Consider the following 52,027-nt stretch of genomic DNA (forward strand, 5'->3'; position numbering starts at 1 on the left):
CTGATCGTGCCGGTGGCGATGGAAGAGAAGCTGCGCTTCGCCATCCGCGAGGGCGGCCGCACCGTCGGCGCCGGCGTCGTCGCCGCCATCAACGACTGAGCCCACACCACCAGAACCTGAAGGGAGCGGCGGGGATCCGCCTCCCCGTCCTCCCTCTCAAGGCCCGAAGGTCATGAACGGTCAAAACATTCGCATTCGCCTCAAGGCGTTCGATCACCGCATCCTCGATGCGTCGACCAAGGAGATCGTCTCCACCGCCAAGCGGACCGGCGCGACGATTCGCGGCCCGATCCCGCTGCCGACGCATATCGCCAAGTTCACCGTGAACCGGTCGCCGCACATCGACAAGAAGTCGCGCGAGCAGTTCGAGATGCGCACGCATAAGCGGGTGCTCGATATCGTCGATCCGACACCGCAGACCGTGGACGCGCTGATGAAGCTCGACCTCGCCGCCGGCGTCGACGTGGAGATCAAGCTCTGACCCGCTGAGGGTTAGAGCTTACCGTTTCACCGCGCGAGGGGAGACACCTATGCGCTCAGGGGTCATTGCACAGAAGGTCGGCATGACCCGCGTCTTTACGGACGCGGGGGAGCATGTGCCGGTCACGGTGCTCAAGGTTGATCAGTGTCAGGTGGTTGCCCACCGCACGCTGGAGAAGAACGGCTACGTCGCGCTGCAGGTCGGCGTCGGCAAGGCCAAGGTCAAGAACGTCTCCGCCGCCGAGCGTGGCCGCTTCGCGGTCGCCAAGGTGGAGCCGAAGAAGAAGCTCGCCGAGTTCCGCGTGTCCGAGGACGCGCTGATCCCGGTCGGCGCCGAGATCACGGCCGATCACTTCATCCCCGGTCAGTTCGTCGACGTGACGGGCACGACCATGGGTAAGGGCTTCGCCGGCGGTATGAAGCGCTGGAACTTCGGCGGTCTGCGCGCCACCCACGGCGTGTCGATCTCGCACCGCTCGATCGGTTCGACCGGCGGTCGCCAGGATCCGGGCAAGACCTTCAAGAACAAGAAGATGCCGGGCCATCTCGGCGTCGAGCGGGTCACGACCCAGAACCTACGCGTCGTGCGCACCGATCCCGAGCGGGGCCTGATCCTGGTCGAGGGTGCGGTGCCGGGCGTGGCCGGCGGCTGGATCCAGATCCGCGATGCGGTGAAGCGCAAGCTCCCCGCCGACGTCCCGCTGCCGGGCAAGTTCCGTGAGAACGGTTCCTCCGCTCCGGCTCCCGAGGCCCCCGTGGCTGAGGAGACCGTGTGATGAAGCTCGATGTCACCACCCTCGACGGAGCCGGGGCCGGCTCGGTTGAGCTGAACGAAGAGATCTTCGGCCTGGAGCCCCGCGCCGACCTTCTGCAGCGCATGGTCCGCTGGCAGCTCGCCAAGCGGCGTGCCGGCACCCATGCGGTCCAGAATCGTTCGGACGTGAACCGGACCCGCAAGAAGCTGTACAAGCAGAAGGGCACCGGCAACGCCCGTCACGGCGCCGCCTCCGCCCCGCAGTTCCGCGGCGGTGGACGTGCCTTCGGTCCGGTCGTGCGCGACCACAGCCACGACCTTCCCAAGAAGGTCCGTGCGCTGGCCCTGCGCCACGCGCTGTCGGCCAAGGCCAAGGCCGAGACGCTGATCGTCGTTGACGACATCAAGGTCGACAACCACAAGACGAAGGGCCTCGTGGAGACCTTCGGCAAGATGGGCCTGTCGAACGCCCTGATCATCGGCGGTGCCGAGGTCGATGTGAATTTCGGTCGCGCCGCCCGCGCCATCCCGCAGATCGACGTGCTACCCGTCCAGGGCATCAACGTCTACGACATTCTGCGCCGGGAGAAGCTCGTGCTCACCAAGGCGGCGGTCGATGCGCTGGAGGAGCGCTTCAAATGAGTGCTGATCCGCGCCACTACGACATCATCGTCTCCCCGGTCATCACCGAGAAGGCGACGAACCTCACCGAACAGAACAAGGTTGTCTTCCGGGTCGCCCCGAAGGCCACCAAGCCGCAGATCAAGGAAGCGGTCGAGAAGCTGTTCGACGTCAAGGTGACGGGCGTGAACACGCTCATCACCAAGGGCAAGAAGAAGGTTTTCCGCGGGCTTCGCGGCCAGCGCTCGGATGTGAAGAAAGCGATCGTGACCCTGGCCGAAGGCCACACGATCGACGTCACCACCGGGCTCTGAGGACGGATCGAGGACGAGCCGATGGCTTTGAAGACATTCAAACCGGTCACGCCGAGCCTGCGTCAGCTCGTGCTCGTTGACCGCCGTGAGCTCTACAAGGGCAAGCCGGTAAAGTCGCTGACCGTGGGCAAGAGCTCATCGGGCGGCCGCAACAACCTGGGCCGCATCACGGTGCGGTTCCGCGGTGGTGGGCACAAGCGTTCGCTGCGTAACGTCGATTTCAAGCGGCGCGACCAGCTCAACGTGAGCGCGACGGTGGAGCGGATCGAGTACGATCCGAACCGCACCGCCTTCATCGCGCTGGTCAGCTATCCCGACGGGAAGCAGAGCTACATCCTGGCTCCCCAGCGGCTCGCCGCCGGTGACAAGGTGGTGGCCGGTGAGAACGTGGACATCAAGCCGGGCAACGCCGGCCCGATCGGCTCCATGCCGGTCGGCACGATCGTCCACAACGTCGAGCTGAAGATCGGCAAGGGCGGCGCGATCGCCCGGTCGGCCGGCAACTACGCCCAGATCGTCGGACGCGACCAGGGCTACGTGACGGTTCGCCTGAACTCGGGCGAGCAGCGTCTCGTGCACGGCCAGTGCTTCGCGAGCGTCGGTGCGGTGTCGAACCCGGACCACATGAACATCTCGCTCGGCAAGGCCGGGCGGAATCGCTGGCTCGGCAAGCGCCCGCACAACCGCGGCGTGGCGATGAACCCGGTCGACCACCCGCACGGCGGTGGTGAAGGCCGCACCTCTGGCGGCCGTAACCCGGTCACGCCGTGGGGCGTCCCCACCAAGGGCAAGAAGACCCGGTCCAACAAGCGGACCGACGTCTTCATCCTGTCCAGCCGTCATAACCGCAAGAAGTAACCACCATGGCACGCTCTCTCTGGAAGGGGCCGTTCGTCGACGGCTACCTCTTCAAGAAGGCCGAGGCGGCGCGGGGTTCCTCGCGCTCCGAGGTCATCAAGATCTGGAGCCGCCGCTCCACGATCCTGCCGCAGTTCGTCGGGCTCACCTTCGGCGTTCACAACGGCCAGAAGCACATTCCGGTCTACGTCACCGAGGAAATGGTCGGTCACAAGTTCGGCGAGTTCTCGCCGACCCGCACCTTCCCCGGCCACGCGGCCGACAAGAAGGCGAAGAGGCGCTGATATGGGCAAGCAGGCTACCCCCCGCGCGCTCCCCGAGAACGAAGCCAAGGCGGTGGCGCGCATGTTGCGCGTGTCCCCCCAGAAGCTGAACCTCGTGGCGCAGCTCATCCGCGGCAAGAAGGTCGAGACGGCGCTCGCCGATCTCCAGTTCTCCCGCAAGCGCATCGCCACCGATGTGAAGAAGTGCCTCGAAAGCGCGATCGCCAACGCCGAGAACAACCACGATCTGGATGTCGACGACCTCGTCGTCAGCCAGGCCTTCGTGGGCAAGGCGTTGGTCCTGAAGCGCTTCCACGCCCGTGCCCGCGGTCGCGGCGCGCGCATTCTGAAGCCCTTCTCGAACCTCACCATCGTGGTTCGCGAAGTCCGCGCGGCGGAAGCGGCGTGAGGAGGATCTGATGGGTCAGAAAGTCAACCCGATCGGTCTCCGGCTCGGCATCAACCGGACCTGGGACTCCCGCTGGTACGCCGGCAAGGGCGAATACGCCAAGCTCATGCATGAGGACGTCGCGATCCGCGCCGCCCTCACCAAGCAGCTCAAGCAGGCCGCGGTCTCCAAGATCGTGATCGAGCGCCCGCACCGGAAGTGCCGCGTCACCATCCACTCGGGTCGTCCGGGCGTGGTGATCGGCAAGAAGGGTGCGGACATCGAGAAGCTGCGTAAGCTCGTCGGCACGATGACCAAGGCCGACGTGACGATCAACATCGTCGAGGTGCGCAAGCCCGAGATCGACGCCACCCTGGTGGCCGACTCGATCGCCCAGCAGCTCGAGCGTCGTGTCGCCTTCCGGCGCGCCATGAAGCGCGCCGTGCAGTCGGCCATGCGCCTCGGTGCCGAGGGCATCCGGATCAACTGCTCCGGTCGTCTTGGCGGTGCCGAAATCGCCCGTCAGGAGTGGTACCGCGAGGGCCGCGTTCCGCTGCACACCCTGCGGGCGGACGTGGATTACGGGACCGCCACGGCGTTCACGACCTACGGCACCTGCGGTATCAAGGTGTGGGTGTTCAAGGGCGAGATCCTCGAGCACGATCCGATGGCCCAGGACAAGAAGGCCCAGGAAGAGGGCGGCCGCTCCGGCGGGCGCCGCGAGCGCGACGGTGAGGGTGGTCGTGACCGCCCGCGTCGCGAGCGCGAGCACGCGTGAGGTAAGCCATGCTGCAACCCAAGAAGACCAAGTTCCGTAAGCAGTTCAAGGGCCGCATCCACGGTGCGGCCAAGGGCGGCTTCGACCTGAACTTCGGGCAGTTCGGCCTGAAGGCGATGGAGCCCGAGCGCGTCACCGCCCGTCAGATCGAAGCCGCCCGCCGCGCCATCACGCGTGAGATGAAGCGTCAGGGCCGTGTCTGGATCCGGGTGTTCCCGGACGTGCCGGTCTCGACCAAACCGACCGAAGTCCGCATGGGCTCGGGCAAGGGTGCGCCGGACTTCTGGGCCGCGCGCATCCACCCCGGCCGCATCATGTTCGAGGTCGACGGCGTGGCCGCCGAGGTCGCCCGCGAGGCGTTGCGCCTCGGCGCGGCGAAGCTGCCGGTGCGTACGCGCATCATCACGCGCATCGCCGACTAAGGAGATCGCACGTGAAGACCACCCAACGCCACTCCGATCTGAAGGCGCTGTCGCCTGATCAGCTCGCCGATGAGCTGCTCAACCTGAAGAAGGAGCAGTTCAACCTGCGCTTCCAGGGTGCCACCGGGCAGCTCGAGAACGTTGCGCGCATCCGTGAGGTGCGTCGCGACATCGCCCGTGTGCGCACGCTGCAGCGTCAGAAGACGCTCGCGGCCGCCAAGGCTTGAGGAGAAGACCATGCCGAAGCGCGTCCTGCAGGGCGTCGTCGTCAGCGACAAGGGCGAGAAGACCGTCGTCGTGAAGGTGGAGCGTCGCTTCACCCACCCGGTGATGAAGAAGACCGTCCGCCGCTCGAAGAACTACCATGCGCACGACGAGGCCAATGCGGCCAAGGTCGGGCAGACGGTGTTCATCGAGGAATGCCGCCCCTTCTCCAAGCTCAAGACCTGGAAACTGGTCGAGGGCGAGGCTGCTCCGGCAGCCGAATCGGGCGAAGCCGCCTGAGGTGCGGTCGGGCGTTTCGTCCGGCCTCGCTCACTCTCAGTCAGTCATCACGGCGAAGCGATCCTGCTCGGGATCGCTTCGCCGTTTTGCGTCCTGATGATGGGTTCGTGGTTGTCGATTGCGGGGCACCACGTCGTCCCTCGGCGTGATGGTCTGACCGAATAGGCCACGCCATCCGGCCCACCCTGTCATCCTGAGGTGCTCACCCTCGGCGGGCGTCGGGGGAGGGGGGCTGAGGCCACGCGGCCGACCAGTGAGCCTCCTCCAAGGCGGCTCATGCCACACCGTGATGTCGGAGCCGACGAGGCCCCTCGTCTCCGTCATTGCGAGCGCAGCGAAGCAATCCAGGGACGCACGCCGTCCTGAAGCGTCCCGCTACCCTGGATTGCTTCGCTCCGCTCGCAATGACGGGGTGGATGGCGACGAGCTCAGTCATGCGGACTGCGTTGTCCCGGCAGACGGCCGGGATAAGGGCTCGGGCTGGAACGGACGGCCGGAGTCGGCGCGCCCGGCTCGAAACGAAGACGGCCCCGGATCATCTCCGGGGCCGTGTATCGAAGTGGGTTCGTTCCCCGCCTCAGCAGGCGGGTGAGATCAGGCTTCGCCCGGATCGAGGTCGTCCTCGGTCGGCTTGGCGTTCTCCAGGATGCGCTCGGCCACGAGGCCCGAGTTCTGGCGGATCATGCCCTCGATCTTGGCGGCGACCTCCGGGTTGTCCCTCAGGAAGCCCTTCGAGTTCTCGCGACCCTGGCCGAGGCGCTGGCTGTCGTGGGAGAACCACGCCCCCGACTTCTCGACGATTCCGGCCTTCACCCCGAGGTCGATCAGCTCGCCGACCTTCGAGATGCCCTCGCCGAACATGATGTCGAACTCGACCTGCTTGAAGGGCGGCGCCACCTTGTTCTTCACCACCTTCACGCGGACTTGGTTGCCGATGGCCTCGTCTCGCTCCTTGATCGTGGAGATGCGGCGGATGTCGAGGCGCACGGAGGCGTAGAACTTCAGGGCGTTGCCGCCGGTGGTGGTCTCCGGCGACCCGTACATCACGCCGATCTTCATGCGGATCTGGTTGATGAAGATGACCATGCAGTTCGAGCGCGAGATCGAGCCCGTCAGCTTGCGCAGGGCCTGGCTCATCAGGCGGGCCTGGAGACCCGGCTGGCTCTCGCCCATCTCGCCCTCGATCTCGGCGCGCGGCGTCAGCGCCGCCACCGAATCGACCACCAGCACGTCGATGGCGCCGGAGCGCACCAGCGTGTCGGTGATCTCCAGGGCCTGCTCGCCGGTGTCCGGCTGGGAGATCAGCAGGTCATCGAGGTTCACGCCGAGCTTGCGGGCATAGACCGGATCGAGGGCGTGCTCGGCATCCACGAAGGCGCAGACGCCGCCCTTCTTCTGGGCCTCGGCGATGGTGTGCAGGGCGAGCGTCGTCTTGCCCGACGATTCCGGTCCGTAGACCTCGATCACCCGGCCTCTGGGCAGGCCGCCGACGCCCAACGCGATGTCGAGCCCCAGGGAGCCGGTTGAGATCGTCTCGACCTCCTGCACCTTGTCGTTCTTGCCCAACCGCATGATCGAGCCTTTGCCGAAGGCCCGCTCGATCTGCGACAGCGCGGCGTCGATGGCCTTCGACTTGTCCTTGTCCACGGGCGGCATGTTCGCGACTTTCACAGCGGGCTGGGCCATCTGGCGAGGCTCCTTATGGAGAGGTAGGGCGCCGATCACAACGCGCCCGCATCGGTCATTCCGTACTTGATTTGTTCTCGTCGGGCAAGGGCGAAGGGGTGGTGGGGTGGTGGGGCTGACCGGGGGTTGAGGGGGTGAAGTGGTGTTCGTGCGGAGGTCGGTACTTCCTCCATCGTTCCGGGGTTCGCCGGAGGCGAGAGCCCGGAATCCAGACGCGCCGGCAGCCGGTATCCCGCGACGCTGGCGCTTCGTTCCGGTGCGCTGAGGGTCTGGGTTCCGGGCTCCGCTGCGCGGCCCCGGAGTGACGGTGGGGGGAGTCCCCAAAAAAGTTACTTCACAACGATCCAGTCCTCCACGACCAGCGCGTCGAGGCCGGTGGTGTAGAACATGAGGATCGCGTCCTCCGCGGTGTGGAGGATCGGCTTGCCCATCACGTTGAAGCTGGTGTTGAGCAGCACCGGCACGCCGGTCAGGTCGCGGAATGCCGCGATCAGGGCGGCGTAGGCCGGGTTCCGGGCGGCGGTCACCGTCTGGAGACGGCCGGTCCCGTCCTCGTGGACGACGGCGGGCACCCGGTCACGGACGCTCTCCTTCCAGACCAGCGTGCGCTCCATGTAGGGGCTGTCCGCGAAATCCTCGAACCAGTCGGGTCCCGCTTCGGCCAGGATCGACGGGGCGAAGGGCCGGAACGCCTCCCGGTACTTCACCTTGGCGTTCAGGGCGTCCTTGGCGCCCGCCGGCCGCGGGTCGGCCAGGATCGAGCGGTTGCCGAGGGAGCGGGGACCGAACTCCGCCTGACCCTGAACCCAGCCGACGAGGCCGCCCGCGGCGAGGATGCGTGCCGCCTCCTGGGTCACGGCGCCGTGGCCGAGCCTGCGCGCCCGGGGCTCATGCTCGGCGAGGCGCTCCATCGCCCCCGTCGAGACCCTTGCGCCGAGATAGGGCGTGAGGGGCCGCGCCGATTCCGGCGGGCCGGTCCAGTCCGGGTTGTCCTCGTGGAACGCGAGCCACGCGGCGCCCACGGCGTTGCCGTCGTCGGCTGGGGCCGAGGGGACGTGGAGCTGCGTGAACGGCGAGCGGCCGAGCACCCGGCCGTTATAGGAGGAGTTGAGGGCGCAGCCGCCCGCGATCACGAGGTTGTCGGAGGGCGCCAGGGCGTGGGCTTCGGCGACCAGGGCGTCCATCAGCGTGCCGAACAGGTCTTGCCCGCAGCGGGCGAGGTCGGCCCAGCCGTTCTCCATCGCGTCCGCCGGCCGCCGGGCGAGGAGGTCCGCGGCGACGGCGCGGATCGTGTCCGCATCGGCGAAGCGCAGGCGTGTCCCCTCGATCCGGCAGAGCCGGGCGAGGGTCGCGGCGAGCTCCGGGTCGGGGCGACCATAGGGGGCGAGCCCCATGATCTTCCATTCCTCGCCCTTCACCTGATCGAACCCGGCGAGGTCGGTGATGAGGCCGTAGAGGAACCCCAGCGAGCCGCGCCCCCGGTGGCGCTTCACCTCCGTGATCCGCCCGTCCGCGAGGCGGTAGATCGCCGAGGCGCCGGTCTCGCCCATGCCGTCGACGACGAGGGCCGTGGCCTGGGTGAAGGGGCTACCCCAGAGGCCGTAGGCGGCGTGGCAGAGGTGGTGCGGATAGCGCCGCTGCCCGGTGACCCGCGCCCGGGGAGAACCGCCCCCGGTGCGGACGTCCTGGGAGAGGGCCAGGAGGGTGCCGAGCCCCGCCCGCGCCTGGGCGAGGTGGAGGTCGGCGATGAACACCCGTTCGGCCTGCTCGGGCACAAAGGAGGCGTTCAGGTCCACGGAATGCCCGGCCAGCGTCGGCAGGTCGAAGGTCCCGGCCTGGGCCTGCCCCCGGAGGAAGTCGCTGAATTGCGGCCCCCAGGTCGAGGCGACGACGATCTCGGAGCCGGGCGGGACGTGCTCGCGCAGCAGGGGGGCGATCCGCGCCGGGGCATCGGGCTCGCAATTGGGCGCCCGCTTGTATTGCAGGAAGCGCTCCGTCGCCTCGGCGAAGAGGAGCGTGCCGTCCGGCCCCACCAGGGCGAGGGCCGGATCGTGGAAGGTGGTCGCCAGACCGAGATAGAACCGCATCCCCACCGGGTTAGCCCGCACCGGCCATGCGATCAACGGCGTCCCTCACCTCCCGCTGCGCTCGCCGTCATCGCGCGCGCAGCGACGCAACCGAGGGACACGCCATATTCGTCAAAGTCGGCCTCCGCCCCGGGATTGCTTCGCGTGCGCTCGCAAAGACGGGGTGGGGCACCGGGGCGCCCCCGATCGCCTGCGGACGACCCTCAGGACGTCCGGCCCAGGGCGGCGCGGATCAGGGTGAGGCCGTCGGGGCTCGCCCAGTCCGCCCCGCCCTTCATCACGCCGATGGTGCAGCCGGCGCCATCGATGAGCAGCGTCGTGGGCAGCCCGGCCGAATCGGCGTGGTGCTGGACCACCGGAAGCACCCGGCCGGCGGGGTCGGCGTAGAAGGGCAGGTGCGCGATCCCCGCCTGTTTCAGCCATTGCGGCGGCTTGTCGAGGTTGCGGGTATCGACGTTGATCGCCACCACCGCGAAGTCCGGGCCGCCCAGGGCGCCCTGGAGACGGTCGAGGGCGGGCATCTCGGCCTTGCACGGGGCGCACCACGTCGCCCACAGGTTCACCAGCAGCAGCCGGCCCTTCAGGGCGGCGAGGCTCGTCTCGGCCCCGTCCGGCCCCTTGAAGGCGATATCGGGGGCGGGTTTGGCCTGCTTGGGGGCCTGCATGGCCGCCACCTCGCCCCGGGCGGCGGCGTCGATGCGGGCGAGGGCGGGGGCCGAGCCGGCGCAGGGCCCGGAGGCCACCCCCCCGTTGCCGCCCCCGAGACCGCTCCCGTATAGGGCAAACCCGGCAAGGCCGAGGGCGGCGAGCCCGGCGCCCGCAGCGAGACCTTTGCGGACGGGCATCAGGCTTGCCTCTGTGGAACGGCGCGGCGCGGAAGGATCGACATGAGCAACCGGATGTGGGGCGGGCGCTTCGCGAGCGGACCCGCGGAGATCATGGAGGAGATCAACGCCTCCATCGGGTTCGACAAGCGGCTCGCGCCCCAGGACATCCGCGGCTCGCTGGCGCATGTCGCGATGCTCGGGGCGGCGGGCATCCTGCCTGCCGACGATGTGGCGGCGATCGAGGCCGGGCTCAAGTCCATCCGCGACGAGATCGAGGCCGGCACCTTCGTGTTCAAGCGCGAGCTGGAGGACATCCACATGTCCGTGGAGAGCCGGCTGACGGAGATCGTCGGGCCCGGGGCCGGGCGCCTGCACACGGCGCGCTCGCGCAACGACCAGGTCGCCACCGACATGAAGCTGTGGGTGCGCGACACCCTCGATTCCCTCGACGCCCAGGCCGCCGACCTGCAGCGGGCGCTCGCCGACAAGGCGCTGGCCCATGCGGGCACGGTGATGCCGGGCTTCACGCACCTGCAATCGGCCCAGCCGGTGACCTTCGGCCACCATTGCCTCGCCTATGTGGAGATGCTGGCCCGCGACCGGGGCCGGTTCCGGGATGCGCGGGCGCGGCTCAACGAGTGCCCCCTCGGCGCGGCGGCGCTGGCCGGCACCTCCTTCCCCATCGACCGGCACGCCACGGCGGCGGCGCTGGGCTTCGACCGGCCGACCGCCAACTCGCTCGACTCCGTCGCCGACCGGGATTTCGCCCTGGAAGCGCTGGCCGCCGCCTCGATCTGCGCCGTCCACCTCTCGCGCTTTGCGGAGGAGCTGGTGGTGTGGACCTCGGCCCAGTTCGGCTTCGTGCGGCTCTCGGACGGGTACACGACCGGCTCCTCGATCATGCCGCAAAAGCGCAACCCCGACGCCGCCGAGCTGGTGCGGGCCAAGGCCGGGCGGATCGTCGGCGCGCTGACCGGCCTGCTCATCGTGATGAAGGGGCTGCCGCTCGCCTATTCGAAGGACATGCAGGAGGACAAGGAGGGCACCTTCGACGCCCTCCAGGCCCTGTCCCTCTGCCTCGCGGCGATGACCGGCATGGTCAGGGACCTGGAGCCGGTGGCCGAGACCCTCGCCCGGGCGGCGGGCTCCGGCTTCAGCACCGCCACCGACCTCGCGGACTGGCTGGTGCGCGAACTCGGCATGCCCTTCCGGCAGGCGCACCACGTCACCGGCCGCCTCGTCGGCGTGGCGGCGGCCAAGGGCGTCGGGCTGGAGGCCCTGTCGCTCGCCGAGATGCAGGAGGCCGAGCCGAAGATCACCGATGCCGTCTACGCGGTGCTTGGTGTCGAGAATTCCGTGGCGAGCCGGACGAGCTACGGCGGCACCGCCCCCGACAACGTCCGGCGGCAGGCGGGCGCGTGGATCGCGCGGCTGGAGGGTGAATCACGGTGAAATGATGCGCCGCAACCGCCGGGCCGTTCGCGCGTTCACAGTCTAGCTAGGTGCGCTGCGCTACGGGGACCGTCGCCCGACCGGAGAGACCGTACAGCATGTCGATCGAGAGCTGGATGAAGCCCGAGGACGCGGCGGAACTGGCAGCCCATGCCTCCGCGATGATCGATGCCGCCCTGGTGGGCACCGACCTGTCGCGGGAGGTCTTCTGGGCGGCGGTCCGCAAGGGCTACAACACCCCCTACAACGATCCGCCCCGGCGGCGGCCCGCCCCCGTGGCGGCCCTCGCCGAGGAGACCGTGACGGTGCGGGTGGAGGAGGTCGCCCCCGTGGTCGTCGCCCCGGCGGCGATGGCGGCCGAGCTCCGCGTGGGCTGAGGACGGCGTCTGCCCGGGATTCAGTCCACGGCGCTCGTCGCCGCCCGCCTTGCTGTCGTCCCAAGCGAGGTTCATTACTCATTTCCTAACGGCACAGCTCGTTTCGGCTGACGCTCGCAGGGAATGAATATGGTCCGCGTCTCCCATCTGGTTCCGGTCGGCATCATCGCGCTTCTGGCCTGTGCCGCGCCGCCGGACCCGATGGCGGGCCGCCTGTTCGGGGCGGGCGCGGCCCAGGCGCAGGATGCGGAGGCCCCCGCCGACACGGCCCCCTCCCGGCGCTCGCGCCATGCCGCCCGCCGGAGCAGCCGGAAGAGCGAGCGCAGCGCCATGTCGCCCCCGGGGATGCAGCAGGCCGTGCCGGTGGCGATCTTCGGCGGCTGGAACGTCTTCGTGAACGGCGACGGCCCCACCCGCATCTGCTACGCCATCGCCCAGCCGCAGAGCCGCTCCCCCAAGACGCTGAAGCGCGACAGCGCCTACCTCTTCGTCACCGTCCGGAAGGCGGAGAACGTCGCCAACGAGGTGGCGGTGATGCTGGGCTTCCCGCCGAAGCCCGCCGCCGCCCAGATCAAGGCCGGCACCCCCGCGGCCCCCACCGACCCGAGCCTGAGCCTCGGCGCATCCCGCTACGGGCTCGTCGTCAAGGACGGCAACGCGTGGCTCCAGAACCCCACGGAAGAATCGCGGGTCGTCACCGAGATGAGCGGCCGTTCGCCCAAGCTCACGATCAAGACCACGTCGCTGCGCGGCAATCCGACGAGCGACGAGTACGAGCTGGCCGGCTTCGCGGACGCGATCAAGCGGGCCCGCGACGAGTGCGCCAGATAGGTTTCGTGCACCCGCAGGGGCGGGCGCACGGCGGCTGAGCCGGGGCGCCGCGCCGGCCGATCACACCGCCACCGGGCGCGGGGCCTTGCGCGCGCCGGGCCGGGTCAGCTCGCGGACGGCCCGGGCCGCCTGCTCCGGGCTGCGGAACAGCTGGCCGTCCAGGCCGTCGAAATCCCGCGACGCCGAAAAGAACCGCACGCCCTTTTCCTCGGGGACGGCGATGCCTGCGGCCACCTCGCCGATCTCGATGACCCGCGCCAGGGCGGGCCCGGGCGGGAAGGGCGGAGGCGGCTCTGCGGCCGGAAGGGCGGTGCTGGGCTGATCCACGGGCGTGACGAGCGTGAGTGAAGGGGGCATCGGACGAGCGACTCCCAGGGCCGGCGCAAGAGCCGTGCCCGATTGCGGTGACGGGCCGGTGACTTCCGAAACGAACGGAGAAACCGCTAGCGTCGACAGCGTGCGAGGGGAGAATTCGGTGTGCGATGCGGGACGGGCAGAACAGTCACATTGTCCTCCTGACCGAAGGACCGCGAGGCATTCGTGAGCACTCGCAGTGCTTTAGCGTTTGGTGACGCGGCGCAAGCGACGCTCATCAAATCACCGCGGCCGACGAATGCCTCGTCGGCCCGGTAAAGATGCTCCCTGGGGCGGCGAACGTCAACGGAATTGTCTTCCGCTTTCGGGACGGAATCGAGTGGAACTGTCACGTTCCAAGCATCGCGGGCGGGAACACAACTCTCAGATGCGAATCTAACTTATGATGACTTTAGACAGGTTCGAATAGTCGGAGAAGATGGTGGCGGCACCGGCCCGGAGCAAGTCCGCCCCCGCCGGATCGTGGCCCCAGTGGCCGCCGCCGGTGAAGCCGACGACGCGCATGCCCGCGGCCACGGCGGCGGTCACGCCGGGGACGCTGTCCTCGATGACGAGGCACGCGTCGGGGGCGGTGCCCATCCGTTCGGCGGCGAAGAGGAACAGGTCGGGATACGGCTTGCCCCGCGCGACCTGCGCCGAGGAGAAGACGTGGCCTGAGAACAGGGGCAGCAGGCCGGTCAGGGTCAGCGAGTGCCGCAGCCGCACCGGATCGCTGCTGGAGGCGACGCAGCAGGGTATGTCCAGCGCCCGGATCGCCCCGGCGACGCCCCGCATCGCCTTCAACTCCCGGTCGAAGGTGGCCAGGGTCTCGGCCTTCACGTCGTCCACGAAGCCCGGCGGGGCGGGGACGCCGTAGTCCCGCTCGATATGCCCCATGATCGAGACCATGGAGGTGCCGGCGAAGCGGTCCCGGACGGTGTCGAGGTCGATGGAAACGCCGATGCGGTTGAGGCCCGCCGTGAGGCAGGCGAGGCTCAGGGGCTCGCTGTCCACGAGCACGCCGTCGCAGTCGAAGATGACGAGGGCCGGTGCCGTCTCTGCCATGCCCGCCATCGTTCCCCCGTGCCGGAGGGGGGCCCTCCGCGGGCCGGGCTGTGGCACGGGGCCCGCCGGCCCGCAACCGCTTGCACCCGCCCGCCGCAGCCCGTAGGCGGAATGCCGCGCCGCCCCGGCGCGGTTCGATGACCCGGTGATGCTCCGTTTCCTCGCCCGCCTGCTCGGCCTGCTGTCGATGGCCGGCGGCTTCGTCGCCCTGGTCTATGACGGCGCCCGCTCCATCGCGAATAACGGCCTGCGGATCACCTCCGTGTCGGACGTGATCGTCTCGTTGTTCAAGGACAAGGCCGGGGCACTTCAGACGGGGGTCGAGGGGGCGGCGCCCTGGCTGTGGCACGTGCTGGGCCTGCCCCTCACCCTGGCGCCGGCCTCCGTCGTCGGCCTCGCCCTCGGGGCGTTCCTGCTCTGGCTCGGGCAGCCCGGCCGCGAGCCCATCGGCTTCCTCACCCGGCCCTGAGGGGCGGGGGGATCAGAGGCCCTGGGCGGCGAGCTTCGCCTCGGCCGCGGCGAGCCTGACCTTCAGCGCGGCGATCTCGCTCTCCAGCCGATGGTGCTCGGAGACATCGAGCTGCGAGGCGAAGAAGTAGACGACCCGCCCCTGTTCGTCGCGCACCGGGCCGACATAGAGGGCGTTGTGGAAGGTCGAGCCGTCCTTCCGGTAGTTCAGGATATCGATCTTGATATCGACTTCGTCGCGGACCGCGCTGCGGATCCGGTCCACGGCAGCGGGGTCGGTGTCGGGTCCCTGGAGGAACCGGCAGTTGCGCCCGGCCACTTCCAGGCGCGTGTAGCCCGTCAGCTGCAGGAACGCGTCGTTGGCGAAGACGATCGGGTTGTCGAACTGGCGCGGGTCGGTGACGATCATCGGCATCCGCGTCGCCCGCACCGCGGCCGAGAACGGATCGCCCAACACCGCCTCGGCTTCGAGGATGTCGCGCTGACGATTGCCGGCCTGATCCGTCCCCAAAGCCCATGTCCCCGGATCTATGCGGCGCCGTGCGGCCGCTTTCACTGCCCAGGCAGACGGATGCACGACAAGTCCACCCGCGCCATGACTTTCGTCGATGCGGCGAGGATGCACCTGCACTCGGCTTCCGCAGCGCGGGTTGCCTTCCCATATTGAACGCAGTCCAATCAATCCCATGGGGCGAGCGATGTTCCTGTTTCGCAAGAAGGCCGAAATGCCCGGTGCGGCCGATGCCCTCCCCGGCAGGCCGACGCCGCTGCCCACCGCCGAGCGGCACTACGTGAACGGCAATCCCCTGAAGGGGCCATATCCCGACGGCACCGAGACGGTGGTGCTGGGGCTCGGCTGCTTCTGGGGGGCGGAGCGGCGTTTCTGGCAAATGCCGGAGGGCGTGTTCGTGACGGCGGTCGGCTACGCGGGCGGGTACACCCCGAACCCGACCTACGAGGAGGTCTGCTCCGGCCAGACCGGCCATAACGAGGTGGTGCTCGTGGCCTTCGATCCCGCCGTGCTGCCCCTCGAATCCCTGCTGCGCACCTTCTTCGAGAGCCACAACCCGACCCAGGGCATGCGCCAGGGCAACGACATGGGCACGCAGTACCGCTCGGGCATCTACACCGACGGCGATGCCCAGGCGCGGACAGCCGAGGCCGTGCGCACGGCCTATGCCGGGGCGCTGCGCGAGAAGGGGTTCCCGGAGGTGACCACCGAGATCAAGCCGCTCGAGACGTTCTACTTCGCCGAGGCCTACCATCAGCAGTACCTCGCCAAGAATCCCGGCGGCTATTGCGGCCTCGGCGGCACCGGCGTGAGCTGCCCCGTGGGTGTCGGCGTCCCCGCCTGAGGCCAGCGGGCGCCGTTCTCAGGCGGCGCCCTTCGGCGCCACCGTCTTCATCACCCCCGTAGCGCTCGCCACGGGGGTGCCCTGCGCGTCCCGGATGGTGGCCTCGCAGAACAGTACCGAGCGCCCGCCCCGCGTCACCCGTCCCTCCGCCTCCAGGGTGCCCCGGCCGGGGTTGAGGAAGCGGGTCTGCATGTCGAGGGTGACGACGGGGCCGCCCGCCGCCAAGCGGGCGGCGGTGCCCATGGCCACATCGAGCAGCGTGCACAGGATGCCGCCATGGGCGATGCCGAGGTTGTTGGCATGGTCCGGCCCGAGGACGAGGCGGAGGCGGGTGCGCCCCTCCGTGACGTCCAACGCTTCGATCCCGCAGTACCGCACGAACGGAATCTGCGCTCCGAACACCGTTCCGGACTCCCAGTCGCCCATCGGCGCCACCTTTCCCATCGCCCCCGGAGCCCATTCCCCGGACCGCACAAGACACATTTGTGCAGTGCAGGCATACAAAATATGGCAAGTTTAAACCGATAGTTGTTGGGCTCCGTACTGCTCCCGGGAGGCCTAACGAAAGCGTGAGGCGACAGCTAGCGGACTCACGAGGCCTTCACCGGGTGCTTCGGCTTTGAAAAGCCCTTCTGGACGACTGGCGTTGGATCGTTCGCGAATAATCACGACAGATTTCTATGGGTTTGTGCAAAATTGTCTTCTCATGTCTCTTGATTTTGGCACGCAAACGTTAGAACCGTCGCTGAAGCCCCAAGGAGAGGGAATCAACGATGGACGATACGGCAGCAGTCCCCTACGAGAGCTTGATCGAGCAAGCGTCGGATATCGTATCCGCTTACGTCTCGAATAATTCAGTACCGGTCGGGGAACTGCCGGCGCTTCTGGCTGGCGTGCACGAAGCGCTCCTGAAGCTCGCCCTTCCCGCGCCGGCGGCGCCCGAGGTGGCGGACAAGCCGACTCCGGCTCAGATCCGCAAGTCGATCACGCCGGATGCACTGATTTCCTTCATCGACGGCAAGCCCTACAAGACGCTGAAGCGTCACCTGTCACGCAACGGGCTGACGATCGAGCAGTATCGCGAGCGGTACGGCCTGCCGCGGGATTACCCGTCGACGGCGGCGAGCTACTCGGCGCAGCGCTCGGAACTCGCCCGCAGCCTCGGCCTCGGCCAGCAGCGCCGCAAGTCCGCCGCGGCGAGCGAGGCCGCGACCCCGGCGCCGGCTGCGGCCAGCGAGGGCGCCGAGAAGCCCAAGCGCGCCGCCCGTCCGCGCAAGTCGAAGGAGCCGGCCTAGTCGCCGTGCGGCCCTTCCACGGGGAGGGCACAGGGCGGGGGCGGCATCGCGCCCCTGCTGTTCCAGGAACGAAGACGCCTTGAAAGGTGCGGGCCCATCCGGGCCGGCACCTTTTGTCGTTGAGGAGCCGGTCCCGAGGCCTCAGCGCGAGTTCCCGCCGCCGCCACCGCCGCCACTGCCGTTCGGCACCGCGAGTTCGGGCCGGCCGGCATTGCCCCCTGCGGCGGAGTTCGATGTGTAGGTCTCTGCGCCCGTGGCGCCGCGGGGGATCGTCACGTTCAGGTCGCCGCCCGTGTTGTTGCGGCTGTAGATGGCGAACCCGCCGGGCGGGGGCGCGATGCCGGGCGGGAGGGGCTGGGCCAGAAGCCCGGTCGTCGCCACCGGCAGCATGACCAGGGATGCGGCCAGGGACAATCCGGTCTTGGTCATCGTCGTCTCCATTGCGTCTTTCCTCTGAGATGGTGGCCTGCCGCGGCGGACGGTAGGGCGGCGGATGCGCCGTGTCTCAGGCGAAATCGGCGATGTCGTCGGCCACGTCGCCGGCGTCGCGGTCGAGGCGGGCCTGCTCCTCGGCGGAGGGACCCTCCGTCTTCGGCGCCGTCGCCTTCTCTCCATCGCCGTCCCGCGCGGGAGCGTCGGCCTCCCCAGGGCCGGTTCCGGTGTTCTTCGACGTTTTGCCCATCGGGATTGTCCCTTGCGCGAGGCCACGATGCCCCGTCAAAGCCGACGGGTGCGGCGACGTTCCGTCGGGCGGGGGCTCGTGCGCGCAGCGCCCGTTCCCATCTGTCGCTTCGGGACGATGGACAGTCCGGAGGCGAGGTTGGGCCAGCGCTATGGGCTTGAGATCCGCGCCGCGTCGGGTGCGGACGCGGCCGGCATCGCGGCCCTGATGACGGATCTCGGCCTCGGCAAGGTCGAGCCGGGGGACCTCACAGGGCGCCTCGACGCCGCCCTCCGGGCCGGTGGGGGCGTGCTCATCGCCCTGGAATGGGGGCCGCCGAGCGGCCTCATCGCCCTCCAGACCGTGCAGGACATGATGGCGGCGCGGCCGGCGGGGTTCGTCAGCACCCTCGCCGTGGCGCCCGACGCCCGGCGCCGGGGGATCGGGCGGCTGCTGGTGAAGGCCGCGTCCCGGTCGGCCCGCCTCGCCGGATGCGACCGCCTCCTGCTCGCCCCCGATCCCGCCGCGCCGGGCCTCGCGGCCTTCGCGGCGGCCACGGGCTTCCTGCCGGAAAACGGCCTCCTCGCGCGCCCGCTCCTGCGCCGGGGGGCGGCGGCGGACTGAGGTTTCGGCGCGATAGGGTGGGGATAAACGCCGTTTTGCTGGGGACGGTCCCAGGCTGGTGCAGGTCGACCGGGGTGCCGCTTAAAGGTCGATTCACGCCGCTGGCTTAGGTTCGGCTAACGGTACTTCTGCGTAAACCGGTCCCTGATGCCTGCATCCGATGCGCTGCCGGACCTTTCCGGGCTCCTCGAATTATCGAGGATCGAACAGCTTGATCTCAAGCCAGTGATCCTGCGCGTGCAGACGGACCTCTTCCTGCGCGCACCGCGCCGAGACCGGTCCGCCCTTGAGACATTCACTTCGTTGGCCTGCGGCCTGATCCCGACGGTCGATCAGGAGACCGTCCGCATCGTCGCCGAAAAGCTCGCGGTCCATCCGGAGACGCCCCCGGCGGTGCTGGAAGCCCTGGCCGCCCGGAGCGCATCCCTCCAGGCGACGATCCTCGCGGGCGGTGCACCCGCCGCCGAGGGGCCCGGCGCCGAGACCGCGGCGGACGAGGCCCCCCTTCCCGCGATGCTGACGGCGCGCCTGGCCTCGCTGCCGGCCCTGCGCCGGGAGGCCATCGAGGACCTGTCCAGCGACGGGCGGGCGGAGGTCGATCTGGCGCTGGCCCTGAACCACGGGATCACCCTCGCCGGAGCGCCCTTGCGCCGGCTGGTGGAGCGGGCGCGCCGGTTCGGCGACCTCGCCCGGGTCGTCCTCGCCCGCCCCGACGTGACGGCGGCGGACCTCACGCCGCTCTATCTCCACGCCGATCCGGCCCGGCGGGAATCGATCGTCCGCGCGGTCGAGGCGACGGCCGGGCTCCGGCCGTGCCCGCCGGTGCCCCGCGGTCTCGGCGCCGCCCTGACCGCTCTGTCCACCGACCGGGACGTCCCCGCCTTCGTGGCGACCCTCGCGGAATCCCTCGGCCTGCCGGCCGATTTCATCACGGCCGTGGACGAGGCCGACGCTCGCTACGACCTCCTGACCCTGGCCATCCGTGCGGCGGGCCTGCACGAGGACGAGGCCGTCTACGTGTTCCTGACGCTCAACCAGGGTGTCGCCCGCTCGGCGCAACGGGTGGCGAGCCTCGTGGCGGTGTTCCGCTCCCTCGGGCGCGCCGCCGCCCGCGACCTGCTCATGGCGGTGCTGGACATGCCCCTGGCCGAGCGGGCGCCGGGCCTGCACCGGCCCCATCACGGGCCGGAGGCCTCGTTCCGCCACAGCGCCGAGTCCGCTGCCCCGCAGCGGGTGCCCCTGCCGACGCGGACCCGGCAGGACGCCAACCGCTAGCGCGGGTTCTGGAAAAACCTGGATCGTGAAGCCCGACGCGCGCTCCTCCCCGCCCATCTCGGGCTCGCCCGGGAGGAGCGGGAGGTGGGATGGGTCAGGGGGCACCGCCGAGCCTTCTCCGGCACCACCCCCACCCCTCCCCCTCCCCACAGGGGGGAGGGGACCCGCACCGGGACGCGGGGACGCCTGATCCAAGGTTCGCGGAAGACGCGCTAGTTCTTCCTGAGATACATCTGCCAGAGACCGGCCCCGGCGAAGACGGTGAGCTGGTCGTAGAAGATTTTGACGAAGGCATCGATGGCGGGCTTCGGCGTCTGGTTGACGTGCCCTCCCTTCGCCAGGGGATCGTTCCAGAGGTAGTCGTCGAAGATCAGGATGCCGCCCCGCTTCAGGAGGCGGAAGGCCCCGGCGGCATCGAGGAAGACATCCTTCGCCTCGTGCGATCCATCGACATAGATCCAGTCGAAGCTCTCGCTTTCCCCCTCGTGGATGAGGCTCGCCATCGCGCGGAACGAGTCGGACTTGATCTTGCGCAGCTGCACCGGATTTTCGGCCTTGCGCACGGCGATGGCCACGTTGGCGTCGAACCGGGCCTCGTGGGTCGGGTCGACCCGCTCATCGAACAGGATCGCCCCCGCCCAGCTGTCGATACAGGTGATCTCGATGGGGGATCGGTCCGCGAACAGGCGGATCATCGCGCTGGTCGAGTAGCCCTCGAAGGACCCGACTTCGAGAATCTTCCGGGGGCTCTCGGTGACAGTCCTGATCCGGTCCCATATCTCGAAGATGCTGATCCCGACATGGCGTCCGTCCCAAGTATGGGAGAAAATGGGTTCGTCCGCCGTCATGGAAAGCGTATCCAGCCTCGATCACCGTCGATGGGACGACGTTTAGGCGGCGGATTCGCCCGGAACAACACGAAAACGCAAAGTCTTCGTCTGCTGCAATCAACGATTGTTATTGGCAGAAAGATTCGCGGAAGACTTGTCGATCTCCGCCGCGCTCAGTGCCGCTCAACACCCCGCCACGCGGGCGTGCGGTCGGCGTCGTTGAGCGTATCCCGGGACGCGGCCATGATTTCCGGCGCGCCCGCCCGCCGGCTGAGCTCCGCCATCAGGCCCCGGGCGAGGACATCGCGCATCACCCGCTCGCGGGTCTCCGCCGGAACGGCCGCGGCCACGGCCGGGACCACCGCCCCGGGGGAGGGGAGGGTGACGAGCCTGCGCATCTCCGCCGCGGGATCGCCACCGCCGCGCGTGAGCGCGAGATAGGAGAGCGCGCCGACGACCAGGACGACGCGCAGGATGAAGTACATCGGGCGCCCCTTTCATGAACCCCGCGCGGACAATTCGCCGGGCTTCGTGAAACGCGCGTCAACCCTCGTCCGGAATCGCCGGGGATGGTGAACGCCTCCTGCGACGGTCGCGGTTACTTTGTGGAAAGCATCTCTGACGGTCGCGGAAGTTGCGCAACACTCGTTTAAGGGCGGTCTGAGACCGTAGCCCAGTCGTTCGAAGTCGAACCGGAGGCGCCTCGGCTGCCTGACAAGCATCCTGCGCCGCGCGTGTGAGTCTTGACCATTAACAAAGTCCTGACCAGCCTGTTCGACGAGCGCCTCGCCGGTCTCGTTCACCGCTCGGCGAGCGAGGATGCCGGTATCCGGCATCGGCACGAGCGCTTCCTCGTCTCCCGCCTCGCCACGGGGCTGGTGACGATGGCGGCGCTGCCGCCCTACCTGCTGTGGCGGGGCGTGCCCTCCGCCATCGAGGCCGCCGCCTTCGCGAGCCTTCTCCTCCCGGTCATGGCCGCGGTGCTGCTGTCGCGCACCGGCTCCCTGTGGCTCGCCCACGCGGTGTCGTCGGCGGGGCTCACCGGCCTCGTCGTCTGCCTCGCCATGATGACGGGGGGCCCGGCCTCGCCCGCCGCCGTCTGGCTCGCGGTCATCCCCCTGGAGGCCCTGGTCTCCGGGTCATGGCGCGCCACCGTCGCGGCGACGGGGCTCGCCGCCCTCGGCATCGGGGCCGTCCTGCTCGGGGCGATGTGGCTCGGCACCGATCCGGTGATCGCCCTTCCGGTCAACATCGCCCTGCCGGTCTTCGCCCTCGCCGCCCTCGGCCACGTGGCGGCCCAGGCCCTGGAGCACCTGCGCAACGAGGGCGCGTGGCGGGAGCGGCTGCGGAGCAACGAGGCCCGGGACCGCCTGCTCCTCTCCGCCATCGACGATCTCGTGACCTGGCACGATTGCAATGGCCGGGTGATCGAAGCCTCGGCCTCGGCGATCAAGCTCGTCGGCAGCGAGGCGGCGAGCCTGCGCGGCCACGGCCTGCTGAAGCGCGTCCACGTCGCCGACCGGCCCGCTTTCCTGAGCGCGGTCAGCGACGTCGCCGCCACCGGCCGCCCCGCGACGCTGGCGGTGCGCCTGCATGTCGATCCGGCCGCCCACCGCGCCGACCGGTCGGAGCTGATCCACGCCGAGATGCGCGCGCACCGCATCGCCGGGGCGGGCGTGGCCGGTGAGATGACCGTCGTGGCCGTGACCCGCGACATGACCGAACACCATCGCTACGCCCAGGAACTGGAGGCCGCCCGCACCGCGGCGGAGATGGCCGACGCGGTGAAGGGGCGCTTCCTCGCCAACGTCACCCACGAGCTGCGCACGCCGCTCAACGCCATCATCGGCTTTTCCGAGGTGCTGTCGGGGGAGGGCGGCGTGACGCTCGGCGCCGAGCGGTCGCGGGAATACGCCAGCGTCATCCAGCATTCGGGCCGCCACCTCCTCGACGTAGTCAACACGCTGCTCGACATGAGCCGGATCCAGAGCGGCAACTTCGACTACAAGCCCGAGGCGATGGACGTCTCCGAGCTGGTGCGCTCCTGCTGCAACCTGATGAAGCTCAAGGCCGGCGAGGGCGAGGTCCAGCTGATCGCCAACCCGGTCGGCCCGATGGAGATCGTCGCCGATCCGCGCGCCTGCCGTCAGGTGCTGCTCAACCTCGTCTCCAACGCCCTGAAGTACACGGGCGTGGGCGGGACGGTGGCGGTGGGCCTGCAACGTCAGGTGGACGGGCTGGAGATCACCGTCGCAGATACCGGCATGGGCATCGCAGCCGAAGACCTGCCGCGGCTCGGCACGCCGTTCTTCCAGGCCGGGACCGGCGGCTACGCCCGGGCCCACGAGGGCACCGGCCTCGGCCTCTCCGTGGTCCAGGGCCTCGTCGGCCTGCATGGCGGCTCGATCCGCATCGAGAGCGCCCCCGGGCTCGGAACCGCCGTGACGGTGACGCTTCCTTATGCCGGCCGTGACCAGGATGCCCCCGGCGGTCCGGCGCCGATCTACACCGCGGTGCGCGGCGCGGCGAAAATTAAACCAAAGGTTGTGAGACTTCCCCTAGGCCTGTTCGATCCGGAGCCGGTCACCGGCGCCGTGGCGGCATCCGATCTCACCGCGTCCGCGCCGTTCCGCCGGGCCGGCTAAGGGAAGCAGTAGGAGGATCGATGGCAGGCTATCGCGAGATCACCGTCGCGGGCGACGGGCGCCCCCGGCGCCCGGCCCGGGAAGCGGGCAGGGCCGTGCCGAGCGTGCGGCAGGCCGGCTGGCGCGGTGTCGCGATGCAACTGCTGCGTTCCGGCCTCGCGGAGGGCAAGGTGCAGTGCCGGGAGCGCCCCGGCTCGGTCTTCGGGGCCGCCGTCGCCGTCGCCGCCGCGGGCTTCATCTGCGTCAACGCCCTCGATTCCCAGAAGGGACGCCACCCGGCGCCGATCCTGCCCAAGGTCGCCCCCAAGCTGGCGGCGAAGGCCCCGCCCGCGCCTGCCGCCGCCGCGCCCGCCCCGGTGCGGGATGTCGTCGCGAAGGAGCCCGCCCCCGCGCCGAAGCAGGCCGCCGGGGACACGATCGGCGAATTGATCCGCGCCGAGGACACCACCGCCTCGGTCAACCCGCGGGCGAAGCCGGCGCCGGCGAAGGCCGAGGCCAAGGCGGCGACCCCCGCCGCCCCGGCCGCGGACCAGGCGGTGATGCGCGCCCAGCGCGCCCTGGCGAAGCTCGGCTACGGCCCGGTCAAGACTGATGGCGCCATGGGCCCCGCCACCAAGGCGGCGATCGAGAAGTTCGAGCGCGACCGCAAGCTTCCCGTGACCGGCGAGGCCGCGGGCAAGACGCTGCGCGCCCTGGAAACCGGCGCGGCCAAGGGGTAGGGGGAGCCCCGGCCCATCCGGGAGTTCCACCGCCATGCCGCGCCTGCGCTCCGATTTCTGGGTCTCGGCGCATCTGCGCCGGCTCAACGATCTGTCCATCCCCGCGGTGCTTCGGCGGCGCGGGGCCGCGGAGGCGGGGGCGGTCTTCGTGAAGGTCGACCGCCTCGACGGCACCGCCGACCTCTACGGGCCGGCGCCCCAATCGCTGATGGCCGAGGCGGAGGACCTGGGCGAACGGCGCTTCAGCCCGATGCTGGCCGGCGTCATGCCCCTCGATGTCGAGGAGCGCCTCGGCCGGGAGATCCGCTTCGATTCGGACCTCTGGATCATCGAGATCGATGACCGCTCGGGGCGGCATTTCCTGGAGCTGGCGCCCGAGTGAACGGCCTCCCGGCGCCGGGGGCGCGGGGCGGGAACCGCGATCCCCGTGATGTCCGCGAGGCGGCTCCCGCCGCTTCTCATCGTTCGACCGGGAAGTCCGAGCCCTCTTCCGTCATTGCGAGCAGGGCGAAGCAATCCAGGGAAGCGGGACGCTTCAAGACGTAGCGCGTCCCTGGATTGCTTCGCTGCGCTCGCAATGACGGCGTCGGATCGCGACGGGCGATCCACTCTGCCGGACCATTCCAGCGAGATTTTCTTCGGATGCTCCGCCGCCGACAACCGGAGAGGGCGCCCCTGGCGCTATCCCCACAGCTCCGGCTCGGGGGGATAGACGGTGCTGCCCTCGTAGAGCAGGGGCGAGCTCCGGTCCTTGGCCAGGAGGAGCGGACCGTCGAGGTCGATATAGGCGGCGTGGCGGGTCAGCAGCGTCGCCGGCGCCATGCCGAGGGAGGTGCCGAGCATGCAGCCGACCATCACCGTCAGGCCCCGCGCCCGCGCTTCTTCCGCCAGCTTCACCGCCTCGGTGAGGCCCCCGGTCTTGTCGAGCTTGATGTTGATGGCGTCGTAGCGGCCGGCGAGGGCGTCCAGGCCGGCCCGGTCGTGCAGGCTCTCGTCGGCGCAGATCGGCACGGGGTGGGGGATCCCGGCCAGCAGGGCATCCGCGTCCGCGGGCAGCGGCTGCTCGATCAAGGCGACGCCGGCCGCGACGCAGGCGGCGAGGTTCGCCTCCAGGTTCTCCGGACGCCATGCCTCGTTGGCATCCACGATCAACCGCGCCCCCGGCGCTCCGGCCCGGACGGCGGCGATGCGCGCCGGATCGCCATCGCCGCCGAGCTTCACCTTGAGCAGGGGGCGGGCGGAGGCGGCGCGGGCGGCCTCGCCCATGCTCTCGGGCGTGCCGAGGCTGAGGGTATAGGCGGTCGTCGCCGGCTCGGGCGCGGGCAGGCCGAGGATCTCCCAGGCGCGGCGCCCGGCGGCCTTGGCGTCGAGATCGAGGAGGGCGCAGTCGAGGGCGTTGCGGGCGGCGCCCGCCGGCATCCGCGCCATCAGCTCCGCCCGGCCGATCCCCGCCGCGACCGCCCCGGCCTGTGCCTCGATGAGGGCCGACACGCTCTCGACGCTCTCGCCGTAGCGCGGATAGGGCACGCACTCGCCCCGGCCGGCATGGGCGCCGTCCTCGATCCGCGCGACGACGACGGCGATCTCCGTGCGGCTGCCGCGGGAGATGGTGAAGGCCCCCGCGATGGGGAACCGCTCGACGGCGAGGCTGAGGCGACGGGCCATGTCAGGCCTCCGGGAAGTCGGCGACGATCCGGTCCACCAGCCCCTCGACACCGAACCGCACCGGGTCGGTCGCCGGCAGGCCGTGCTCGGCGGCGAGGGCGTCGAGGAGCGTGCGGGCCTCGCCCTCGGCCAGGGCCTGGGTGTTCACGGCGATGCCCACCGCCCGGATGCCGGGGTTCGTCAGGCGGCCGAGCTGCACGGTCAGGTCGATGACCTCCGCGATCGTCGGCAGCGGGTGCGAGACACCGCGCATGGTGGTGCGGGTCGGCTCGTGGCAGACGACGAAGGCATCGGGCTGCGCCCCGTGCAGGAGCCCGAGGCTCACCCCCGCGAAGGACGGGTGGAAGAGGGAGCCCTGGCCCTCGATCAAATCCCAGTGGTGCGGCCCGGCGGCCGGGGAGATCGTCTCGACCGCGCCGGAGATGAAGTCGGCCACCACCGCGTCGATGGCCACGCCCCTGCCGCTGATGAACACCCCGGTCTGGCCGGTGGCGCGGAAATCCGCATCGAGGCCGCGGTCGCGCATGCCCTTCTCCAGGGCGAGCGTCGTGTACTTCTTGCCGACCGAGCAGTCGGTGCCGACGGTCAACAGGCGCCGGCCCGGGCGGCGGGTGCCCTTGCCGGTCGGGAAGGTCTCGCTGCTGTGGCGGACATCGTGGAGCTTGCTCCCCCGCTTCCCGGCCGCCTCGGCGATGGCCGGGACGGCGCCGAGGCGGACGTGCAGGCCGCTCGCCACGTCGAACCCCGCCTCGATGGCGGCGACGATCTCCTTCACCCAATGGTCCGGCAGGACGCCCCCCGCATTGACCACCCCGACGACCAGGGTCCGGCAGCCCTTGGCCAGGGCTTCGGGGAGCGTGAGGTCCGGGATGCCGAGGTCGGCTTGGCAGCCCGGGAGGCGCATCTGCCCGATGCACCATTCCGGGCGCCAGTCCTTGATGCCGTAGGCGGTCTTGGCCGCCAAGGCGTCGGGCACGTCACCGAGGAACATCAGATAGGGTGTGGCGATTTGCATCGGACGGACCTCTCGCTTCGGTCCGTCTATGGGCGATCGGGCCGCGGTCCCGCAAGGTAAGACCGCGGCCGTCCCACAGGGATGCTCCGGCGGGCCTCCGCCCTCAGAACACCGGCATCGCCCCGGCCACGGTGATGAGAGCCCCCGACGTGTAGCTGCTCTCCTCCGAGGCCAGCATCACGTAGGCGGAGGCGAGTTCGGCGGGCTGGCCGGGGCGGCCGAAGGGCACTTGGCTGCCGAACGACTTGACGGCATCCTCGCTCATCCCGGACGGGATGAACGGCGTCCAGATCGGCCCCGGCAGCACGCCGTTCACCCGGATCCCCTTCTCCGCGAGCAGCTGCGACAGGCTGAGCACCATGTTGCTGAGCGCACCCTTGGTGGCGCTGTAGGCCATCAGGTTCGGCATGGGATGCTTGGAGTTCACGGAGGAGGTGAAGATCACCGACGCGCCGGGCTTGAGGTGCGTCAGCGCCGCCTTCGTCACGTAGAACGAGCCGAACACGTTGGTGCGGAAGTGGGTCTCGAAGACCTCGTCCTCGATCTCCTCCAGGCTCTTGCCCGGCTGCTGGAACGCGCCGTTGTTCACGACGATGTCGAGCCGGCCGAAGGTCTCCGCGGTGCGGGAGACGATCTCCTTCGCGTAGCTCGCCTGCTTCAGGTCTCCCGGAAGCAGCAGGGCCCGGCGGCCCGCCTTCTCGATCCACTGGCTCACGGCCTCCGCGTCGGCCTGCTCCTCCGGGAGGTAGGAGATCGCCACGTCGGCGCCCTCGCGGGCATAGGCGATGGCCACCGCCCGGCCGATTCCCGAATCGCCGCCGGTGATCAGGGCGACCTTGCCGCTGAGCTTGCCCGACCCCTTGTAGCTCTCCTCGCCATGGTCCGGCTCGGGGCTCATCTTGCCGGTCTTGCCGGGGAAGCTCTGCGGCTGGCCCTCGAAGGGCGGACGGGGATACTTGTGGAGCGGATTGGTCACGGGCTTCTCCATGGGGCTGTGAGTCGCCCGCACAACCGGTCGTGGGAGGGGACGTTCCCCGTCCGGAGCGATCCGTGGCGATGGGACGCGAAGCCGAAGGACGGGGAAAAGCGATGGTCGCCGACCTGACGGGACGCCGCGTCGCCTGCTTCGGCGAGGGCATGCTGGAGCTGCGGACCCGGCCCGACGGGCTGCTCTCCCGGGCCTTTGGCGGGGACACCCTCAACACCGCAATCTACCTCGCCCGGCTCGGGGCGCGGGTGGATTACGTGACCGCCCTCGGCGACGACGATGTCAGCGGGGAGATGCTCCGCGCCTGGGAGGCCGAGGGGGTGGGGACCGGCGAAGTCCGCCGCCTGCCCGGCTGCCTGCCGGGGCTCTACATCATCGAGACCGACGCCGCGGGCGAGCGGCGCTTCCTGTATTGGCGCGACGCGGCCCCGGTGCGCCGCCTGTTCGATGCGGATCATGCCGAAGGCACCGCCGCGGCCCTCGCCGGGGCGGGGCTCGTCTACCTGTCGGGGATCAGCCTGTCGCTCTTTGCCGGCCCGGCGCGGGACCGGCTGTTCGCCGCCCTGGAACAGGCCCACGCCGGGGGCGCCCGCATCGCCTTCGACACCAACTTCCGGGCCCGCGGCTGGCCCGACCTCACGGCGGCGCGGGCCGCCTACGACCGGATGATCGGCTTGAGCGACGTGGTGCTCGCCGGCTGCGAGGATCTCGCCGCCATGACCGGCCGCGGTGCCCCGGAGGACGTGCTCGCGTGGCTCGATGGGGCCGGCGTCGGGGAGGCGGTGGTGAAGCTCGCCCGGCCGGGCTGCCTCGTCCGCGCCGCCGGGGCGCCGGTCGAGGTGCCGGTGCCGCGGCGCGTCACCCCCGTCGACACCACCGCCGCGGGGGACAGCTTCGCGGCGGGCTACCTCGCCGCCCGCCTCGCGGGCCGGGACCCGGTCTGCGCGGCCGGCGAAGGCCACCGCCTCGCCGGGGTGGTGATCGCCCATCCGGGGGCGATCATCCCGCGGGAGGCGATGCCGGTTTAGGAGCCCCCGAAACCCGCGCCGTCATCGCTTCGCGGCGCTCGCAATGACGGGGGCGGCTGGGATGGGGGAGGGGGACGCGCGGACGCCCGCGAGCCTTGGGTCCTACGGCGCCTTCAGGACCGCCCGGCAGGCGGCGGGGAGGGCGGCCATGGTCATCGGCGGCTTGGGCTTCGGGGCCACCTTCGGCGGCTTCGGGTGGAGCACGGCGTCGGAGAACCAGTAGCCGAGGTCGTCGCAGCCGTCGCCCGAGGGCGGTGGGTCCTGGGACTGGCAATCGCCCTGTCCGGCCGGGCAGCTCAGGCGGATATGGTAGTGATAGTTGTGCCCGTACATCGGGCGCACCTTCGACAGCCAGCGGCCGCCGCCGGACTCCCGGCACAGCGCCTTCTTGATCGCCGCGTTGACGAAGATCCGCTCCACCTCGGGCTGCTCCGCCGTGAGCTTGATCAGCTGGAGGTGGTTCGGCGTCCAGACGTCGGGGTCGATGTCGAGGCGGTCCTGGCGGACCATGTCCGTGGCGGAGGTCTCCTCCCGCTCGGCCCGGCTCATCCGGTGGTCCGGCATCGGCGTCAGCCACACGTCGGCGTCGATGCCGATCTGGTGGGAGGCGTGGCCGGTGATCATCGGCCCGCCCCGGGGCTGGGCCATGTCCCCCACCAGGAGGCCCGGCCAGCCGACCCGGGTCGCCTTCTCCGACAGGCGCTCCAGGAAATCGACCATCACCGGCAGCCCGTACATCCGGTTGCGGGAGGGGCGCATCACCTGCCAGTGCGCCCCGTCCATGGGCAGGGCCTCGCCCCCGGAGAAGCAGCCCTTGGCGTAGAAGCCGTAGATATGCGGAGATCCCGAACTCGGGTGGGTGACGCGGCCGAACAGCGCCTTGGCCGGAGTGGAGGGGGCGTCCGGGTTCGCCAGCGGCGGAAGCGGCTTCGGGTTCACGCTCCCCCTGTCCTGGGCACGCGCCGCCCCGGCGAGGGCGAGGGCGGCGAGGGTCGAGAGGCAGACGAGGCGCGGGAGCGTCATGCGGGCGTCGGTCCGGGGGAGGGCGGAGGCCGCAGGGTCGCGGGTCAGCGCGGCGATTTTCGGGCGGGGACCGCCCCCTTTGCCGCGAGGCGAAGGGGGGGAGGGGGGCTCAGCCCTTCGAGGGGCCGCACCAACCCGGCAGGTAGCCGGCATCGCCGGACTTCGCCAGCGCCATCGCCTTTTCGAGGGCGGCCGAGAAGTCGTCCTCGACGCGTTTCTCCTTGATGTTCCGCCGCAGGAAGTCGGCCCACAGGAACTCGCTGAACGGCGTGGTGTCCTTGGCGAAGCCGCCCGACCGGCGCAGCTCGCCCGCGAGGCTGCGGAACGGGTCGTCCTTCAGGTCGGCGATGCCCTTGGGGATGTCCTTGAAGGTCTGCCGCACGCCCTCGGCATCGTAGGGATGCACCCAGGACTTGTGATCGCAGACGGTCCAGAACGCGTCCTTGTCGAGGTGGTGCAGGTCGGCGACCACCGTCACCAGCACGTCCGTCACGCCTTCTTCGTGCAGGGCGCGGGACAGGTGGTGATGGTCGATGACGTAATGGCGCTTCTTCGGGCCGAGCAGGGTCGGGATCGTGTGCGCGCCGAGGAAGGCGCGCTTCTTCTCCTCGTCGTAATCCTTCCACCGCCGCCGCTTCTCGGCGACCTCCCGGTAGCCCACGGTCATCTGCGTCGGGCGCAACTCGGTGATCGGTACGGGGCTCAGGAGCGGTTCGCGGTTGGCCATGGGTCCTCGGCGGGTCTGCGTCTATTTCCCGCGGTCTACGTCACGCGACCGTCATGAACCACCCTGGCGGGGGCGTCGGCGGGGGAATGCGCATCACGATTTGCCGAGCCGTCCCCCGCGGGCCGCGTCGAGGACGTGCAGGCGGATCGCCGAGGAGAGGTTCTGGCCGCCGCGTCCGGCATCGATGATGCCGACCAGGGCCTGGACCGAGCGTCCCTCGCCCGCCGCAAGGTCCGTGAGGGCCTGCCAGAACGGGTCCTCCAGCGAGACGCTGGTGCGGTGGCCGGCGATCATCACCGAGCGCTTGACGATGCCTGTCATGGGGCGGGGCGCCGGGCTACTCCGCCGGCCCGTCTTCCGGGCCCTCGAGGCGATGGCCCTCGTGGCGGGATTCCTCCAGGGCCTTGCGCTTCTGCTGCAGGGTCTTGGCCTTCTTCGGACGGCCGAAGGCGATGCGGTTCGCCTCCGCCTGGGCGTCCGCCTCGGCGCGGGCGCGGTCCTTGCGGACCTGACGCAGGTTGACGATCTCGCCCATCGCTCGGCGTCCTCAAGCCTCGGACCGGCGCGGGGGCCCGCGCCGGTCCGTCGTTATGGCCTCACTCCGCGCTCGGCGCGAGCATCGTCTCGGGCCGGACCACGCGTTCGAACTCCTCTTCGGTCACGTAGCCGAGGCGCAGGGCCTCCTCCTTTAGGGTCGTGCCGTTCTTGTGGGCGGTCTTGGCGATCGTGGCGGCCTTGTCGTAGCCGATCGAGGGCGCCAGCGCCGTCACCAGCATGAGCGAGCGGCTCATCAGGTCGGCGATCTTGTCCTCGTTGGCCTTGATGCCGACGACGCAATTGTCGGTGAAGCTCACCGCCGCGTCGGCCAGCAGCCGCACGGATTGCAGCACCGCGTTGACGATCACCGGCTTGAACACGTTCAGCTCGAAGTTGCCCTGGCTGCCGGCGAAGCTGACGGTGGTGGCGTTGCCGATCACCTGGGCGCAGACCATCGTCAGGGCCTCGCACTGGGTCGGGTTCACCTTGCCCGGCATGATCGAGGAGCCCGGCTCGTTCTCCGGCAGCGACAGCTCGCCGAGGCCGGAGCGCGGGCCGGAGCCCAGCAGCCGGATGTCCTGGGCGATCTTGAACAGGCCGGCGGCGAGCGCCGCCAGGGCGCCCTGGGTGAAGACCAGGGCGTCGTGGGTGGCCAGCGCCTCGAACTTGTTCTGCGCCGAGGTGAAGGGCAGGCCGGTCAGCTCCGCGACCTTGGCGGCGAAGCGCTCGGCGAATTCGGGATGGGCGTTGAGGCCGGTGCCCACCGCCGTGCCGCCCTGCGCCAGGGCGAGCACGCCGGGCAGGGTCGCCGCGACACGGGACCCGCCGAGGGCCACCTGCGCGGCGTAGCCGGAGAATTCCTGGCCGAGGGACACGGGCGTCGCGTCCTGCAGGTGCGTGCGGCCGATCTTGACGATGCCCTCGAACGCCTTCGCCTTCGCATCGAGGGCGGTGTGCAGGTGCGTCAGCGCCGGCATCAGCCGGTCATGGATCTCCCGCGCCACGGCGATGTGCATCGCGGTGGGGAAGGTGTCGTTGGAGGACTGGCCGCGGTTGCAATGGTCGTTGGGGTGGATCGGGCTCTTGCCGCCCCGCTGGCCGCCGAGCGACTCGTTGGCGAGGCTGGCGATCACCTCGTTGGCATTCATGTTCGACTGGGTGCCCGACCCGGTCTGCCACACCACCAGGGGGAACTCGTCGTCGTGCTCGCCCGCCACCACGGTGGAGGCCGCCGCGGCCACCGCGTCGGCGAGCTTCGGCTCGAGAACGCCGAGATCCTTGTTCACCAGGGCCGCCGCCTGCTTCACGAGGCCCAGCGCGTGGACCAGCGGCGCCGGCATCCGCTCGGTGCCGATCTTGAAGTTCTGGATCGAGCGCTGGGTCTGCGCGCCCCAGTAGCGATGGGCCGGAACCTCGATCGGGCCGAAAGTGTCCGACTCGGTGCGGGTCGCGGTTTCGGTGGGCGACATCGTGGCCTCTACGTCTGGTGCGGTGCGGTGCCTACTTAACGGAGGCGCGAGGCAAGCGCGATGCCGCGAGGTCCGGGCCGACCGACATCCATGCCGCTCTGTCCACGGCAAAAACGGCCCCGGCACCGCACGTCACGAGCCTGGGAGCGACGAGCCTGACCATCGACCTTTCGGCCCCCACGGGGGATCTCGCACCCGCGAACCGGTTCCGGCCGGTGGTGCCGCCGCGTCTCACGCAGCCCCTCGGCCTGCTCGATTTTCTCCGCGCCGCCCGGCGCAACCCCATCACCACCTGGGCGGACGCGCATTTCCGCCTGCCGGTCGTGGCGGCCGACGGGGTGATGGGCCGCATCACCGTCGTGAGCGAACCCTCGCTCATCCGGCAGGTGCTGATCGACAACACCGACGCCTACCGCAAGGACGACCTCCAGCGCCGGGTGCTCGCCCCGGGCCTGGGCAACGGGCTCCTCAGCGCCGAGGGCGACGAATGGAAGCTCCAGCGGCGGACGCTGGCGCCGATCTTCTCGGCCCGCACCGTGCGCGGCTTCGAGGCGGCCATGAACGCCGCGGGCGCCCGCATCGCCAAGCGCCTCCGGCGGCGCAATGGCATGCGGGTCGACGTCGCCCTGGAGATGACCCGCGCCACCCTCGACGTGCTGGAGCGGACGATCTTCACCCAGGGGCTCCCCGGCGATCCGGACGCGCTGGGCCGGGCCATCACCCGCTTCCTGGAGGCGGTCGGCCCCATCGACCCCCTGGACGTGTTCGGCGTGCCCGACTTCGTGCCGCGGATCGGCCGGCTGCGAGCCCGTCCCGCGGGGCGGTACTTCGCCGAGGTCGTGGACGAACTGATCACCCGGCGCCGGGCGGTGATGGCGCAGGGCGAGGGTCCGCAGGACCTCCTGACCCTGCTGCTGGCCGCCCAGGACCCGGAGACCGGCAACGGGCTGTCCGACCTCGCGGTGCGGGCCAACATCGTCACCTTCATCGCCGCCGGCCACGAGACCACGGCCAACGCCCTGACCTGGGCGCTGTACTGCCTGTCGCAGGACGAGGCGGCGCAGGAGCGCCTGGAGGCGGAGGTGGATGCGGTGGACGGCGAGGATTTCACCCTCGACGCGCTGCCCTTCGCCCGGGCGGTGGTGGAGGAGGGGATGCGCCTGTTCCCGCCGGTGCCGTTCCTCAGCCGGCAGGCCCTGCGGGAGGACCGATTCGGGAGGATCAAGGTGCCGCGGGGCTCGCTGGTGCTGATCGCGCCCTGGGTGCTCCACCGGCACCACCTGCTCTGGGACGACCCGGAGGCCTTCGTGCCCGAGCGCTTCATGCCGGGGCAGCGGGAGCAGATCGCGCGCTTCACCTACCTGCCGTTCGGCGCGGGGCCACGGGTCTGCATCGGCCAGACCTTCTCGGTCCAGGAGGCGGCGATCCTGCTCGCCCACGTCGTCCGCGCCGCCCGCTTCCGCATGCCGGCCGACCACCCGCCGATGACGCCCCTGCACCGGGTGACCCTCCGGCCGGAGCACGGGCTGAAGATGGACGCGACGGTGCGGGGGTAGGCTGCAACGATCCCGTCATTGCGCGCAACGCGACGCAATCCAGGGCGGCGGGACGCCTCGGATCGTGGCGGATCCCTGGATTGCTCCGCATGGCTCGCAATGACGATCAGGGTGTCAGGGGCGCCTGAATCCGGCGACGATCGTCGCAGACGGATGGGCGAACCGCGCCTCAGCTCTTCTTGCGGAAGGCGTCCAGGCTGACGACCTCGGCGGTGCCCTCCTCGCCGTCCTTCTTGGCGGCGGGGCGGGAGGCCTTGTCGTCCGCCTTGCCGGACTGGGCGGCGGGGGCCGGCAGGACGGTGGGGGCGCTGCTGCTGTTCGAGCCGATGGTCGCGAGCCCCGTCCCGATCTTGGGCTTCACCTCGCCCGGCTCGGAGGCCGCGCCGCGAGGCCCGGCCTTGGCCGCGGGCACCTCAGGCTCGCCCGCCGCCTCCTGGCCCGCCTCGCCGAGGTCGAACTTCAGGCCGAACTGCACGGAGGGGTCGAAGAAGCCGGAGAGCGCGTCGAACGGCACCAGCAGCCGCTCCGGCACGCCGGAGAAGGACAGCCCGACCTCGAAGGCGTGCTCCGTCACCGACAGGTCCCAGAACTGATGCTGGAGGACGATCGTCATGTCCTGCGGATATTTCTCGCGCAGGGCCTGGGAGATGCGCACGCCCGGCGCCTCGGTCCGGAACGAGACGTAGAAATGGTGCTCGCCCATCAGCCCGCTATGCGCGGCGTCGGTGAGCACCTTGCGGACGACGCCCCGGAGGGCGTCCTGCACCAGAAGGTCGTAGCGGATCAGGTCGTCTGCCATTCTGCGTTCGCTTTGCCCGACCCGTCCGCCGCCTCGACCCGGTGCGATGGGCCGTGGAAATCCTGAGTGGAAGCTTCTGTTGCCAGGCGCTTCCGAACCCCGCCCGTGCGGGGCGACCCGCTGGGACCTCAATTCGCTGGGGCGAACCGCTTACGCGGCCACCGCCACCGGCGCAAAGTTGTCGTCAGCAACTCTTGCAAAGGCCCGATGAAGGCGGAACCCTGCCGAGCGAAAGCTCACCGGTCACGCCCTCGTCGGTCCTATCTCGCCCCCGCCGAAGCCCAGTCAATGCCCTACGGCCTTGCGGCCATCGGTCCTGGGCTTGGGTGGAGGCGCCGGGTACCGCCCCCGGGTCCGATCGGTTTATTCCGGAGAACGTTTATCGCCATAGCCGGCCTCGCGACCGGCGAAACGAATATAGAGGGGATCGGCCCGCTTTTGAAGTCCGATCACGCCGTATCCGTCAGCGAGGGGATGGGGGACCCGGCCGGCATGGCCGCTGGCGTGCCGTCGCATCCCCGGTCCAGGTTCCGCGCGGTCGCGGCGACCTGCCTCGCCCTGGCGGGAATGGTCTGGGTCGGCCTCGTCTGCCTCGGCACGGCGAGCCTGCTGGCGCTTCTGATCGTCCGGGTGGGTTTCGACCTCTCGTACGGGATCGATCCGTTCCTGCCCCCTTCGCGGCGGCCCTTCGTGGGCGTCGTCCAGCTGGCCCATCGCGCCTTCGCCGTCGATGTCCTGCGGCAAGTGCTGCTCGCCGCCATGGTGGTGGGATGGGCATGGTGGCGTGATCGCGCCGGCTGGTGGCGCCGCCTCGCCCTGGACCGGGAGCGACCGAACGGCCTCAAGCCCGTCCTCCTCCTCAGCATCCTGCTCTTCTGGCCGATCCTGCACATCGCCTGGGTCACCGGCACGTCGGAGGTGTTCGGGGCGGGCTTCGGGCGCAACATGCGCCTGTCGCCGTTCATGGACCGGACGGCGGTCGTCGCCTGGCTCGTGTATCTGAGCGTCCTCGCGCCCCTGGCGGAGGAGCTGCTGGTCCGGGGCGAGATGTTCCACCGGGCGAGCCGCGCCCTCGGGCCGGGGCGGGCCGTGGTCGCGACGGCGATCGTCTTCGCCGCCGCCCATGTCTCGTCCTTCGGCCTCGCCCGGCCGGTCTCGCTGCTGCCGCTCGCCTTCGCCCTGGGGTTCCTGCGCTGGCGCACGGGCCGGCTCTGGCCGGGCATCGCCCTGCACGGCTGGTCGAACCTCGCCCTCGTGGTCTACCTCCTGTGGCCGCGCTGACTTTGGGATCCGGGCCCCGTCGTCATTGCTTCGCTGCACCCGCGATGACGGAGAGTGCGCGAAGACGCATTGTGGACGACACCAAACATCCGGCCCCTGGCGGACTCCACCCTCGCGACGACATCCCCTAATCGTGCCGGATCGGTACGGCGTCCGAGACGAATCCGCACCGGTCGATTAACGAGCCTGCCGCCATCGTCTGCGGGCGGGAGTGCCCATGGACGCCTACCAGAACCTACTCCGGAAAATCCTCGACGAGGGCGTGGCCAAGGAGGACCGCACCGGCACCGGCACGCTGTCGGTCTTCGGCCACCAGATGCGGTTCGACCTCGGCCGGGGTTTTCCGCTGGTCACCACCAAGCGCCTGCACCTGAAGTCCATCGTCCACGAGTTGCTGTGGTTCCTCGCCGGGGACACCAACGTCGCGTATCTGCGCGAGCACGGCGTGACGATCTGGGACGAGTGGGCCGACGGGGCGGGCGACCTCGGGCCGGTCTACGGGCGGCAATGGCGCTCCTGGGAGAAGCCCGGCGGCGGCACCGTCGACCAGATCCGCTGGGTGCTGGACGAGATCGCCCGCAACCCCGATTCCCGCCGCCTCGTGGTTTCGGCCTGGAACCCGGCCGACCTCGACAGGATGGCGCTCGCCCCCTGCCACTGCCTGTTCCAGTTCTACGTGGCGGAGGGGCGGCTCTCCTGCCAGCTCTACCAGCGGTCGGCCGATGCCTTCCTCGGCGTGCCGTTCAACATCGCGAGCTACGCGCTGCTGACGCAGATGGTCGCGCAGGTGTCGGGCCTCGCCCCCGGCGACTTCGTGCACAGCTTCGGCGACGTCCACCTCTACCGGAACCACCTGGACCAGACCCGCACCCTGCTGCAGCGGGAGCCCCGCCCGCTGCCGCAGCTGCGCCTGAACCGGGCGGTGCGCGACCTTTTCGCCTTCCGGTTCGAGGACATCGCCGTGGAGGGCTACGCGCCACATCCGGCGATTTCGGCGCCGGTCGCGGTCTGATGGCGGACGGACCCATGATCGCCCTGGTCGTCGCCGTCGCCCGCAACGGCGTCATCGGCCGGGACAACGGCCTCGCATGGCACCTGTCTGGCGACCTGAAACGGTTCAAGGCGTTGACCCTGGGCACCACCCTGCTGATGGGGCGGCGGACCTGGGATTCCATCGGAAGGCCCCTGCCGGGCCGGCGATCCCTGGTCCTCACCCGCGATCCCGCCTTCCGGGCCGAGGGCGCGGAAACCGTCCACGATTGGGAGACCGCGATCCAGCTGTCGGGCGGGCGGCTCATGGTCGTCGGCGGCGCGGAGATCTACGCACTCGCCCTGCCGCATGCGGACCGGATCCACCTGACCGAGGTCGAGGCCGAGCCCGAGGGCGACGTGCGCTTCCCGGCCTTCGACCGCTCCCGCTACAGGGAAGTCCTTCGCCAGGAGCACCCCGCCGGACCCCGCGACGATTATCCTTACGCATTCGTCGACTTGGAACGGTTGCGCTGAGGCGGCCCGCCGCGGTTGCGCTGGGCGACTCACGTGCCCACCTCCCAGCCTTGACAGCGAGGGGGACGGACCCGCAGGTGCCGGGGAGGTCCGCTGGATGCTTTCGGTTCAGCGGCGGTCGCCGGGCGATCCCCAGGTGATCGGGTGGCACTCGGGATTGACCCGCCGGGTGCACCCGTTGGCAGGGGGCGTCCCGTTGCGGGCGCGACGGGTGCGGCAGGTCAGGAGACGACGGCCAGAATGCCTTGGAGCAATCAGAATGGCGGTGGCGGCGGCCCATGGGGGCGCCCCAACGGCAACGGCGGCGGTCCCTGGGGTGGTGGAGGCGGCAACAACACGCCCCCCAACCTGGAGGATCTGCTGCGGCGTGGGCAGGACCGGCTGCGGCGTCTCATCCCCGGAGGCGGCGGCCCCAGCGGGCCGTCGGGCGGCGGCAGCGGGTTCGGCGGCGGGCGTGGCGCCCTGGTGATCGGCGCCCTGGCGGCGGCCGTGTGGCTCGCCACCGGCTTCTACACCGTCGCCCCCAATCAGGTCGGCATCGAGACGATCTTCGGCCGCTACGTCGGTTCGACGGGTGAGGGCCTGCGCTACAACTTCCCCTACCCGATCGGCGGGGTGGTGAAGCCGAATGTCGGCCAAGTGAACTCCATCCAGGTGGGCTATCGCACCGGGCCGGGCCAGACCCGCAACCGCGACGTGCCCGACGAGAGCCTGATGCTCACGGGCGACGAGAACATCGTCGATCTCGACTTCGAGGTGCAGTGGCGGGTGAACCCGCTCAAGGCATCCGACTTCGTGTTCAACATCCAGAACCCCGAGGGCACCATCAAGGCCATCGCCGAGAGCGCCATGCGCGAGGTGATCGGTCGCCGGAACATCCAGGCGATCCTCACCAACGAGCAGGCGAGCGTCGCCCAGGAGGTGAAGGAGATGGTCCAGAAGGCGCTGGACGAGTACGGCGCGGGCGTGCGCATCGAGGTGGTGCAGCTCGTCTCGGTGAACCCGCCGCCCGAGGTCCGCCCCGCCTTCGTGGACGTGAACGCCGCGCAGCAGGACGCGGACACCGCGCAGAACGAGGCCAAGACCTACGCGAGCCGCGAGGTCCCCCAGGCCCGCGGTAAGGCGTCACAGATCGTCCAGGCCGCCGAGGCCTACAGGACGAAGGCGACGGCCGACGCCACCGGCCAGGCGGCGCGCTTCAACGAGGTCTACGCCTCTTACAAGCTCGCCCCGGACATCAGCCGCGAGCGGATCTTCCTGGAGACGATGGAGAAGGTGCTGGGTTCCGTGAACAAGGTGATCATCGACCAGAACGGGTCGCCCGGCTCCTCCGCCACGGCGGCGGGCGTGCTGCCCGTGCTGCCCCTGACCGAGTTCGGCGCCCGGGCGCAGGGCCAGACGGGGGTGGCCCGATGAACCAGGCAGTGCGCACCGGTCTGATCGTCGTCGCGGCGATCGTCGCCATCGGCCTCTACGCGTCGGTCTTCGTCGTGGGCCAGATGCAGCAGGCCCTCGTCCTGCAGTTCGGCCGCGTCCGCGCGGTCCTCAACTCCACCGGCGAGGACAAGCCCGGCCTCTACTTCAAGATCCCCTTCGCCGAGACGGTCGTCTTCTTCGACAAGCGGGTGCTGGACCTCGACCTGCCGGTCCAGACGATCCTGACCGCCGACCGCCAGAACCTCGAGGTCGATGCCTTCGCCCGTTACCGGATCCTCGATCCGCTGCGCTTCTACCAGTCGGTGGGCAATGTCGGGGTCGCCAACCAGCGGCTCCAGAGTTTCACCAATTCCGGCCTGCGCAGCGTGCTCGCCCGTTCCACCCGCGACGCCATCGTCAAGAACGAGCGCGGCCAACTGATGCACACGATCCAGGAGGACGTGAACCGTCAGGCCAAGGCGCTCGGCATCGAGATCGTGGACCTGCGCATGACCCGGGTCGACCTTCCGGCCCAGAACTCGGCGGCGGTGTACCGCCGGATGAAGACCGAGCGCGAGCGCGAGGCGGCGGACATCCGCGCGAACGGCGAGCAGGCCGCGGCGACGATCCGTGCCAAGGCCGACCGCGAGGTCACCGTGATCGTGGCCGAGGCGACCCAGAAGTCCGAGCAGCTGCGCGGCCAGGGCGACGCCGACAAGAACCGCATCCTCGTCGAAGCCTTCGCCAAGGACCGGGACTTCTTCGCGTTCTACCGCTCGATGCAGGCCTACGAGACGGGCCTGAAGGGGCCCGACACCCGCCTCGTCATCAGCCCGAACACGGACTTCTTCCGGTACTTCAGCGATCCGCAGGGCCGCGGCGTGCCGCAGCCCGCCGCCGGCCGCCCGGCCCAGGACCCCGCCGCAGCCACGGGCTCCACCGCAGGCGCGGCCCGCTGACCCGGCGAGTGGACGCGTGGCTTTCGCGGGCTACCTTTGACGACGAACGCCGGCCGCCTCGATGCGGCCGGCGCTGACGGGAAACGCGTTGTTGAAGAGGTCGATCATGCAAGCCGTCGAGGCAGCCCGCCCCGGGCCGTTCACTCGCCTGCGCCCCGCCGCGGCGGCCATCCTGCTCGGTGTGTCGGTCCTGGGCGCCGCCCTGCCGGTGCCGGCCTTCGCGAAGGGGCCCGCTTCGTTGGCGGACCTGTCCGAGCAGGTCACCGACGCCGTGGTGAACATCTCGGCCTCCACCACGGTGGAGGCACGCTCCAGCCGCACGATGCCGCAGCTCCCGCCGGGCACGCCCTTCGAGGACCTGTTCGAGGAGTTCTTCAACAAGCGCAACGGCCGCGGCGGTGGTGGCGGCGGCGGCAACGACGAGGCGCCCCGGGCGCGCAAGTCGAACTCCCTGGGTTCGGGCTTCATCATCGACGCCTCGGGCATCGTGGTGACGAACAACCACGTGATCGGCGACGCCAACGACATCCAGGTCATCCTGCACGACGGCACGAAGCTGAAGGCGGAGATCGTCGGCAAGGATTCGAAGATCGACCTCGCCGTGCTGCGGGTGAAGCCCACCGCCGACCACCCGCTCAAGGCGGTGCCGTTCGGTGATTCCGAGAAGATGCGGCCGGGCGATTGGGTGATCGCCATCGGCAACCCGTTCGGCCTCGGCGGCTCGGTCTCGGCCGGCATCGTCTCGGCCCGGGGCCGCAACATCGAGTCCGGCCCCTACGACAACTACATCCAGACCGACGCGGCCATCAACAAGGGCAATTCCGGCGGCCCGCTGTTCAACATGGACGGCGAGGTGATCGGCATCAACACGGCGATCCTCTCGCCCACCGGCGGCTCCGTGGGCATCGGCTTCGCCGTGCCGTCGAACAACGCCAAGACGGTGATCGACCAGCTCCGCGAGTTCGGCGAGGTCCGGCGCGGCTGGCTCGGCGTGCGGATCCAGAACGTGGATGACGCCACCGCCGAAGCCCTGGGCCTGAAGGGCGGGGCACGGGGCGCCCTGGTCGCCGGGGTGGACGAGAAGGGCCCGGCCAAGACGGCGGGGATCGACGTCGGCGACGTGATCGTGAAGTTCAACGGCACGGCTGTGAAGGCCTCGAGCGACCTGCCGCGGATCGTGGCTTCCACCCCGGTCGGCCAGAAGGTCGACGTGGTGGTCGTGCGCAAGGGCGACGAGGTGACGAAGGCCGTCACCCTCGGCCGGCTGGAGGACAACGAGAAGCCGCAGCAGGCCAACCTCCGCCAGCCTGACGCGGACAATGCCGTGCGGCAGGCGCTCGGCCTCAACCTGTCGAGCGTCACCGACGAGCTGCGCAAGCGCTACAGCATCAAGGACGGTCAGAAGGGCGTCGTCGTCACCCGCGTCGATCCCAACTCGAACGCGGCCGACAAGCGAATCCAGCCGGGCGAGCTGATCGTGGAGGTCGGCCAGGAGGCCGTCTCCACGCCGGCCGACGTCACCAAGCGGATCGATGCCCTGAAGAAGGACGGCCGCAAGTCGGTGCTCCTGCTCGTCGCCAGCGCGAACGGCGACGTGCGGTTCGTCGCCCTCGGGCTGGAGTGAGGCGATCCGGCGGCGCGATTTCACCGCAGAGGTCGCGCCGCCTCGTATCCCATCACGCGAAGGGTGCCGGTCCCCGGACCGGCGCCGCCGTCGTTGCGAACGGCAGTGATGCCATCCAACGGCGGGACGCGGCCGGGGCGGTCTCGCGGACGGGGCCTCAGCCGATGAATTCGGCCGCCGCGTAGCCTTGTAGATAGAGAAGCGCGGTGAGGTCGCCGTGCTCGACCCGCACCTGCGCGGCGGCGGCGACCGCCGGCTTGGCGCGGAAGGCGACGCCGAGCCCGGCCTCGCCGAGCATGTCCAAGTCGTTGGCCCCGTCGCCGACCGCGAGGGTCGCAGCGGGGGGCAGGCCCGCCCGCTCCCGCAACTCGATGAGGGCGGCGCGCTTCTCGGCCTTGCCGACGATGGGGTCCTCGACCGCGCCGGTGAGCCTGCCCCCGGCCACCGCGAGGCGGTTGGCCCTGTTCTCCGCAAAGCCGAGCCGGTCGGCGATCGGCCCGGTGAACAGGGTGAAGCCGCCCGAGACGAGGCAGGTATGGGCGCCGTGGGCGGCCATGGTTTGCACCAGCGTCCGGCCGCCGGGCGTGAGCGTCAGGGTGTTGGCGATGAGCCCGTCCACCACCCCCACGGGGATGTCCTTCAGCAGCGTGACACGCTCCCGCAGGGCCGGCTCGAAGGCGATCTCGCCGCGCATCGCCCGCTCGGTGATGGCCGCCACGTGGTCCTTCAGGCCGAGCGTGCCGGCGAGCTCGTCGATGCATTCCTGCTCGATCATGGTGGAATCCATGTCGGCCAGGAACAGGCGCTTGCGGCGGTGGGCGTCGGCGGGCAGCACGGCGAGGTCGATGGGCTCGCCCGCGAGCGCCGCGCGGAGGCGTCCGGTCATCGCCGCGGCCGCGGCCGGTTCGCCGGGGACCAGGATCTCCGCGGCGACCTCCCGGTGGAGGATCCGCGGCTGGTGCTCCGTGCCGAGCACGGCGCGGGCTTCGGCCAGGACCGCATCGGTGATGGCCGGGCGGTCCGGGTTTGCTATCAGGACCGCGACCAGCATGCGGAGGTGAGCCTTGCCGTTGTGGGAAGCCGGGGATCGCGCGGCGGCGGTTCTCATCGCAGGCCCGACAGCCTCGGGCAAGTCGGCCCTGGCGAGCCGCATCGCCCGCGAGCAGGGCGGGGTCGTCGTCAACACCGACTCGATGCAGGTCTACTCGGACCTGCGCGTCCTCACCGCGCGGCCGGACGCGGCCGAGGAGGCCGCGGTCCCGCACCGGCTCTACGGCCACGTGGACGGGGCGACGAACTACTCCCTCGGGCACTTCGCCCGGGACGTGGCGGCGTTGCTGGACAGTCTCGGCGGGCGTTTGCCGGTCTTCGTCGGCGGCACCGGCCTGTATTTCCGGGCCCTGGAGCAGGGCTTCTCGGAACTGCCGCCCGTGCCGGAGGAGATCCGCGCGGAGATCCGCCGGGAGGCCGAGGGCCGCCCCACGGAGGCACTGCACGCCGACCTCGCCCTGCGCGATCCCGGGGGCGCCGCCCGCCTGCGCCCCAGCGACCGGATGCGGGTGATGCGCGCCCTGGAAATCCTCGCCGCCACCGGCCGGCCCATCGCGAGCTTCTACGGCGACCCCGTCCCAGGGCCGCTCGCGGGCCTGAACCTCAAGAAAATCTTCCTCGCCCCCGACCGCGCGCTGCTGCGCGCGCGGATCGACGCCCGCTTCCGCACCATGATCGCCGCCGGGGCGCTGGACGAGGTGGCGGCGCTCCGCCGGCGGCGGCTCGATCCGATGCTGCCGGTAATGCGCGCCCACGGGGTGCCGGGCCTGATCGCCCATCTCGACGGGAGCCTGAGCCTGGAGGACGCCATCGCCCGGGGGCAGGCCGATACCCGCGCCTATGCCAAGCGGCAGGTCACGTGGTTCCGCCACCAGATGGGGGAGGGGTGGCGCTGGGCCGATCCCGAGGCCGCCCCCACCCCGTGAGGGACGGGGTGCCGCCCGGTGCCTGATTTGCTAGAGAACCGGGATCCCGACGATCCCCGAAGAGCGCCGCAGGCGAACGACGTGACATCCCCCGCCGACTTCACGACCGAGCCCGTCACCCTGCCGGGCTGGCGCTTCTCGGTCGCCCCGATGATGGACTGGACCGATCGCCATTGCAGGGCGTTCCACCGGGCGCTTTCGGGCCGGGCGCGGCTCTATACCGAGATGGTCACCACCGGGGCGGTGCTGCACGGCCCGCGGGAGCGGCTGCTCGCCTTCTCGGCGGGGGAGCATCCGGTGGCGGTGCAGCTCGGCGGATCGGACCCGGCGGATCTGGCCGAGGCGGCGAGGATCGCCGTGGATTTCGGCTACGACGAGGTCAACCTCAACGTCGGCTGCCCCTCCGACCGGGTGCAGGAGGGCCGGTTCGGCGCCTGCCTGATGCGGGAGCCCGCCCTGGTGGGGGAGTGCGTCGCCGCCCTGAAGGCCGCGGTGCGGGTGCCGGTGACGGTGAAGTGTCGCATCGGCGTCGATGACCAGGACCCCGAGGTGGCCCTCGACGCGTTGGCCGATACCGTCGTGGCGGCGGGCGTCGATGGGCTCGTCGTCCATGCGCGCAAGGCGTGGCTCAAAGGCCTGTCGCCGAAGGAGAACCGGGACGTGCCGCCCCTCGATTACGGCCGGGCGGCCCGCCTGAAGCAGGCGCGGCCGGGCCTGCCGCTGGCGGTCAACGGCGGCCTGCGGACCCTGGCGGAGGTGCAGGCGCGCCTCGCCGAGGTCGACGGCGCCATGGTCGGGCGCGCGGCCTATATGGAGCCCTCCCTGCTGCTCGCCGTCGATCCGGTGCTCTACGGCGTGCCGGCACCCGCGGCCGACCCGTTCGCGGCGGTCGCCGCGTTCGAGCCCTATGTCGCGGGCGTGCTCCAATCCGGCGAGCGGCTGCATGCCGTCACCCGGCACATGCTCGGCCTGTTCAACGGCCGCCCGGGGTCCCGCGCCTTCCGCCGCCATCTCTCCACGCACGGGATGCGGCCGGAGGCGGACCTGGACACGCTGCGCACGGCGGTGGGGCTGGTCTCGCGGGACCGGCCGGACGCGCGGGTGGCGGCCTGAGGCCACCCGCCCTCACCGCGCGGGCGTCATGATGAGACGGTCGCCCCGCACCTCGTAGCGGCCGAGGCGGTCGAGGAACGTCTGGCCGAGGAGGTTCTCGCCGAGCGCACCCGGCCGCGCCACCATCGCGTTCACGTTCCGCTCGGTGATCGTGCCGACGGCGAGCGAATCGAGCTGGATCGGCGCGGCGCTGGTCGCGCCGTTGGCCGTGGAGACCCGGGCGTTGAACTCGTCGGGCCGTGGCGTGAAGCCGAGGGCGGCGGCGTTCTCGGCGGTGAGGACGACGCTGCTCGCCCCCGTGTCGAACAGGAAGTTTTGGCTTCGCCCGCCGACGCGCCCCTCCACCCGGAACGTGCCGTCCGAGCGGCGGACGAACGAGACCGACCCGTCTGGCCCGGGCACCGCCGAACCGGGCCGCAGGTCGCCGAGGACGCGGGCGGAGACCTCCTTCATCCGGTCGCGGTAGCTGTACCCGAGGACGAGGGCGGCCGCGATCAGCCCCCAGGCGGCCAGCGCCTGGACATGCCGGAGGGGTGCGGCCCGGAACTGCCGCCAGAACCCGGCCACGACGAGGGCCAGGATCGTGCCCGTCCAGGCGAGGTTCGCCAGCATGTCCGGCGACATCGCGCCGCCGGCGCCGTCGCCGCCATCCGCCAGGGCCAGGGCGACGAGGACCAGCGCCAGGGCGCCGAGGCCGAGATAGATCATGCGCCCGAGGGTTCCGGCACGGGGTAGGCGGCGCGCAGCCGCGCCTCCAGCCCGGCCATGACGGTCCGGCGTTCGGCCTCGCCCATCAGGCCCCAGGCCGCGATCTCCTCACGGGTGCGCCCGCAGCCTCGGCACAGGCCGTTCACGGCGTCGAGGACGCAGACCTTCGTGCAGGGGCTCGACGGTTTGGGCGGGGTGGCGGGCATGGCCACGGTGTGGCGGGGCGAAGACGGCGCCGTCAAGGCGGCATCCTCAGGGTGCGACCGAGGCGTCCGCGCCGCCCTCCGTCATCGCAGGCGCTGCGTAGCGACCCATAACGGCAGGAGGCCTCCGGACGAGGCGCACCCTGGATCGCCTCGCCCCGCTTGCGAGGACGGTGTGGGAGCACCGGGGTCGATCCATTCTGCCCGACCCGTCCGGCCCCACGCCTAGGGTGCGACGGCGGCGACGAGGCCGAGCAGGGCGGCGATCTCGGCGGCCTGCTGGCACGCGCCGATCACGTCGCCGGTCTGGCCGCCGAGCCTGCGCCGGGCGAGGCCGGTCACCGACAGCGCCGCGAGGCCCGAGAGGAGAACCATGGTGACGACCCCCGCGGCGTCGAGCCCCAGGGCCAGGGCGGCGAGGCAGAGGAGGATACCGAGCCCCGCGGCGGTGACGAGGCTCCCGCCCGCCGGCCGCCCCGCGGCGGCGGAGAGGCCGTCGCTCCGGGCCGGCGGCAGGAGGGCCATGGGCGCCAGGGCCGCCACCCGCGACAGGGCGGCGGCGAGCACGAGGCCCGTCGCGGCGGCCAGCCCGGTGCGGTCGAGGAGGGTCGCCAGGGCGCCGATCCGCAGGGCCAGGGCGAGGAACAGGGCGAGGGCCCCGTAGGAGCCGATCCGGCTGTCGCGCATGATGGCGAGCATCCGTGCCCGGTCCCCCCCCGCCCCGAGCCCGTCGGCGAAATCGGCGAGCCCGTCCTCGTGCAGGCCCCCCGAGGTCGCGGCCATGATCGCCACGGCGAGCGTCGCCGCGAGGAACGGGCCGAGCCCCGCAAGCCACGCGGCGGCCAGGGCCAGGGCGGCGGGCAGCGCCAGGATCACGCCGGCCAGGGGCAGCATCCGCGGCAGCCTTGAGAATTCCGGGGCGCGGTGGGGATCGGCCTCGCCGGGCATTTGCGGGACCGGCAGGCGGGAGTAGAAGCGCAGACACGCGGCGAGATCGTGCAGGGCCTCGCGCCCTGGCCATTCGGCCTCGCCGCCGGTCTGCCTGTCCATCGCTGCGGTCCCGCGCGCCGGGTTCGATGCACCGGCCTACCTTCATAGCGGGCGGGGCCGGTTTCGTCCGCCCGGATCGGTACAACCCACAGGATCGAGGCAGCGATGAGCGGCCCCTTCGACGATATCCGCAACCTCGTCCGGTCCATGCCCGGGGCCGACGCCGAGGCCGCCGCCATGGTGGCCGCCCGCGACGCGGTGCTGACCAAACCCGCGGGCGCCCTCGGCCGGCTCGAAGGGCTCGTCTCCTGGATGGCGGCGTGGCAAGGCAAGGCCCCCCCGAGTTTCGACCGGCCGCTGGTCTGCGTCTTCGCCGGCAGCCACGGGGTGACGCGCAAGGGCGTCTCGGCCTTCCCGGACGCGGTGAACCGCCAGATGCTCGACAACTTCGCCGCCGGGGGCGCGGCCATCAACCAGCTCTGCGCGGCCTACGGCCTCGGCTTCAAGGTGTTCGACCTCGCCCTCGACATGCCCACCGGGGACATCACCGAGGGACCGGCCCTCGACGAGCGCGCCTGCGTCGCCACCATGGCGTTCGGCATGGAGGCGGTGGCCGCCGGCACGGATTGCCTCGGCATCGGTGAGATGGGCATCGGCAACACCACGGTGGCCGCCTCGCTCTACGCCGCCCTGTTCGGGGGCGAGGCGTCCCACTGGGTCGGGCACGGCACGGGCGTCGATGGCGCCGGGCTCGCCCGCAAGGTCGCGGCGGTGGAGGCGGCGCTCGCCTGCCATGCCGGGCACCTCACCGACCCGCTGGACATCCTGCGCCGGCTCGGCGGACGGGAGATCGCGGCGATGGCCGGGGCGATCCTCGCCGCGCGCCTGCAGCATGTGCCGGTGGTGATCGACGGCTACGTCTCCACCGCCGCCGCCGCCGTGCTGCACGCCCTGGATCCCTCCGCCCTCGACCATTGCGTGGCGGGCCACCTGTCGGCGGAGGGCGTCCACGCCGAGGTGCTGGAGCGGCTCGGCCTGACGCCGGTCCTGTCTCTCGGGATGCGGCTGGGCGAGGGCTCCGGCGCCGCCATGGCGATGGGCGTCATCAAGGGGGCGCTCGCCTGCCACACCGGCATGGCGACCTTCGCGCAGGCGGGGGTTTCGGGGCGGGACGGGGCTTGATACCGTCCCTCCCGTCATTCAGCCGCCGCCGTCATTGCGGGCGCAGCCAAGCGATCCAGGGCGGCGGGCCGCTTCAGAACCCGGCGGATCCCCGGTTTGCTCGGCTGCGCTCGCAGTGACGCCGTGGGTCCGGCCGTCATCACGCGAAACGACCTGTCCATGAGAATCACCCAAGCTTTCACGTTCGAGGCGGCGCACCGCCTGCCGAACGTGCCCGCCACGCACCGCTGCCACCGGATGCACGGCCATTCCTACCGGGTCGAGCTCACCGTCGAGGGGCCGGTGGACGAGACCACCGGCTGGGTGATCGATTTCTACGACATCGAGTCGATCTTCGGCCCGCTGCTGCTGCGCCTCGACCATCATTGCCTCAACGAGATCGACGGGTTGGAAAACCCCACCGCCGAGAACATCGCGGCCTGGATCTGGCATCGCCTGCGGCCGGACCTGCCGGGCCTCGCCCGGGTGAAGGTCGCGGAGACGCCGATGTCCTGGGCCGAGTACGATGGCGACTGACGCGATCCCCGGTGACGGCGCGGCCCTCGTCCTCTTCTCCGGGGGGCAGGATTCGGCGACCTGCCTCGCCTGGGCGCTGGACCGGTTCGCCCGCGTCGAGACGCTGGGCTTCGATTACGGCCAGCGCCACCGGATCGAGCTCGATTGCCGCGCCGGCCTGCGCAGCGGCCTCGCCGGGGTCGACCCCGCCTGGGGGCGGCGGCTCGGCGAGGACCATGTGCTCGGTCTCGACGCCCTCGGCGCGGTATCCGACACGGCGCTGACGCGCGAGACCGAGATCGGCTTCGAAGACTCCGGCCTGCCCAACACATTCGTGCCGGGGCGCAACCTCGTCTTCCTCACCTTCGCCGCCGCGCTCGCCTACCGGCGGGGCATCCGCCACATCGTGGCCGGCATGTGCGAGACGGATTATTCCGGCTATCCGGATTGCCGCGACGACACGGTGAAGGCCCTGCAGGTCGCGCTCAACCTCGGCATGGAGCGCCGCTTCGTCCTGCACACCCCGCTCATGTGGATCGACAAGGGCGAGACATGGCGCCTCGCGCAGTCCCTCGGGGGGGCGCCGCTCACCGACCTCATCATCGAGGAGAGCCACACCTGCTACCTCGGCGAGCGCGGGGCGCGCCACGCCTGGGGCTACGGCTGCGGCCGGTGCCCGGCCTGCAGACTGCGCGCCGAGGGCTACGCGCGGTTCGTGGCGACGGAGTAGGGCAGGGGGCGCGCCGTTTCCCTCCGGCACGTCATCACGATTCGGTGGGATTCGGCCCGCCAGGACGCGGTGCCCGTGAAAAAGCGCCCACCGGCGCTTAAATGGTCAAAAAATAACACGCGGGAGGTCCGGTATGGCGGCGCAGGCCGTTGGTCCGAAGGGTGAGGCGTTCGCGCAGTCGCGGGGCCTGAGCCGGCGCCATGCCCTGTTCGGCGGGCTGTGCCTGTGCTGCCTCCCGACGGCGGGGATGTCGGCGGGCGCCTATGCCGAGGCCTTCACGATGGAGGAGGTCGCCCCCGGCACATTCATCCGCAAGGGTCTGATCGCCGACGCCACGCCCGAGAACGCCGACGCCATCGCCAATATCGGCTTCATCGTCGGCAGGGATGGCGTGCTGGTGACGGAATCCGGCGGTAGCCTCGTGGACGGGCAGTGGCTGCGGGGCGAGATCGCCAAGCGCACCGACAAGCCTGTGACCCATGTGGTGCTGAGCCACGTCCACCCGGACCACGCCTTCGGCGCGGGGGCCTTCACGGCGGACAAGCCGGTCTTCATCGGCCATGCCAAGCTGAAGGAGGCCCTGGACGCCCGGGGCGAGTTCTACCGCAGGCGGCTGGTGGAACTGTTCGGCGAGGAGCGCACGGGACCCGTCGTCTATCCGACGATGGCGGTGGCCGACACGGCCGAGGTGAACCTGGGCGACCGCACGCTCAGCTTCACCGCCCACGGCCCGGCGCATACCACCAGCGACCTCTCGATGCGCGATTCCGCGAGCGGGCTGCTGTTCCCGGCCGACCTGCTGTTCGTGGACCGGATTCCCTCCCTCGACGGCAGCCTGAAGGGCTGGCTGAAGGAGCTGGAGCGGGTGAAGGCGAGCGGCGCCACCCACGCGGTGCCGGGCCACGGCCCGGTGCGGGTCGAGCTCGCCCCGGCCGTCGCCGCCCTGACCGCCTATCTCACCGCCCTGCGGGACGGGACCAAGGCGGCCATCGCCAAGGACGTGCCGATCGACAAGGCCGTCGATACTGTCGCCCACGATCAGGGCGACAAGTGGAAGCTCTTCGAGCACTATAACCGGCGCAACATCACGGTCGCCTACCAGGAACTCGAGTGGGACTGATCAGTCGTATCACTGAAACCACAACGATGGGAGACAACGCCATGCGCCCGACCCTCGCCCTTGCCCTCGGCTTGACCCTTTCGGCCGCCGCCCTGTCCGGGCCCTTCGCCCCCGCCGTCCACGCCGCCGGCGCCTCGGACACCGAGCAGGAGCGGGCGGCGCGCTGGCAGGAGATCGCCAAGTCGATCTTCGGCGACCGCACGATCGAGCCGACCGACAGCCTCGTGAAGCTGGAGGCGCCCAAGCGCGCCGAGGACGCCGCGCTGGTGCCGATCACCCTGACGATGCCGGAGAAGGACAAGATCAAGGCGGTGTCGTTGATCATCGACGACAACCCGGCGCCCTACGCCGCCAATTTCGAATTCGGCCCCGCCGCCGATACCAGCGAGCTTAAGCTGCGGGTGCGCGTCAACAACTACACCGACATGCACGCCGTGGTGGAGACGACGGACGGCAAGCTCTACGAGGCGAAGCAGTTCGTGAAGGCCTCGGGCGGCTGCTCGGCGCCGATGGGCATGAGCGAGGAGGAGGCGCTGAAGGGCATGGGCGACATGCGCATGAAGTTCGCCGACGCCCAGCCCGGCAAGCCGGTGGAGGCGACCCTGATGATCCGCCACCCGAACTTCTCCGGGATGCAGATGAATCAGGTGACCCGCGACTACACGCCGGCCCGCTACATCGACAAGCTCACCGTCTCGGCCGGCGACCGGAAGGTCTTCACGATGACGGGCGACATCTCCATCGCCTCCAACCCGGTGATCAATTTCGGGCTGAAGCCGGACGGCAAGCCGATCCAGGTGGCGGCGGGGGACAACCAGGGCGGAGCGTGGACGCACAGCTTCACCGCGCCGAGCCCCACGAACTGACCATGGCGGGGCGCTCGATCCTCCGGCGGGGGGCGGCGGTGGCCGCCGCCGCCCTCTGCCTCGCGGCGGGGGAGCCCGCCGATTCGCCCGTGAACGTCCCGGAGCCGGCGGAGCTCTATGCCGGCCCGCCGCACGGCTACACGCCGCCCACCCTCAAGGGCGCCCAGGTGGTGGACGCGGCCGCCGTCGCCGCGATGCTCGATGGCCCGGACAAGCCGGTGCTGATCGATGTCGCCGCGCGGGAGCGCAAGCCGTCGAACTTCCCCGAGGGCCGCCTGTGGCTGCCGGTCCACCCGTCCATCCCGGAGGCGGTCTGGCTGCCGAATGCCGGCGCCGTCCCGCTGCCGCCGGAGCGCGAGGCCCTGTTCTACGACCGCGTCGCGGCGTTGACCGGGGGAAACAGGGCCAAGCCCATCGTGGTGTTCTGCCACGTGGAGTGCTGGGGCAGCTGGAACGCCGGCAAGCGCCTCGTGGAGAAGGGCTACACGGCGGTGCACTGGTTCCCCCTCGGCGTCGAGGGTTGGCAGGACGTCCACGAGACGCGCAACCTCTCCGAGGACGCGGCCTGGAAGGCCGCCGCCCCCTGACATCCCGGCGATTCCTCCGGGCGGCGGCCCTGTCGCCCGGCGCCGCGTGTCGTATAAGGCGCCGCGCCGGATCCCGGCCGACACCGTTCTGGAGCGCGGGTATGTCCCAGGTCATCCAATCCCGCCGCCTGCGGGCGGTGGATATGGGCAAGCGCAAGGCCGAGGGACGCAAGATCGTCGCCCTCACCGCCTATCACGCCCACACCGCCGGCATCGTCGATGCCTTCTGCGACTTCATCCTCGTCGGCGACTCGCTCGGCATGGTCATGCACGGGATGGAATCGACCATCCCCGTGACCTTGGAGATGATGATCCTTCAGGCGCAGGCGGTGATCCGCGGCACCACCAAGGCGCTGATCGTGGTCGACATGCCGTTCGGCTCCTACGAGGCGAGCCGCGAGCAGGCCTTCCTCAGCGCCTCCCGGATCCTGAAGGAGACCGGCGCCGGGGCGGTGAAGCTGGAGGGCGGGGCCCATTTCGCCGAGACGGTGGCGTTCCTCGTCCAGCGCGGCGTGCCGGTGATGGGCCATA

The 52,027-nt window shown here is 70.6% G+C and carries 63 protein-coding genes, 1 other RNA gene and 1 pseudogene (1 of these 65 cut by a window edge); 40 read left to right on the forward strand and 25 right to left on the reverse strand.

Annotated features, from left to right (window positions below):
• The 12 genes and pseudogenes from MKK53_RS18705 to rpsQ form a co-directional block, all read left to right on the forward strand.
• Positions 1–99: pseudogene (locus MKK53_RS18705) on the forward strand (elongation factor Tu); the annotation flags it as partial.
• Positions 100–172: 73 nt separating this feature from the next.
• Positions 173–481: a 30S ribosomal protein S10 gene (gene rpsJ / locus MKK53_RS18710; protein ID WP_007569268.1), complete on the forward strand. Its 309-nt coding sequence runs from the start codon at positions 173–175 to the stop codon at positions 479–481.
• Positions 482–530: 49 nt separating this feature from the next.
• Positions 531–1,256: a 50S ribosomal protein L3 gene (gene rplC / locus MKK53_RS18715; protein WP_243930217.1), complete on the forward strand. Its 726-nt coding sequence runs from the start codon at positions 531–533 to the stop codon at positions 1,254–1,256.
• Complete coding sequence (gene rplD / locus MKK53_RS18720; protein WP_243930218.1) at positions 1,256–1,876, forward strand: 50S ribosomal protein L4; 621 nt, start codon at positions 1,256–1,258, stop codon at positions 1,874–1,876. Before rplC ends, rplD begins: the two co-directional genes overlap by 1 nt.
• Positions 1,873–2,169: a 50S ribosomal protein L23 gene (locus MKK53_RS18725; RefSeq protein ID WP_238206644.1), complete on the forward strand. Its 297-nt coding sequence runs from the start codon at positions 1,873–1,875 to the stop codon at positions 2,167–2,169. The genes rplD and MKK53_RS18725 overlap by 4 nt, the downstream gene beginning before the upstream one ends.
• Before the next feature lie 21 nt (positions 2,170–2,190).
• Positions 2,191–3,027 (forward strand): 50S ribosomal protein L2, encoded by an 837-nt coding sequence (gene rplB, locus MKK53_RS18730; protein ID WP_243930219.1) that lies wholly within the window; start codon positions 2,191–2,193, stop codon positions 3,025–3,027.
• Between the two features lie 5 nt (positions 3,028–3,032).
• Positions 3,033–3,311, forward strand: a complete 279-nt coding sequence (gene rpsS, locus MKK53_RS18735; protein ID WP_012319190.1) for a 30S ribosomal protein S19 — start codon at positions 3,033–3,035, stop codon at positions 3,309–3,311.
• A gap of 1 nt (position 3,312) precedes the next feature.
• A complete protein-coding gene (gene rplV / locus MKK53_RS18740) occupies positions 3,313–3,699 on the forward strand; it encodes a 50S ribosomal protein L22 (RefSeq protein WP_238206638.1) in 387 nt (128 codons plus the stop codon).
• A 10-nt stretch (positions 3,700–3,709) separates the two neighbouring features.
• Entirely contained in the window at positions 3,710–4,456 is a 747-nt protein-coding gene (gene rpsC / locus MKK53_RS18745; protein WP_243930220.1) for a 30S ribosomal protein S3, read from the forward strand.
• Positions 4,457–4,464: 8 nt separating this feature from the next.
• A complete protein-coding gene (gene rplP, locus MKK53_RS18750) occupies positions 4,465–4,878 on the forward strand; it encodes a 50S ribosomal protein L16 (RefSeq protein WP_243930221.1) in 414 nt (137 codons plus the stop codon).
• Positions 4,879–4,889: 11 nt separating this feature from the next.
• A complete protein-coding gene (gene rpmC, locus MKK53_RS18755; RefSeq protein WP_243930222.1) occupies positions 4,890–5,105 on the forward strand; it encodes a 50S ribosomal protein L29 in 216 nt (71 codons plus the stop codon).
• A 10-nt stretch (positions 5,106–5,115) separates the two neighbouring features.
• Positions 5,116–5,382 (forward strand): 30S ribosomal protein S17, encoded by a 267-nt coding sequence (rpsQ, locus tag MKK53_RS18760; RefSeq protein WP_243930223.1) that lies wholly within the window; start codon positions 5,116–5,118, stop codon positions 5,380–5,382.
• Between the two features lie 594 nt (positions 5,383–5,976).
• Here the strand turns inward: rpsQ and recA are convergent.
• The 3 genes from recA to tlpA all read right to left on the reverse strand — a co-directional run bounded on the left by recA (position 5,977) and on the right by tlpA (position 10,000).
• Positions 5,977–7,038: a recombinase RecA gene (gene recA, locus MKK53_RS18765; RefSeq protein WP_243930328.1), complete on the reverse strand. Its 1,062-nt coding sequence runs from the start codon at positions 7,036–7,038 to the stop codon at positions 5,977–5,979.
• A gap of 359 nt (positions 7,039–7,397) precedes the next feature.
• Positions 7,398–9,155 (reverse strand): carbamoyltransferase, encoded by a 1,758-nt coding sequence (locus MKK53_RS18770; RefSeq protein WP_243930330.1) that lies wholly within the window; start codon positions 9,153–9,155, stop codon positions 7,398–7,400.
• Between the two features lie 203 nt (positions 9,156–9,358).
• On the reverse strand, positions 9,359–10,000 hold the full coding sequence (tlpA, locus tag MKK53_RS18775) for a thiol:disulfide interchange protein TlpA (RefSeq protein ID WP_243930224.1): 642 nt from the start codon (positions 9,998–10,000) through the stop codon (positions 9,359–9,361).
• Between the two features lie 42 nt (positions 10,001–10,042).
• On the opposite strand from tlpA, the gene argH reads away from it, so the two are divergent.
• The 3 genes from argH to MKK53_RS18790 all read left to right on the forward strand — a co-directional run bounded on the left by argH (position 10,043) and on the right by MKK53_RS18790 (position 12,642).
• Positions 10,043–11,434 carry an argininosuccinate lyase gene (argH, locus tag MKK53_RS18780; protein ID WP_243930225.1) on the forward strand — a complete coding sequence of 464 codons (1,392 nt, stop codon included), beginning with the start codon at positions 10,043–10,045 and terminating at the stop codon, positions 11,432–11,434.
• Positions 11,435–11,532: 98 nt separating this feature from the next.
• On the forward strand, positions 11,533–11,811 hold the full coding sequence (locus MKK53_RS18785) for a hypothetical protein (RefSeq protein ID WP_243930226.1): 279 nt from the start codon (positions 11,533–11,535) through the stop codon (positions 11,809–11,811).
• A gap of 129 nt (positions 11,812–11,940) precedes the next feature.
• Positions 11,941–12,642 carry an invasion associated locus b family protein gene (locus MKK53_RS18790; RefSeq protein ID WP_243930227.1) on the forward strand — a complete coding sequence of 234 codons (702 nt, stop codon included), beginning with the start codon at positions 11,941–11,943 and terminating at the stop codon, positions 12,640–12,642.
• A 60-nt stretch (positions 12,643–12,702) separates the two neighbouring features.
• Here the strand turns inward: MKK53_RS18790 and MKK53_RS18795 are convergent, their stop codons facing one another.
• Both MKK53_RS18795 and MKK53_RS18800 read right to left on the reverse strand, forming a co-directional pair.
• Complete coding sequence (locus tag MKK53_RS18795; protein WP_243930228.1) at positions 12,703–12,999, reverse strand: hypothetical protein; 297 nt, start codon at positions 12,997–12,999, stop codon at positions 12,703–12,705.
• A gap of 393 nt (positions 13,000–13,392) precedes the next feature.
• A complete protein-coding gene (locus MKK53_RS18800) occupies positions 13,393–14,061 on the reverse strand; it encodes an HAD family hydrolase (RefSeq protein WP_243930229.1) in 669 nt (222 codons plus the stop codon).
• A gap of 148 nt (positions 14,062–14,209) precedes the next feature.
• On the opposite strand from MKK53_RS18800, the gene MKK53_RS18805 reads away from it, so the two are divergent.
• Positions 14,210–14,530 (forward strand): PetM family of cytochrome b6f complex subunit 7, encoded by a 321-nt coding sequence (locus MKK53_RS18805; RefSeq protein WP_243930230.1) that lies wholly within the window; start codon positions 14,210–14,212, stop codon positions 14,528–14,530.
• Between the two features lie 12 nt (positions 14,531–14,542).
• On the opposite strand, the gene MKK53_RS18810 is transcribed toward MKK53_RS18805, so the two are convergent.
• Positions 14,543–15,040, reverse strand: coding sequence for a PAS domain-containing protein (locus MKK53_RS18810; RefSeq protein WP_279599140.1), 498 nt, complete (start codon positions 15,038–15,040; stop codon positions 14,543–14,545).
• A 187-nt stretch (positions 15,041–15,227) separates the two neighbouring features.
• Here MKK53_RS18810 and msrA point away from each other — a divergent pair, with 187 nt between their 5' ends.
• On the forward strand, positions 15,228–15,884 hold the full coding sequence (msrA, locus tag MKK53_RS18815; RefSeq protein ID WP_243930231.1) for a peptide-methionine (S)-S-oxide reductase MsrA: 657 nt from the start codon (positions 15,228–15,230) through the stop codon (positions 15,882–15,884).
• A gap of 18 nt (positions 15,885–15,902) precedes the next feature.
• On the opposite strand, the gene MKK53_RS18820 is transcribed toward msrA, so the two are convergent.
• Positions 15,903–16,310 (reverse strand): PaaI family thioesterase, encoded by a 408-nt coding sequence (locus MKK53_RS18820; protein WP_243930232.1) that lies wholly within the window; start codon positions 16,308–16,310, stop codon positions 15,903–15,905.
• Between the two features lie 347 nt (positions 16,311–16,657).
• On the opposite strand from MKK53_RS18820, the gene MKK53_RS18825 reads away from it, so the two are divergent.
• Positions 16,658–17,179, forward strand: a complete 522-nt coding sequence (locus tag MKK53_RS18825) for a MucR family transcriptional regulator (protein ID WP_243930233.1) — start codon at positions 16,658–16,660, stop codon at positions 17,177–17,179.
• A 141-nt stretch (positions 17,180–17,320) separates the two neighbouring features.
• On the opposite strand, the gene MKK53_RS18830 is transcribed toward MKK53_RS18825, so the two are convergent.
• Both MKK53_RS18830 and MKK53_RS18835 read right to left on the reverse strand, forming a co-directional pair.
• Positions 17,321–17,608, reverse strand: coding sequence for a hypothetical protein (locus MKK53_RS18830; RefSeq protein WP_243930234.1), 288 nt, complete (start codon positions 17,606–17,608; stop codon positions 17,321–17,323).
• Positions 17,609–17,684: 76 nt separating this feature from the next.
• Complete coding sequence (locus MKK53_RS18835) at positions 17,685–17,861, reverse strand: hypothetical protein (RefSeq protein WP_243930235.1); 177 nt, start codon at positions 17,859–17,861, stop codon at positions 17,685–17,687.
• Positions 17,862–17,999: 138 nt separating this feature from the next.
• Here MKK53_RS18835 and MKK53_RS18840 point away from each other — a divergent pair, with 138 nt between their 5' ends.
• Positions 18,000–18,464 carry a GNAT family N-acetyltransferase gene (locus MKK53_RS18840; protein WP_243930236.1) on the forward strand — a complete coding sequence of 155 codons (465 nt, stop codon included), beginning with the start codon at positions 18,000–18,002 and terminating at the stop codon, positions 18,462–18,464.
• Between the two features lie 237 nt (positions 18,465–18,701).
• Positions 18,702–19,739, forward strand: coding sequence for a hypothetical protein (locus MKK53_RS18845; protein ID WP_243930237.1), 1,038 nt, complete (start codon positions 18,702–18,704; stop codon positions 19,737–19,739).
• A 212-nt stretch (positions 19,740–19,951) separates the two neighbouring features.
• On the opposite strand, the gene MKK53_RS18850 is transcribed toward MKK53_RS18845, so the two are convergent.
• Together MKK53_RS18850 and MKK53_RS18855 are read right to left on the reverse strand one after the other, a co-directional pair.
• On the reverse strand, positions 19,952–20,587 hold the full coding sequence (locus tag MKK53_RS18850) for a class I SAM-dependent methyltransferase (RefSeq protein WP_243930238.1): 636 nt from the start codon (positions 20,585–20,587) through the stop codon (positions 19,952–19,954).
• A gap of 155 nt (positions 20,588–20,742) precedes the next feature.
• Complete coding sequence (locus tag MKK53_RS18855; RefSeq protein WP_243930239.1) at positions 20,743–21,054, reverse strand: hypothetical protein; 312 nt, start codon at positions 21,052–21,054, stop codon at positions 20,743–20,745.
• Positions 21,055–21,312: 258 nt separating this feature from the next.
• Here MKK53_RS18855 and MKK53_RS18860 point away from each other — a divergent pair, with 258 nt between their 5' ends.
• Genes MKK53_RS18860 through MKK53_RS18870 form a run of 3 tightly spaced genes read left to right on the forward strand, consistent with a single transcriptional unit; the run spans position 21,313 to position 24,315 of the window.
• Complete coding sequence (locus MKK53_RS18860; protein ID WP_243930240.1) at positions 21,313–23,214, forward strand: sensor histidine kinase; 1,902 nt, start codon at positions 21,313–21,315, stop codon at positions 23,212–23,214.
• A 20-nt stretch (positions 23,215–23,234) separates the two neighbouring features.
• Entirely contained in the window at positions 23,235–23,933 is a 699-nt protein-coding gene (locus MKK53_RS18865) for a peptidoglycan-binding domain-containing protein (protein WP_243930241.1), read from the forward strand.
• A gap of 34 nt (positions 23,934–23,967) precedes the next feature.
• Positions 23,968–24,315, forward strand: coding sequence for a DUF1491 family protein (locus tag MKK53_RS18870; protein WP_243930242.1), 348 nt, complete (start codon positions 23,968–23,970; stop codon positions 24,313–24,315).
• A gap of 299 nt (positions 24,316–24,614) precedes the next feature.
• Here MKK53_RS18870 and dgcA read toward each other — a convergent pair whose 3' ends face one another.
• The 3 genes from dgcA to MKK53_RS18885 all read right to left on the reverse strand — a co-directional run bounded on the left by dgcA (position 24,615) and on the right by MKK53_RS18885 (position 27,589).
• Positions 24,615–25,598 (reverse strand): N-acetyl-D-Glu racemase DgcA, encoded by a 984-nt coding sequence (gene dgcA, locus MKK53_RS18875; RefSeq protein WP_243930243.1) that lies wholly within the window; start codon positions 25,596–25,598, stop codon positions 24,615–24,617.
• Position 25,599: 1 nt separating this feature from the next.
• Complete coding sequence (dgcN, locus tag MKK53_RS18880; protein WP_243930244.1) at positions 25,600–26,613, reverse strand: N-acetyltransferase DgcN; 1,014 nt, start codon at positions 26,611–26,613, stop codon at positions 25,600–25,602.
• A gap of 103 nt (positions 26,614–26,716) precedes the next feature.
• Entirely contained in the window at positions 26,717–27,589 is an 873-nt protein-coding gene (locus MKK53_RS18885) for an SDR family oxidoreductase (RefSeq protein ID WP_243930245.1), read from the reverse strand.
• 113 nt (positions 27,590–27,702) lie between these two features.
• Here MKK53_RS18885 and MKK53_RS18890 point away from each other — a divergent pair, with 113 nt between their 5' ends.
• On the forward strand, positions 27,703–28,629 hold the full coding sequence (locus MKK53_RS18890) for a sugar kinase (RefSeq protein ID WP_243930246.1): 927 nt from the start codon (positions 27,703–27,705) through the stop codon (positions 28,627–28,629).
• Between the two features lie 102 nt (positions 28,630–28,731).
• Here MKK53_RS18890 and mepA read toward each other — a convergent pair whose 3' ends face one another.
• From mepA to fumC, 5 genes are all read right to left on the reverse strand, one after another.
• Positions 28,732–29,652, reverse strand: a complete 921-nt coding sequence (gene mepA, locus MKK53_RS18895; RefSeq protein WP_243930247.1) for a penicillin-insensitive murein endopeptidase — start codon at positions 29,650–29,652, stop codon at positions 28,732–28,734.
• Between the two features lie 109 nt (positions 29,653–29,761).
• Positions 29,762–30,379 carry a ParB-like protein gene (locus MKK53_RS18900; protein WP_243930248.1) on the reverse strand — a complete coding sequence of 206 codons (618 nt, stop codon included), beginning with the start codon at positions 30,377–30,379 and terminating at the stop codon, positions 29,762–29,764.
• Between the two features lie 93 nt (positions 30,380–30,472).
• A complete protein-coding gene (locus MKK53_RS18905; RefSeq protein WP_243930249.1) occupies positions 30,473–30,700 on the reverse strand; it encodes a ribbon-helix-helix domain-containing protein in 228 nt (75 codons plus the stop codon).
• Positions 30,701–30,716: 16 nt separating this feature from the next.
• Positions 30,717–30,914 carry a DUF4169 family protein gene (locus MKK53_RS18910; RefSeq protein ID WP_243930250.1) on the reverse strand — a complete coding sequence of 66 codons (198 nt, stop codon included), beginning with the start codon at positions 30,912–30,914 and terminating at the stop codon, positions 30,717–30,719.
• Positions 30,915–30,975: 61 nt separating this feature from the next.
• Positions 30,976–32,385: a class II fumarate hydratase gene (gene fumC, locus MKK53_RS18915; protein WP_243930251.1), complete on the reverse strand. Its 1,410-nt coding sequence runs from the start codon at positions 32,383–32,385 to the stop codon at positions 30,976–30,978.
• A gap of 161 nt (positions 32,386–32,546) precedes the next feature.
• Between fumC and MKK53_RS18920 the strand changes: the two genes are divergently transcribed.
• Entirely contained in the window at positions 32,547–33,941 is a 1,395-nt protein-coding gene (locus tag MKK53_RS18920; protein WP_243930332.1) for a cytochrome P450, read from the forward strand.
• Between the two features lie 169 nt (positions 33,942–34,110).
• On the opposite strand, the gene MKK53_RS18925 is transcribed toward MKK53_RS18920, so the two are convergent.
• Entirely contained in the window at positions 34,111–34,740 is a 630-nt protein-coding gene (locus MKK53_RS18925) for an SspB family protein (RefSeq protein WP_243930252.1), read from the reverse strand.
• A 65-nt stretch (positions 34,741–34,805) separates the two neighbouring features.
• Positions 34,806–35,187, reverse strand: a transfer-messenger RNA (tmRNA) gene (gene ssrA, locus MKK53_RS18930).
• A gap of 45 nt (positions 35,188–35,232) precedes the next feature.
• Here ssrA and MKK53_RS18935 point away from each other — a divergent pair.
• The 6 genes from MKK53_RS18935 (at position 35,233) to MKK53_RS18960 (ending at position 41,526) form a co-directional block, all read left to right on the forward strand.
• Positions 35,233–36,021, forward strand: coding sequence for a CPBP family intramembrane glutamic endopeptidase (locus tag MKK53_RS18935; protein WP_243930253.1), 789 nt, complete (start codon positions 35,233–35,235; stop codon positions 36,019–36,021).
• A gap of 217 nt (positions 36,022–36,238) precedes the next feature.
• Entirely contained in the window at positions 36,239–37,033 is a 795-nt protein-coding gene (locus MKK53_RS18940) for a thymidylate synthase (RefSeq protein ID WP_243930255.1), read from the forward strand.
• Between the two features lie 14 nt (positions 37,034–37,047).
• Positions 37,048–37,527: a dihydrofolate reductase gene (locus MKK53_RS18945; RefSeq protein WP_409564365.1), complete on the forward strand. Its 480-nt coding sequence runs from the start codon at positions 37,048–37,050 to the stop codon at positions 37,525–37,527.
• Between the two features lie 240 nt (positions 37,528–37,767).
• Positions 37,768–38,943 (forward strand): FtsH protease activity modulator HflK, encoded by a 1,176-nt coding sequence (gene hflK, locus MKK53_RS18950; protein ID WP_243930257.1) that lies wholly within the window; start codon positions 37,768–37,770, stop codon positions 38,941–38,943.
• On the forward strand, positions 38,940–39,902 hold the full coding sequence (hflC, locus tag MKK53_RS18955; protein WP_243930258.1) for a protease modulator HflC: 963 nt from the start codon (positions 38,940–38,942) through the stop codon (positions 39,900–39,902). The genes hflK and hflC overlap by 4 nt, the downstream gene beginning before the upstream one ends.
• 106 nt (positions 39,903–40,008) lie before the next feature.
• The gene (locus tag MKK53_RS18960; RefSeq protein WP_243930259.1) at positions 40,009–41,526 is read left to right on the forward strand and encodes a DegQ family serine endoprotease; all 1,518 of its coding nucleotides are present in this window, start codon (positions 40,009–40,011) and stop codon (positions 41,524–41,526) included.
• A gap of 157 nt (positions 41,527–41,683) precedes the next feature.
• Here MKK53_RS18960 and serB read toward each other — a convergent pair whose 3' ends face one another.
• Positions 41,684–42,577: a phosphoserine phosphatase SerB gene (gene serB, locus MKK53_RS18965; protein WP_243930260.1), complete on the reverse strand. Its 894-nt coding sequence runs from the start codon at positions 42,575–42,577 to the stop codon at positions 41,684–41,686.
• 19 nt (positions 42,578–42,596) lie between these two features.
• On the opposite strand from serB, the gene miaA reads away from it, so the two are divergent.
• A complete protein-coding gene (gene miaA / locus MKK53_RS18970; RefSeq protein ID WP_243930334.1) occupies positions 42,597–43,502 on the forward strand; it encodes a tRNA (adenosine(37)-N6)-dimethylallyltransferase MiaA in 906 nt (301 codons plus the stop codon).
• A 120-nt stretch (positions 43,503–43,622) separates the two neighbouring features.
• A complete protein-coding gene (gene dusA, locus MKK53_RS18975; RefSeq protein ID WP_279599144.1) occupies positions 43,623–44,615 on the forward strand; it encodes a tRNA dihydrouridine(20/20a) synthase DusA in 993 nt (330 codons plus the stop codon).
• Positions 44,616–44,627: 12 nt separating this feature from the next.
• On the opposite strand, the gene MKK53_RS18980 is transcribed toward dusA, so the two are convergent.
• From MKK53_RS18980 to cobS, 3 genes are all read right to left on the reverse strand, one after another.
• Positions 44,628–45,323, reverse strand: a complete 696-nt coding sequence (locus MKK53_RS18980; protein WP_243930263.1) for a TIGR02281 family clan AA aspartic protease — start codon at positions 45,321–45,323, stop codon at positions 44,628–44,630.
• Positions 45,320–45,529 carry a DUF1289 domain-containing protein gene (locus tag MKK53_RS18985; protein WP_243930336.1) on the reverse strand — a complete coding sequence of 70 codons (210 nt, stop codon included), beginning with the start codon at positions 45,527–45,529 and terminating at the stop codon, positions 45,320–45,322. The genes MKK53_RS18980 and MKK53_RS18985 overlap by 4 nt, the downstream gene beginning before the upstream one ends.
• A 222-nt stretch (positions 45,530–45,751) precedes the next feature.
• Entirely contained in the window at positions 45,752–46,576 is an 825-nt protein-coding gene (gene cobS, locus MKK53_RS18990; protein WP_243930264.1) for an adenosylcobinamide-GDP ribazoletransferase, read from the reverse strand.
• Positions 46,577–46,681: 105 nt separating this feature from the next.
• Between cobS and cobT the strand changes: the two genes are divergently transcribed.
• The 7 genes from cobT to panB all read left to right on the forward strand — a co-directional run.
• Positions 46,682–47,698 (forward strand): nicotinate-nucleotide--dimethylbenzimidazole phosphoribosyltransferase, encoded by a 1,017-nt coding sequence (gene cobT, locus MKK53_RS18995; protein WP_243930265.1) that lies wholly within the window; start codon positions 46,682–46,684, stop codon positions 47,696–47,698.
• Positions 47,699–47,857: 159 nt separating this feature from the next.
• Positions 47,858–48,214: a 6-carboxytetrahydropterin synthase QueD gene (gene queD / locus MKK53_RS19000; RefSeq protein ID WP_243930266.1), complete on the forward strand. Its 357-nt coding sequence runs from the start codon at positions 47,858–47,860 to the stop codon at positions 48,212–48,214.
• Positions 48,204–48,923 carry a 7-cyano-7-deazaguanine synthase QueC gene (queC, locus tag MKK53_RS19005; RefSeq protein ID WP_243930267.1) on the forward strand — a complete coding sequence of 240 codons (720 nt, stop codon included), beginning with the start codon at positions 48,204–48,206 and terminating at the stop codon, positions 48,921–48,923. Before queD ends, queC begins: the two co-directional genes overlap by 11 nt.
• Positions 48,924–49,056: 133 nt before the next feature.
• On the forward strand, positions 49,057–50,043 hold the full coding sequence (locus tag MKK53_RS19010; RefSeq protein WP_243930268.1) for a quinoprotein relay system zinc metallohydrolase 2: 987 nt from the start codon (positions 49,057–49,059) through the stop codon (positions 50,041–50,043).
• Positions 50,044–50,084: 41 nt separating this feature from the next.
• Positions 50,085–50,909 carry a quinoprotein dehydrogenase-associated SoxYZ-like carrier gene (locus MKK53_RS19015; RefSeq protein WP_243930269.1) on the forward strand — a complete coding sequence of 275 codons (825 nt, stop codon included), beginning with the start codon at positions 50,085–50,087 and terminating at the stop codon, positions 50,907–50,909.
• A 2-nt stretch (positions 50,910–50,911) separates the two neighbouring features.
• Positions 50,912–51,496, forward strand: coding sequence for a rhodanese-like domain-containing protein (locus MKK53_RS19020; RefSeq protein WP_243930338.1), 585 nt, complete (start codon positions 50,912–50,914; stop codon positions 51,494–51,496).
• Positions 51,497–51,597: 101 nt separating this feature from the next.
• Positions 51,598–52,027: the 5' portion of a 3-methyl-2-oxobutanoate hydroxymethyltransferase gene (gene panB / locus MKK53_RS19025; protein ID WP_243930271.1), read on the forward strand. Its footprint extends 389 nt past the window's final position; the window shows 430 of its 819 coding nt (coding positions 1–430); it begins with the start codon at positions 51,598–51,600; its stop codon lies off the right edge, out of view.

The sequence above is a fragment of the Methylobacterium sp. J-076 genome, from assembly GCF_022829405.1.
Lineage (GTDB): Bacteria > Pseudomonadota > Alphaproteobacteria > Rhizobiales > Beijerinckiaceae > Methylobacterium.

Excerpts from the sequence above, each read along its gene's own strand:
- rpsJ (WP_007569268.1), top strand. The coding sequence starts at position 173 with ATGAACGGTCAAAACATTCGCATTCGCCTCAAGGCGTTCGATCACCGC.
- rplC (WP_243930217.1), top strand. The coding sequence starts at position 531 with ATGCGCTCAGGGGTCATTGCACAGAAGGTCGGCATGACCCGCGTCTTT.
- rplD (WP_243930218.1), top strand. The coding sequence starts at position 1,256 with ATGAAGCTCGATGTCACCACCCTCGACGGAGCCGGGGCCGGCTCGGTT.
- MKK53_RS18725 (WP_238206644.1), top strand. The coding sequence starts at position 1,873 with ATGAGTGCTGATCCGCGCCACTACGACATCATCGTCTCCCCGGTCATC.
- rplB (WP_243930219.1), top strand. The coding sequence starts at position 2,191 with ATGGCTTTGAAGACATTCAAACCGGTCACGCCGAGCCTGCGTCAGCTC.
- rpsS (WP_012319190.1), top strand. The coding sequence starts at position 3,033 with ATGGCACGCTCTCTCTGGAAGGGGCCGTTCGTCGACGGCTACCTCTTC.
- rplV (WP_238206638.1), top strand. The coding sequence starts at position 3,313 with ATGGGCAAGCAGGCTACCCCCCGCGCGCTCCCCGAGAACGAAGCCAAG.
- rpsC (WP_243930220.1), top strand. The coding sequence starts at position 3,710 with ATGGGTCAGAAAGTCAACCCGATCGGTCTCCGGCTCGGCATCAACCGG.
- rplP (WP_243930221.1), top strand. The coding sequence starts at position 4,465 with ATGCTGCAACCCAAGAAGACCAAGTTCCGTAAGCAGTTCAAGGGCCGC.
- rpsQ (WP_243930223.1), top strand. The coding sequence starts at position 5,116 with ATGCCGAAGCGCGTCCTGCAGGGCGTCGTCGTCAGCGACAAGGGCGAG.
- recA (WP_243930328.1), bottom strand. The coding sequence starts at position 7,038 with ATGCCGCCCGTGGACAAGGACAAGTCGAAGGCCATCGACGCCGCGCTG.
- MKK53_RS18770 (WP_243930330.1), bottom strand. The coding sequence starts at position 9,155 with ATGCGGTTCTATCTCGGTCTGGCGACCACCTTCCACGATCCGGCCCTC.
- tlpA (WP_243930224.1), bottom strand. The coding sequence starts at position 10,000 with ATGCCCGTCCGCAAAGGTCTCGCTGCGGGCGCCGGGCTCGCCGCCCTC.
- argH (WP_243930225.1), top strand. The coding sequence starts at position 10,043 with ATGAGCAACCGGATGTGGGGCGGGCGCTTCGCGAGCGGACCCGCGGAG.
- MKK53_RS18785 (WP_243930226.1), top strand. The coding sequence starts at position 11,533 with ATGTCGATCGAGAGCTGGATGAAGCCCGAGGACGCGGCGGAACTGGCA.
- MKK53_RS18790 (WP_243930227.1), top strand. The coding sequence starts at position 11,941 with ATGGTCCGCGTCTCCCATCTGGTTCCGGTCGGCATCATCGCGCTTCTG.
- MKK53_RS18795 (WP_243930228.1), bottom strand. The coding sequence starts at position 12,999 with ATGCCCCCTTCACTCACGCTCGTCACGCCCGTGGATCAGCCCAGCACC.
- MKK53_RS18800 (WP_243930229.1), bottom strand. The coding sequence starts at position 14,061 with ATGGCAGAGACGGCACCGGCCCTCGTCATCTTCGACTGCGACGGCGTG.
- MKK53_RS18805 (WP_243930230.1), top strand. The coding sequence starts at position 14,210 with ATGCTCCGTTTCCTCGCCCGCCTGCTCGGCCTGCTGTCGATGGCCGGC.
- msrA (WP_243930231.1), top strand. The coding sequence starts at position 15,228 with ATGTTCCTGTTTCGCAAGAAGGCCGAAATGCCCGGTGCGGCCGATGCC.
- MKK53_RS18820 (WP_243930232.1), bottom strand. The coding sequence starts at position 16,310 with ATGGGCGACTGGGAGTCCGGAACGGTGTTCGGAGCGCAGATTCCGTTC.
- MKK53_RS18825 (WP_243930233.1), top strand. The coding sequence starts at position 16,658 with ATGGACGATACGGCAGCAGTCCCCTACGAGAGCTTGATCGAGCAAGCG.
- MKK53_RS18830 (WP_243930234.1), bottom strand. The coding sequence starts at position 17,608 with ATGACCAAGACCGGATTGTCCCTGGCCGCATCCCTGGTCATGCTGCCG.
- MKK53_RS18835 (WP_243930235.1), bottom strand. The coding sequence starts at position 17,861 with ATGGGCAAAACGTCGAAGAACACCGGAACCGGCCCTGGGGAGGCCGAC.
- MKK53_RS18850 (WP_243930238.1), bottom strand. The coding sequence starts at position 20,587 with ATGACGGCGGACGAACCCATTTTCTCCCATACTTGGGACGGACGCCAT.
- MKK53_RS18855 (WP_243930239.1), bottom strand. The coding sequence starts at position 21,054 with ATGTACTTCATCCTGCGCGTCGTCCTGGTCGTCGGCGCGCTCTCCTAT.
- MKK53_RS18865 (WP_243930241.1), top strand. The coding sequence starts at position 23,235 with ATGGCAGGCTATCGCGAGATCACCGTCGCGGGCGACGGGCGCCCCCGG.
- MKK53_RS18870 (WP_243930242.1), top strand. The coding sequence starts at position 23,968 with ATGCCGCGCCTGCGCTCCGATTTCTGGGTCTCGGCGCATCTGCGCCGG.
- dgcA (WP_243930243.1), bottom strand. The coding sequence starts at position 25,598 with ATGGCCCGTCGCCTCAGCCTCGCCGTCGAGCGGTTCCCCATCGCGGGG.
- dgcN (WP_243930244.1), bottom strand. The coding sequence starts at position 26,613 with ATGCAAATCGCCACACCCTATCTGATGTTCCTCGGTGACGTGCCCGAC.
- MKK53_RS18890 (WP_243930246.1), top strand. The coding sequence starts at position 27,703 with ATGGTCGCCGACCTGACGGGACGCCGCGTCGCCTGCTTCGGCGAGGGC.
- mepA (WP_243930247.1), bottom strand. The coding sequence starts at position 29,652 with ATGACGCTCCCGCGCCTCGTCTGCCTCTCGACCCTCGCCGCCCTCGCC.
- MKK53_RS18900 (WP_243930248.1), bottom strand. The coding sequence starts at position 30,379 with ATGGCCAACCGCGAACCGCTCCTGAGCCCCGTACCGATCACCGAGTTG.
- MKK53_RS18905 (WP_243930249.1), bottom strand. The coding sequence starts at position 30,700 with ATGACAGGCATCGTCAAGCGCTCGGTGATGATCGCCGGCCACCGCACC.
- MKK53_RS18910 (WP_243930250.1), bottom strand. The coding sequence starts at position 30,914 with ATGGGCGAGATCGTCAACCTGCGTCAGGTCCGCAAGGACCGCGCCCGC.
- fumC (WP_243930251.1), bottom strand. The coding sequence starts at position 32,385 with ATGTCGCCCACCGAAACCGCGACCCGCACCGAGTCGGACACTTTCGGC.
- MKK53_RS18925 (WP_243930252.1), bottom strand. The coding sequence starts at position 34,740 with ATGGCAGACGACCTGATCCGCTACGACCTTCTGGTGCAGGACGCCCTC.
- MKK53_RS18935 (WP_243930253.1), top strand. The coding sequence starts at position 35,233 with ATGGCCGCTGGCGTGCCGTCGCATCCCCGGTCCAGGTTCCGCGCGGTC.
- MKK53_RS18940 (WP_243930255.1), top strand. The coding sequence starts at position 36,239 with ATGGACGCCTACCAGAACCTACTCCGGAAAATCCTCGACGAGGGCGTG.
- MKK53_RS18945 (WP_409564365.1), top strand. The coding sequence starts at position 37,048 with ATGATCGCCCTGGTCGTCGCCGTCGCCCGCAACGGCGTCATCGGCCGG.
- hflK (WP_243930257.1), top strand. The coding sequence starts at position 37,768 with ATGCCTTGGAGCAATCAGAATGGCGGTGGCGGCGGCCCATGGGGGCGC.
- hflC (WP_243930258.1), top strand. The coding sequence starts at position 38,940 with ATGAACCAGGCAGTGCGCACCGGTCTGATCGTCGTCGCGGCGATCGTC.
- MKK53_RS18960 (WP_243930259.1), top strand. The coding sequence starts at position 40,009 with ATGCAAGCCGTCGAGGCAGCCCGCCCCGGGCCGTTCACTCGCCTGCGC.
- serB (WP_243930260.1), bottom strand. The coding sequence starts at position 42,577 with ATGCTGGTCGCGGTCCTGATAGCAAACCCGGACCGCCCGGCCATCACC.
- MKK53_RS18980 (WP_243930263.1), bottom strand. The coding sequence starts at position 45,323 with ATGATCTATCTCGGCCTCGGCGCCCTGGCGCTGGTCCTCGTCGCCCTG.
- MKK53_RS18985 (WP_243930336.1), bottom strand. The coding sequence starts at position 45,529 with ATGCCCGCCACCCCGCCCAAACCGTCGAGCCCCTGCACGAAGGTCTGC.
- cobS (WP_243930264.1), bottom strand. The coding sequence starts at position 46,576 with ATGGACAGGCAGACCGGCGGCGAGGCCGAATGGCCAGGGCGCGAGGCC.
- cobT (WP_243930265.1), top strand. The coding sequence starts at position 46,682 with ATGAGCGGCCCCTTCGACGATATCCGCAACCTCGTCCGGTCCATGCCC.
- queD (WP_243930266.1), top strand. The coding sequence starts at position 47,858 with ATGAGAATCACCCAAGCTTTCACGTTCGAGGCGGCGCACCGCCTGCCG.
- queC (WP_243930267.1), top strand. The coding sequence starts at position 48,204 with ATGGCGACTGACGCGATCCCCGGTGACGGCGCGGCCCTCGTCCTCTTC.
- MKK53_RS19010 (WP_243930268.1), top strand. The coding sequence starts at position 49,057 with ATGGCGGCGCAGGCCGTTGGTCCGAAGGGTGAGGCGTTCGCGCAGTCG.
- MKK53_RS19015 (WP_243930269.1), top strand. The coding sequence starts at position 50,085 with ATGCGCCCGACCCTCGCCCTTGCCCTCGGCTTGACCCTTTCGGCCGCC.
- MKK53_RS19020 (WP_243930338.1), top strand. The coding sequence starts at position 50,912 with ATGGCGGGGCGCTCGATCCTCCGGCGGGGGGCGGCGGTGGCCGCCGCC.